This is a genomic window from Psychrobacter sp. WY6 (assembly GCF_018448495.1).
In the GTDB taxonomy this organism is placed as follows: Bacteria; Pseudomonadota; Gammaproteobacteria; order Pseudomonadales; family Moraxellaceae; genus Psychrobacter.
The window spans coordinates 3,344,939-3,402,609 of record NZ_CP049902.1; the positions used below are offsets into that span (position 1 = coordinate 3,344,939).

The following is a 57,671-nucleotide window of genomic DNA, read 5'->3' on the forward strand; positions in this document are numbered from 1 at the left end:
CGCCACGGGCTTCTAAGACCGCTGCAAGAGAGGCTGCGGTGATACCTTTTCCTAGTGAGGACACTACCCCACCGGTCACAAATATAAACTTGGTCATAGTACTCTGTCGGTAATTGGTAAAGAAGGATTTTACTAAAATACGTCAAAAAATATAGGGCAAAAGCATAAACTCTTTGAAACATTCAATTTTTAGTACTTAGCTATTATAACGCACTACCCACTCAAAAAGGATATAACAAAAAAAACTCACCCCGAAGGATGAGTTTTCATAATCAGATTCTAATGCTTAGATTAGAATTTGTATTCTAGACCACTACCAACTACGAATACTTCAGCATCGCCTCTAGTCACTATCATGCCATCATCTACATTAAGACTTTTAAGATCATCAGCATTGTTCATACCAGCGTAGGCATGCATGATGATGTTGTCTTTAAAGAAGTATTTGCCACCACGATTTGATCTGAATTAGCATCATTCCAACCATTAAGGTTGTCAGTTTTGTTGTATTGTGCGTATACAGATGCTGGACGAGCAAAGTTAGTTAGACCCATTGCAGCGCTAACCACTAAACCTTTTTCTTTCTTAGTATCACGAGCATAGTCATAGTCAGCTACTTGATATAGTGCACCAAGTGTTACAGGGGCTGCGATGAATTTGCCTAAGTCTACAGTTGCAGTACCACGGATGATATCACCATTGATGTTTTGGTCTTTGTCATAAGCCACACCAGCAGTGAAGCCAGTACCTTGGTCAAACATCATTGCAACGCCAAAACCAGCATCATTGTTGAAATTATCATCATCAGAGCTATACATAGCAGACAATTCTAATGGTAGGTTGTTGTATTTTGGTGCAGTCCAAATAACTGAGCTATTGATACGACCACTATCAGCCATATTCAACGCTTCAACAACGTCATCTTCCATTTCGTTAGTACCCATGTTATCCCAATAGCCTTCGTTAACAACAACGTTGTTAATTCTGTCTAGGCTAGATTGGTTTTTACCAACACGGAACTCACCGAACTGCTTGTTGTTAATACCAAGATAAGTATCACGGTTAGAGAAAGTAGCATTATCACCATCGATGCTTGTGCCATACTCTAATTGATAGATAACATCAGTATTGGCTGTCATGGCTTCAGAGCCTTTAAAGCCTAAACGTGAAGAATGAGAGTTGATTTCTACTGTGTTTTCATCGAAATCTTCACCAGCCGCAGTTGCATTGAAATCTGCATTGACATAGTCAAGAGCTAAGAATGCTTTACCATAGACAGTCGGTGCTGCATTGGCTGCAGATACAGATAGGGCAGCAACTGCTGTAGCTAAAAGTAGTTTTTTCATGGGGTATCTCCACTTTACAATTTTAGTAATAAGCTAGCTATGATTAGCTGGTGCTCATAATGGTATCGTCACAAATCCTCAAAGATAATGTGTAACTGGCTACCGAGATTAGTCAGAAACAAGTGTGGCGAAGTTCTATTACAGTAAGATGAAAAAAACAATGACTTACATAACTGGGATTAAAAAGTAACTGCCATGTAATCTTAGGTCTTTATCGCTCCGTTGCGTAACATCCGTTACCAAACTCATACTTCGAATACAAGCATAACAACTTTGACATAATTTGCAACATTTTTTTTAGATTTTTAAACCCAGTATTTGTTGAATGCCATATCTACTATAGAATGTAGGTCATTGTAAAAAAATCCCTATCCGCTCAAATAGATAAAGATACTATTGATTAATATAATTACCAAGAACTTGAAACTAGCGTAATGAATACCCTTTCATTAACAAAAATAAAGCCGTACTTGTTCATTAACAAGTACGGCTAATGAAAAATAATAAATGTGGTTTATGACATACTGACAGTCACAATTGAGATCGGAAAATTGCTACAAGAACAGTAAAAAAGGTATTTTCACTGCTCTTGTTTCCAGACTATAACCTTAGTCAATGGCTATCACAGACTTATTAAGTATAAAAGCCAATAACAAGCCTCATTCAGTTATGACAGTATCATAATAGAATGTCAAGTATGCCATATTCTAATATTAACCTGCGCAATATTAGCAGCCTGCTTTTAGATCAAGACGTGCCTGATGTAATAATGGCTCAGTATAGCCACTTGGCTGCTCGCGACCTTTAAATACCAAATCACAGGCCGCTTTAAAGGCATAAGAGTGGTCAAAGTTATCTGCCATCGTCTGATAGTCGCTATCGCCTGCATTTTGCTCATCAACCACTTTTGCCATACGCTTCATCGTATCCATCACTTGCTGCTCGCTCACGACATCGTGATGCAACCAGTTGGCAATGTGTTGACTTGAGATACGTAAGGTCGCACGGTCTTCCATTAAACCCACATCATTGATATCCGGTACTTTAGAACAACCAACGCCTTGGTTTACCCAACGCACAACATATCCTAAGATGCCCTGAGCATTATTGTCTAGCTCTTGCTGCTTCTCTTCATCAGTCCAGTTGGTATTTTTTGCTAATGGAATGGTCAAAATGTCGTCTAATCTGGCACGCTCACGTGATTTTAGGCTGTCTTGAACATCAGCAACACTCACTTGATGATAGTGCATGCTGTGCAAGGTTGCCCCTGTTGGTGATGGTACCCATGCAGTACTGGCTCCAGACTTAGGATGTGCAGCTTTGGTGTCCATCATCTCTTTCATCTCGTCAGGCTTCGCCCACATGCCTTTACCAATCTGAGCAACACCCTGTAAACCAGTCTCTAAACCGATATCAACGTTCCACTGCTCATAAGCTGGCTGCCATGCTTGTGACTTCATCTCACCCTTAGGTACAAATGGGCCTGCATTCATGCTGTATGCATCTCATCACCAGTACGATCTAAGAATCCTGTGTTGATGAAAATGACACGCTCTTTCGCTTGGCGGATGGCTTCTTTCAAATTGACCGTCATACGGCGCTCTTCATCCATGATACCGATTTTGATGGTATTGCGCTCTAAGCCTAATAAGTCTTCTACTGCATTGAATAAATCGTTGGCCATTTTGACTTCTTCAGGACCATGCATTTTTGGTTTAACGATATACATTGAACCTTTACGTGAATTTGATAGCGCATTTTTACCTTAAGGTCATTGAGCGTTAATAGTGGTGTAATCAAGCCATCCATCAAGCCTTCAAATATTGTTCTTGACCATCACCCAAGTCGACCAATATTGCAGGGTTTTGCATGAGGTGACCGACGTTACGAATCAGCAATAACGAACGACCTGGCAGGATCAGCTTGCCACCATCTGGTGTGGTGTATTCACGATCTGGATTTTGCTGACGTGTGCGGGTTTTGCCACCTTTTTCAAAGGTTTCTTGCAAGTCACCATTCATGAGACCAAGCCAATTGCGATACACTTCCACTTTTTCTTCTGCATCGACGGCACGATTGATCTTCACAATCTTGAATTGCCGTAATAGCTGACTCTAGCAGCACATCTTTGATATGTGCAGGGTCGTCTTTACCGACTGGATGGTTGGCATCTATTTGAATTTCTGCATGCAAACCGTTGTTTTTTAATAAAATACCCGTTGGGCTTTCTGCATCACCGACGAAACCAACGAATTTTTCGGCATCTTTTAGCTCAGTACTGCTATCACCTTGGACAATTTCAAGCTTACCATCGACCACTTTAAAGCCGGTCGCATCGTTATATGAACCTGACGCCAATGCAAAGTTTTCATCTAGGAATTGTTTGGCATAAGCAACGACAGCAGCACCGCGAGTTGGGTTGTAACCACCTTTTGCTTCTTGACCATTTTCGTCACTGATAACATCAGTACCGTATAAAGCATCATACAAGCTGCCCCAACGAGCGTTGGTTGCGTTCAATGCGTAGCGCGCATTACGTACTGGTACGACCAACTGCGGGCCTGCAATATGAGCAATCTCGTCATCGACATTTTCTGTGCTAACTTTAAAATCATCGCCTTCTGGCAACAGATAGCCAATCTCTTGTAAGAATGCTTTGTAAGCAGGATAATCAATGTTGCCGTCTTTGGCAGGATGTTGCAGGTGCCACTGGTCAATCTGCGCTTGAATCTTGTCACGAGTTGCAAGCAATGCTTTATTGCGCGGCGTAAACTCTTTAATGACCTTTTCAAAACCTGACCAATAACTGTCTGAATCAACACCGACTTTCGGTAGCACTTCGTTTTCAATAAAGTCATACAATTGCTGGTCGATGGCAAGAATGCCTTTTTGAATACGATTGGCGTTAGAAGACTGGCTCATGTTTTATCCTTATCTGTTCGTGAGGGGTGTGAATACGAAGTTGCTACCGCAATGATTACACATTGTCGGTCTTAGGCATCTATTCCAAATTTAGATGAAATACTAAGCAAACCTACTGATATATCATACAAGCTGGTGGTGATTAGCGAATTAACTATTTATGCTATGCTATTAACCTATATTTTTGCTGCATTAGCCATTAGCATGGTCAACGCATTTATAACGGATGATGGTATCAACCTTGCTTAATGTACTCAGTGTACGATTTGAGCTCGGTTGCCTTGCACCTACTGTAAACGGTTTCAACTGCATAACATTGGCAAGCATCACCACTGCGACAACACAATATGGCGACACATCAATAGTAAGACAAAATAGCGCTTAAGCAAAATATCATCCTACTATCAAATAAAGAAATAAACAAGAAAACATCATTCACTAGATAAATACTGGGGTTGTATTATAATGATAATCTATATGAGACAGGCGCTAAGAGGTTTTATTAGTGCTTATCCATCAATACTTGATATCGCATAGACAAACTGTCAGTAATCATTACCTCACGGATTTATGCTTAACTGTTATCTATTTAATATTAAAAAAAGACCTTTTAAACGTTCGATTATGGCAAACACTATGAATAAAGAAGATATAAGAACCAAGAACAGTAACGACAAAGTTATGAACGACAGCAATATAGAAGAACCTAGTATAGTAAAAGACGAGATAGATGAGGACGATGTTGATATCACAAAGCTACGCACCCCGATAAAGGTTGACCTATCTGCTGTTTATAATTTTTTGGGTGCGCGCACAACACAAGCTTGGGTTGATGCGGCGATTGCGAATGTACCGCTGATCATTCAAGATCATGCCAATTGCGAAAAAAAGGCCGCTGGCACTGCCATGAATCTCATATTCCGCTATGAGTTTTCTTATGATTTGCAGCGTAAATTGGCACAATTGATACGTGAAGAAATGCTTCATTATGAGCAGGTTTTAGGTATTATGAATGACCGTGGTCAGGCGTGGAAATATCTAAGTGCTGGACGTTATGCCAAAGGCATGCTAAAACACAAACGTACTTATGAGCCAGCAGCGATGGTGGATGTGTTGATAATTGGCGCATTTATCGAAGCACGCTCTTGTGAACGTTTTGCCGCCCTTGCTGAAGTCATCGACGACGAACGCTTGGCAAAGTATTATCGCTACTTACTTAAGTCGGAGAGTCGTCACTTTGAGGATTATTTAGCCTTGGCTCAATCACTGTCTGAGGATAATATTGATGAGCGTGTCGCATTTTTCAAAGAAGTAGAAGCAGAACTGATTTCTAGCCCAGATCATGAGCTACGCTTTCATAGCGGTACACCTGCTTAAATACGTAATATTAGGTATCATTTTAGATTAGATACCCTCTTATACAGTGAACGTTATACAGCAAAAAAGTGAAGTAACTAGCCAAGTTTAATGCTCTGGTCTGTTACCTCACTTATTAACATTTTTTTTAAACTTCGTTATAGCAAAATGAATGGTTATTTATCATCTTTCATTAATGAGCTGTCATACTGTTTACTATCCTTCGCAACATGATGAGGATCGTGATTATCGGTTGCCCTTTCTGCCGCTGCTGGATTGACTTTTTGTAGCGCATCATCAGGTACGATGCCATGGTTATCGTTCGCATCTCTTAACTGATGGTCTTCTTGGTTGACAGCCTTGTCATCTGGCGTATTCATCATTACTCCACTCCTTATTATCATAATAGTCATTCTATAAAGATAAAAAATCTGTATTTAATCAATTTTTTATAAAAAGCTATTAATCTTTTTCATCAGGATTTAACACCCGTGTTTGAGCATTATCGATATTTGCATAACGATTCATGTTGTTAATACCTTCGCTTTTGGATGTCTCGCTAACCATCGTATGCTCATTCACGCCATCATCAAAGGCGTTACCTTCTTGGTCTCGGCGATCAGGCTGACGTGCAGGGTTGTCATTATCATTGACATGCTCTGAGTTGACGACGCCTTCTTTAAAAGTATCCGTTCCTTTATTTTCAGTGATGTTCTTTTCAATACCACTATCACTATGCTCATTAGAAGTAGGACTACTAGGTAGGCTATTAGCAGAATCATGACTATTGATTGAGTCATCATTTTCACTGATGCGTGTCTTGGTAAGTGCTGGATCATTGGTTTGCATGGCTATATCCTTATTATTGTTATTCGTGTTTTAGCAATTGCTTAATGTGCTTAGATTTTTTATGGCGGTTTAGCAAATGGTGAGCCTAACTTAATACCCAACTCAACCTAGCTAGCTAGCAATTCATACTATTCATTGCCTTCTTGGCTCAAATCATAAGCATTCAAATCTGCGACGTTCTTGCCACCAGCGGGTAAATTCTCTTCTTTACGAGGGTCAACATATATCTCGTCGGTTTCTTGCGACTCTTGTTGTGGACCATCGATATTAGGTTCGTGCTTACGACCTTCATAACTGTCTTGTACATTGTCTGGGTGTAAGGCGGCTGGATCACTAACTGGTACCGCTTCTTCATGGTTTGGATGAGTATTATTTGGCATTGCAGTTCCCTCGCATCAATATGTCATTCATAGATAAAATAAGTTAATCCAAATATTTATATCACAGCTTATTTATCATTTATCCGTACGCAAATCATCTTCAATAAAAGAGGTTTGCTCGTCTTTACTTAATGCTTCAGGCGCATCGACCTCTTTATTGTCTTTGAGATTTCGCGCAATTTTCTGACTATCTGCTTGCTCAGCAGCTTTTTTGATATCTGATGTGTCATTATCGGTATTGCTCATAAGATTTTTCCTATTTTTATAATTCGTTGATTTAGGCAGTCCCTACTCTTTTTCGTAATACGATCAATGATAGTAATACGAGCAATTTTGCATGAATTACTAGAGTGCTAATTGTTTATTAAACCATCAAACCCGTTTAATAATAGCGTGAGGGCTGATCTTGATTATAAGGATGAGATAACGTACTGCACTAGTGTGCTGCCGTATCAATATGTGAATAAATGTGAGGTTACAAGACAGTTTGTAACTTAGACAAATCGTTTATCCAAAAAAAAACCAAGCATAGAAAGTACTCTATACTTGGTTTTTTGCTTGATATTTATTGATTGTAAAGACGTGTTTACCACTTTGAAGATGTCGTTGAAATATTAAGCTAGCTTGATGCGTCAACGCCATTAATCACTTTTAATAAATACTCTTGAGCGGTATGCGGCGTTTCACCTGCGGCTGATTGCAGCTGCTGCCAAACACCATCACCGCTAAGTATCCACGCTTGGGTATTGTCTTTCAGATAGTTAAGTAAACCGTCTTGATATACTTGTTGAAACAGTTTTTTGTCTTCGATTGGAAACGCCACTTCGACGCGATGAAATAAATTACGATCCATCCAGTCTGCACTACCACAATATAAGCGCTCGTCGCCATTATTATAGAAATAATAAACACGCGTATGCTCTAAAAAACGCCCGATAACAGAGCGTACGGTAATGTTTTCTGATAGACCTTTTACTTGCGGACGCAAACAACACATGGAGCGTAAGATGAGCTCGATTTTGACGCCTGCTTGCGAGGCATCGTATAACTTGCTAATCAATCGACGTTCGGTTAAAGCATTAACCTTAACGATAATATGAGCGCGCTTGCCGGCTTTTGCATGAGCAATTTCATCATCGATAAAGCTTATCAACTTATCATGCAAGGTAAAAGGCGCATGCAGCAGCTTTTTGAGATTGGCAGGCTTGCCCATTCCCGTCAGCTCTTGAAATATATTATGTACATCCTCTGAGATATCAGGATCTGCGCTAAATAAACCATAATCGGTATAAACTTTAGCATTGGCGGCATGATAGTTGCCCGTCCCTAAGTGCACATAGCGGCGGATTCGATCATCCTCACGGCGCACAATGAGCATCAGCTTGGCGTGGGTTTTATAGCCGACAATCCCGTACACGACGACCGCACCCGCTTCTTGCAAATAATTGGCGACGGCGATATTAGAGGCTTCATCGAAACGCGCACGCAGCTCGATGACGGCAGTGACTTCTTTGCCATTACGAGCAGCAGCAGCCAATGCTTTAACGATTTCTGAATTGGTGCCTGAGCGGTACAATGTCTGCTTAATCGCTAACACTTTTGGATCGCTCGCCGCTTGCCAAAGCAGATTGATAATCGGTGAAAATGCATGAAAAGGATGATGCACTAGCACATCGCTTTTACGCATGGCGGCAAACATACTGGTTGCTTTGTCCAGCTTATCCATCTCACGGCGGAACTCTTTTGGCACTACATGGGTAAAGGGCTGATAGCGCAGCGCTGGAATATTGAAATCAAACAATAAGCGCGTTAAGTTGACAGGACCATTGACGCGGTACAGCTGATTGTCATGCAGCTCAAACTCATTGAGCAAATAATCACTGATAGGCGTTGGACAATCGGTGGTGACTTCTAGCCGCACTTTATCACCGAAGCGGCGGTTTTCTAGCTCGCCCTCCAGAGCCTTAGCAATATCTTCAACATCATCAGCCAAATCTAAATCGGCATTGCGCGTCAGTCTAAACTGATGGCAGCCCGTCACACTCATACCAGGGAACAGCTCACCGATATGCTCATGAATAATAGCTGAGAGCATGACGTGATGTTCTTTGCCACCTGTCAGCTCATCAGGCAGGCGAATCACGCGTGGCAAACTGCGCGGTGCGGGCACAATCGCTAGATTGATATCACGACCAAAGGCATCTTTACCTTCTAAAGTGGCGATAAAGTTTAAGCTCTTATTGACCAAACGCGGAAACGGATGCGCCGGATCGATGCTAATCGGTGTCAACACTGGCGATACTTGCTCAGTGAAGTAGCGCTTCATCCATGCCGACTGCTCAGCATTTAGCTCATCGCGTTTTAGATAACGAATATCCTCAAGCGCCAGTGCTGGTAAGATATCTTCATTGAGAATACGATACTGCTCAGCGATGGCATCGTGCATTACGGTGGATATCTCATTCAGCACTTCACTGGGACGCATGCCATGAACACTGGTCGAGACATCACCCATATTTAGCTTTTGCATAATGCCTGCGACACGAATCTCAAAAAACTCATCGATATTCGATGAGAAAATAATCAAGAAAAACAAGCGCTCAAGTAGCGGATGACGAGGACTTGCCGCCTGCGCTAAGACACGTAAATGAAACTGTAATAAAGACAAGTCGCGATTGATATAACTGCTGGGTGAATAGCTGCCGTCTTCTGAACGCTGCCATGCAACCTCAGTTAAATGGTCATTGCGACTCTCTGTATGGCTTTTATTATCAACTGCTATCACCGTATTATTGCTATCAGTGTCCTGCTTATTATTCACATCCATCACGTCACTACTCCTTTGCGTTATCGATACGCCATCATCTTCAATACCAATTGTCTTTTATAATCGCTTTTCCACTAAGAAATTTATCAGGGTTCTTTCTTCATCCATTACTACTCGAAACTGCCATTCAAAACTATCGCTTAAAACCATCACTTGAAACTATCATTCAAAAACACAGCGCTATTTATTAAATGGTCATAGGTACAATCCATTAAGCCGATTGTGGTAACACCGCATTGCTCATGCGCTTTTTGATAATACGTTGTTTATTGCGTAAACGTCTATCACCCTGATTGTCTTCGTAGTATTTTGGATTGGTCAACATAGCGATAAGTAAGGCTGATTCATCACGGTTCAGCTTGGCCGCAGATTTATCAAAGTAATGCTGAGCTGCTGCTTCGATACCATAAATACCATTGCCAAACTCTGCCACATTAAGATAAGCGGTCAAGATACGCTGCTTATCCCATAATGTCTCAATCATGACAGTGATAATCGCTTCCTCAATTTTACGAACATACGAGCGATGCGAGGTCAAAAATAAGTTTTTTGCTAGCTGCTGGGTAATCGTCGAGCCACCAGCGGACATCTTACCCGTCTCTTCATTTTTCTTACGTGCCGCCTCAATGCCTTTGAAATCAAAACCATTGTGCTGACTAAATGTCGAATCCTCACTCACTATCGCGGCTTGTTTGGCAGATTTTGCGATGGCATCGTATTCAGCCCAAGTTTGGGTGACAGTACCGCCCGTCAAACGATGAGTCAGCATAAACATGCTGTTATTAATCGGCTGCGTTTTCCAAATTAATAGTAGCCCAGCGACTAATATATGGAATGCGACGACCAATAGCATGATTGCCATCAATAATCGTTTGAAAAATTTGCCAAAACTTGCCATGCGCGATATCCAAGTGACTGAAAAGGTAATAAGATAAGATGAGCTGAAGAGCCAGTAATTAAAAACAGCAGGTCATCTTACCTAATCTCACAATCGCTGTCATTACTTACCCCACTTCTTTATCATGCCATACAGCCTACGTAAAAAAGATCAGGTAGTATTTATACTGGCAATCGAAGTCCTAAAAACCGAAACTTTGTGACAAGTATTAAGACAAGAGAATAAATATGTACGATGATAATAATATAAAGCCTTACGGGAACGTATGGTTGCTGCAAACCCCGATCTTGGTCATGCTGAAAATAAAGATAAATGGTGGTTACTTGGAACGTCTGGCTGTCATTTGTGCGACATCGCGAAGCAAGTACTGACTCAATTTCAAGCCGTACAGCCGATTGCCTATCAACAGGTCGATATCGCTCATTTCGATGAACCATTGATGATGGAGTTTGCCACCACTATTCCGGTGATTTTGACACCATCAACACGATTAAATTATCCATTTTCAGTCATGGATTTACAGCAACTTTTCATACAATCATAGCAATCCTACAATAAAAAACGATGTAGCGAGAACATAATGAAAAATTTGAGCAAAATTACTGAAATTGAAGACCTGCGCCGCGTTGCCGAACGTAAAGTACCGCGTATGTTTTATGATTATGTGGATTCAGGCTCATGGACTGAGACGACTTATCGTAGCAATGAAACCGACTTTGACCGTATCAAGTTACGCCAGCGGGTATTGGTAGATATGGACAATCGCAGTCTAGCAACCCACATGATTGGCGAAGAAGTAAAAATGCCCGTCGCCATCGCGCCCACTGGCTTTACCGGTATGATGTGGGCGGATGGCGAGATTCATGCAGCGCAGGCAGCAGAAAAATTCGGCATACCGTTTTCGCTATCGACCATGAGTATCTGCTCTATCGAAGATATCGCCACTCATACCAGCAAGCCCTTTTGGTTTCAGCTATATGTGATGCGCGATCATGACTATGTGGCCAATTTAATTCAGCGGGCGAAAGATGCCAATTGTTCGGCATTGATCCTCACCGCGGATTTACAAGTGCTGGGACAGCGCCATAAGGACATCAAAAATGGCTTGTCTGCACCGCCTAGACCTACACTTGCCAATATCGTCAACTTGATGACCAAGCCTCAGTGGTGTATGAATATGCTGGGCACCAAACGTCATAGCTTTGGCAACATCGTCGGTCATGCAAAAGGCGTCGACGACTTATCTTCTCTCACCGCTTGGACGGAGAGAGCAGTTTGATCCGCGCTTGAGCTGGGATGACGTGGCGCGCATCAAAGATATGTGGGGCGGCAAATTAATTATTAAAGGCATCATGGAACCTGAAGATGCCATTATGGCTGCTCGTAGCGGTGCCGATGCACTGGTCGTCTCAAACCACGGTGGTCGTCAATTAGATGGCGCCCTCTCTTCCATATCTGCCCTATCCGATATCGTACAAACGGTGCAGGCTGAAAATAGCGATATCGAGGTGTGGTTAGACAGCGGCATTCGCTCGGGTCAGGATGTACTAAAAGCGCGCGCATTGGGTGCAAAAGGCACGATGATTGGTCGCGCTTTTCTTTACGGTTTGGGCGCTTATGGTGAAGATGGCGTGCGCCGTGCGCTGGAAATCATTCATAAAGAATGCGATCTATCGATGGCGTTCTGTGGTCATACTGATATCAATAAGGTTACCACTGATATATTGGTAAAAGGCACTTATGAGAACCTCAAAGTTGCTAATCGTTAAACATGTCGTTAAAACGATCCACTATTAAGGGCACTAATCGTTTAAGAGTACTAATCGTTTAAGAGTACTACTCATCAAATCATAATGTCATGCAGATGTATGACATTATTTGACCATACCCTTTATACTCTATTTATAACATTCTAATGATATCTCACCTTTATGACCATTCAACAATTATTAAAAACAGCCCCTGTCACCACGCTGTTACTAGCCAGCTTTATCGGGTTATTCATCATGCAGGTACTGACAGGCGTCGATGCCAATAATCCATCGACTGAGGCGCTCTTAAAATGGGGTGCCAATGCATTGCCATTTACCATGGGTGATGAGCCGTGGCGCTTGGTCAGCAGTGCCTTTTTACACATCGGCTTGATGCATTTATTGTTTAATGGATTTGCCATGTATTTCTTTGGGCAGATTGCCGAGCCGATGTTTGGCTCAGCCAAGTTTTTGGCATTGTTTTACTGGCGGCGATTGGGGGCAACTTACTGAATAACTATGTCACGTGGCACAGTATCGTAGAAGGAACTGGTCAACCGGGTCTATCGGCTGGGGCGTCAGGTGGCATCATGGGTATCGGCGCAGCACTATTAATAGCCGCACTGTTTAAAATATCGGTCAATGGCATGGTGCTCAATCTTAAAAGCTTGATATTTATCATGGGCATTAACCTTGTTTATGGTTTTGCCGTACCGGGTATCGACAATGCGGGGCATATCGGCGGCGCGGTGACTGGCTTAGTGATTGCACTGGCATTCGCAATCGCCTACCGTCAGCGTATGACAATAGCGTTACAGAATATACCTAATCCCGCTACTTATGAAGACCGTTATCGAACGACTTATATCAATTTTCCAGCAAGCAGCGATACTGACTCTTCTGCTAATAACGAGCACTTTAATAATGTTGATTTTGACAATAACAGCAGTTTCCACCCCGACTCTGCTGTAAACTCACACTTAAATACTCATGCTAATCGCAGCCTCCTTAGTGAACAAGAAACAGCGACCAAATCTATCCTTATTTGGCAATTACTACCATGGCTAATGATGCTACTGATTAGCATTGGCTTTATTTGGTGGTGGCAAGATATTCATAATCAAATACAAGTATTAAAAACCATTGAGTAAACCTTCATAGTTATTTATCATTGCTAAATAATTCATGATAACAGCTTACTGGTTAGGTTTTCCTTACTCGCTTCTTGCTACAGTCAGAGCACTTTTAAACCGCTACGGTGTTACCCGCCCTAGATGTACTCAGTTTACTATCTGCGGTCGGTCGCCTTGTAGCGATTCTAAAATTTCTTGACTATACACGATTGCCCCCAATTATTTCATCCATTCACGAGACTCTATTATGTTTAAACCTGTAGCGCTACCTCATATTTCTACGCGCGTCATGCTTAGCGCATTAACGGCTACCGCGTTATTTAGTGTCGCCAGTATGTCCAATGCTGCACTTTTTAAGGACAATTTACCTACTGACCAAGACGCTGTATTAAGCGTAGGCGTCAACGTCATAGCCGTCAACTCAGCCTACGATATGGAAGACAGCCTCGATGTACGTGTGTTACCGGGCGCGTTTTATGACAACAATAGATTCTATGTGCGCGGTGCTCAAGCGGGTGCTTATATCATTAATGATGGCAAAAATCAGCTGTCGGCTTATGCTCAGCTCGCTGGCAACGATTTCGATCCTGATGATGCTAGAGGCGCATTACAAGGTCTTGATGAGCGTGAAGCATCAGTCGCTGCTGGCCTGACTTATTTGCGCCGCACGCCCGTTGGTGGTTTCCGTGCTCAAATCGCGACTGATGTTTTAGATCGTAGTGGTGGCAATACTGCCCGCTTGACCTATCTTGCTAGAATTACGAAAGACAAGCTAACGGTCTATCCAAGCATTGGCTTTGAATACAACGATGCTGACTATAATGAATACTATTATGGCGTCAGTGAAAAAGAGTCAGCGGAAACAGGCGTCGCCGCTTATAAGTCCAATTCGAGCTTGAACCCTTACGTTAACATTAGTGCCAACTATGATTTCAATGAACGTTGGGCATTGTTTGCCAATCAAAGCTTAAGCTATTTGCCGAATGAGCAATATGATAGTCCTATGGTTGATTCGCGTACTGAGTCAACCTCAACGCTTGGTTTGCTTTATAAGTTTTAATTCAGCTTAGATTTTCGATAATAAAAAGACCTTGTCGTATTATGTGACAAGGTCTTTTAATTTCTCTAAATCTATAAGTCTGCTAGAAACTAGCCTTTAAGCTTTTTGATAGAAGCAACATTACAACCTTTATAAAGGATTTCACTCTTAGCGTTTTGTATATTAGCCGATGATTTATGATAGTTATTTAAACGCAGTGCGCCCGTCATAATACTAAAGTTGTCTTCATCACCAAACACGGTACCAACATTGTCAGAACGACCTAAGTTAATCGGTAAAAATCTTTTTTTGCCGTTCAGATTGGCTTCTGCAAAGGTCGGTAAATACTCTTTATTAAAGCCATAAGTCACGCTTACTTTCTTGTTGCTTTGGCAAGTATAGTTGACTTGTCTAATTTTAACAGCGGTGTCATAGCTTTCGCTTGGTTCCATTACTTGGTCCGAGTAAGCCATGGCAGAACCAGAACCTAATATTGCCATCAAAATACCAGCTGATGATAGAGCGGTCATTAACTTTTTCATAAATTACCTCAATGATATAATTAGAATGGTCATAGATAAGAGAATACAAACAGGGACGTTAGCGGCGAACTATTTTTAGTTAGTCTAATCGTTCGCTCTTATTGTGCATGTGTTGATTTACTATGATAATTTAAAAAATATTTTTCATCATCACTTACCTATGTGCCTATTCTAGCCAAAGTTTTAGTTTTTCTCGTTATAAATATTAGTTGGCTTGTTGTTTGAGGGTAAGACATTGTTTCTCTCGATGTATGTGCTTCAATTGATAGATAAAAAAAAGACCCTGCACATCCGTTTATAAAGGATGACAAGGTTTTTTATTTATAAATTCTAAGTGGAACAAATATGACGCTGCTACCAGAAAGACGAATGCGAATTGTACTTATCGTACATTAAGCGAGTCTGACACCGTAGCAGGTCATTATTTGGTCTACTACTTACTTAGGATTGACCATATCAGCAGGAATAACCCACTCATCAAACTGTGCTTCAGTTAATAGCTCTAACTCAACTGCAACTTGCTTCAAGGTTTTGTTTTCTTTATATGCCGTCTTAGCGATTTTCGCAGCATTCTCATAACCAACATGACGGTTAAGCGCAGTGACCAGCATCAATGAATTGTGCAAGAAGTCATCGATTTTATCTTTTACTGGCTCGATACCAACCGCACAGTTTTCGTTGAAGCTGTTGCACGCATCACCAAGTAGTTTGACAGATTGCAACAAGTTAAAGGCAATTACTGGCTTATAAACGTTAAGCTCAAAGTTACCTGACGCGCCTGCCATGCTGATAGTGACATCGTTACCCATCACTTGCGCGACAACCATAGTCATCGCTTCTGACTGAGTTGGGTTCACTTTGCCCGGCATGATAGAAGAGCCTGGCTCGTTCTCAGGAATCGTCAATTCGCCTAGACCACAACGAGGACCTGACGCTAACCAGCGTATGTCATTAGCGATTTTATTTAAGCTACCTGCTAGCGTTTTTAATGCGCCAGAAGCAAACACTTCAGCATCACGAGCCGCTAGTGCTTCAAATTTATTCGGTGAGGTGACAAATGGCAGACCAGTCAAGGTTGATAACTGTTCAGCTGCTTTTACCGCATAATCAGGATGGGCGTTTAGACCAGTACCAACCGCGGTGCCGCCTAGTGGCAATTCATATAGACCTTGTAGCGCGTTATCGATACGAGTCAATGAATGGTCAAGTTGGCTCACATAACCGCTAAATTCTTGACCCAAAGTCAAAGGCGTGGCGTCTTGTAAATGCGTACGACCAATTTTGACGATACTATCGAATTCTTTGGCTTTTGCAGCTAGTGTATCGCGTAGTGCTTTACCGCTGGAATCAATAGGCTATTAATCTGACGAGCAGCCGCCACACGAATCGCGGTTGGGAAGCTGTCGTTGGTAGACTGTGCATGGTTGACATGATCATTTGGGTGAATTGGCGTGTAGCTGCCGCGCGCGTTCCCTGCGATTTCGTTAGCACGGTTGGCTAATACTTCGTTCATGTTCATATTTGACTGGGTACCAGAACCCGTCTGCCATACAACCAATGGGAACTGATCGGTTAGACCACCGTTGATGACTTCGTCAGCGGCTTGCACGATTAAATCGCGCTTATCGCCTTCGATACGCTCAAGGCTGGCATTGGTAATCGCAGCGGCTTTTTTCACTAGCGCCATTGCTTCAATCATTGGACGTGGCAACGTCTCGCCACCGATTTTAAAGTTCTCACGGCTACGCTGAGTTTGCGCACCCCAATAAGCGTCAGCTGGGACTTCCACATTGCCCATGGTATCTTTTTCGGTACGAGTTGCCTGATTCTGTGTCGACATAACTACCCTCTTTGATGGTTTGTTGTATAGCTGCTTCGAAAAAAGTGCAACACACGCTGCACATAAAGGAAAATACGCTGTAAAGTGGCGTTATGATAGCATGACTAAGGCGTGTTGAATATTCACAAATCGCCATTGCTGCTCTCTAAAAACAACAGCCATCATCAATTTAATACATTATTGGATAGTATATCTATGCATCCTGAGTTAAAAAATGCTGAGTCGAATACATCTACCTTTAGCAATCCGCCCAGACGGCTATTTACCCGCCAGCGCCGCCAATTAAGTGATGGCACACGCAGACAATATGCTCAGTCTGCAAGCTTGCATTTAATCAAGTTGCAACAGCGCTTACCTCCGCGTGCGCGTATTGGCTTATATTACGATGGCTTTGGTGAGCTACCTACTCAGCCAATATTAGACTGGTGTCAACGCTTAGGCTATTTACCTTATCTGCCTGTGGTTGGTTCGCTCGGTCGTACTAGCAATGGCAACGAGGATAAACACCTGCGCTTTGTGCCTGTTTATCATTCAAAGCTACTTAACATACCGACACGGATTCATCATTTAGGGATGAAGCAAAACCATCATCGCCGTTTACTTTGGGCGCAAGAATTGGATGTGATTATCTGTCCATTAGTAGCGGTAGACCTCAACGGCAATCGTATGGGTATGGGTGGCGGCTTTTATGATACGACCCTTAACAAAAGCTATCGGTCAGGCGCTAAAAAGCCATTAAAAATTGGCTGGTGTTATGATTTTCAAGTGGTTGAACAATTACAGCGGCAACCGTGGGATGTGCCACTAGATGGCTTAATTACGCCAAGCGGCATAAGGTGGTTTTGATGAAAGATGATAAGCAAGCAATGGATACTAACTCTAGCGCTGATAATGTGGATGAGTATTTGCAAACGTTAGGTAACGAGGACGCTAGAGAGTTGCGTTACTACAGTCAAGAACAGTCCTTCGACTCCGATGAATTAGCAAAGGTGGTTAATGAGAACGCTTAAATGAATTACTGGCGCAAAGTGATGTTTTTGAGTAATTTGAATGGTGAGTTGAAAGATTTGTAAAAGTACAGATAACTAAGAAATCACCAACTGGTCAATTGAAGAGCTACTATATTAGTAACCTCTTGATATATTACATGATATGGACTATTGTTTATTTTTAAATTATGAAATACAATTACTGTAAATAATTATCATTACAACACTGGTTCAATCTACCATGAATAAAGCAAAAAAAGAGTTCATGTCACCCGCTTCATTACAAGTCTGCTTTTACTTTTGGGTAATTATGTTGTTTCTCCACCAGCTGCTTATATTTATGATTACAATGATTTTGATATTGCCGAGCTGAGAAGTTTTTCTTTTGCGTTAGTTGCATTTTTTACCTTTGCATTGACAACTATATTGAAATAAAACGAATAAGGCAGCCTAATAATATATTTTTTCACCGCTTTATTGCCATAATTTCTCCTATAGTCTTATTATTTGCTAGTTTTATTTGGTTTATCAATCATAGACTACAGTAATGGCAATCTAAAACTAGAGCGGATTTATGATCCTGTGATTGAGTTATTTTTTCTATACCTTCTATCTAAAGGGATAAGAGACTTTAAACAAGGCTCACACAATGAAGAGATAACATTGGTTTCTTAAGATTTTTCCTAATTAAATGATTTTTTGAAAACCAAAAACGCTTAGAAAAGCGTCTTTTTTTCATTATCTTATAACTTAGGTATTTTACAACCTTACAACACCATCGCCGCAATCCAACCAAATATCAATAATGGAATATTGTAATGCAAGAATGTCGGCACTACGCTGTCCTTGATATGGTCATGCTGACCGTCGATGTTTAGACCAGAAGTGGGTCCAAGAGTCGAATCTGACGCTGGAGAACCTGCATCGCCCAACGCGCCAGCCGTACCAATAATCGCCACGGTTGCTAAAGGCGAAAACCCTAAAGAGATACATAGCGGCACATAAATCGCGGCCAAGATAGGAATGGTCGAGAATGACGAACCAATACCCATCGTCACAATTAAACCAATTAATAGCATAATAAATGCGGCTATCGCTTTATTACCTGCGAATAATGACGCGGCACCATCAACTAATGGCTGAATCTGCTCAGTTGCTTTCATCACTTCTGCAAAGCCTTGCGCGGTAATCATAATAAAGCCAATCATCGCCATCAATTTGATACCGTCATTAAAGACTGTATCGGCTTCACTCCATTTAACGACGCCCGTTGCCATAAAGACGCCAAAGCCAAACATTGAACCAAGCAAAAGTGAGTCGGTATACATCTGCACCACAAATGCCGTCACAATTGCGGCGAGCGCAACCAGCGTTTTCATCTTGCTTTGTGTTTGCGCACTAGCTGCAGTTTTGCTTAAAGCGTCACCCTCTAACACTTCATCATGCGCAGCTTTATCAATTGCTAGCTGCTGATACTGGCGCGGTTTACGGTAGCTGATAAATACGGCGACGAGTAAGCCTACAAACATACCCAAAGCCGGAATTGCCATGGCTTTGGTGACTGAGATGTTACTGATATCAATGCCTGCTTCGCCGACGTTTTTCAGCATGATTTGATTGAGATAAATATCACCAAAGCCATACGGAATAAACATATAAGTAGTCACGAGACCAAAAGTCAGTAGAAAGCAATTAAACGTCTATCAATGTGCATGCGATTGAAGGCGAGTAATAATGGCGGTACTAGCAATGGAATAAAGGCAATATGAATAGGGATTAAGTTTTGGCTAAAGCAGCTCATGGTGATTAAACCTGCAAACAGCATGTATTTAATCATGCCACCTGCCCCTATACCTGCGCCGCCAGCATCAATGCGTTTGATCACCGCCCCTGCCAGTGACTGTGGCAAGCCAGAATGCGCGATTGCCACCGCAAACGCCCCAAGCAGCGCATAAGACAGCGCGATTTGCGCGCCATTACGGATACCTTCTTGAAAGGCATTCAAAGTATCAGTCATACCCAAACCAGCGATGAGTCCGCCTGCAGCGCCCCGATTAATAAGCTGAGTACCACGTGTACACGCGCCAAAGACAGCCCTAGCATGATGATGACTGCCAGCAGTACCGCATTGATGGTCATATATTGCCTCTTATTCTGTCTGCTATAGCCTGATGAAGACCTATTAATATCTCATGGATGATGGATATCATCCTCGCCTCTAAACCGCTTGACGCTAAAACCACCGTTTAACACGCGCGTCAGTTTACCTTATTTTGCACACAAATCCTACGCACAGAACCCAATAGGTGTTAGCTATGCACTTATTACCCATGCTCTGTATACATTAAATTTCAGCTAATATTTAAAATTATAAATAACAATATGACTCGCAGTCTTTAGATAGATATAACTATTTTGCGCAGATAAGCGTGTGACTTTGCCCACAAGCCTTGCAATTTTATCGGTGAGCACCATTTATCTAAACATGAACCACGAACTTGACTTTACAAGTCTGGTGAACGAGGAAGAATATATGAGTGAACATAAAATTGCCCAAGACAATATCGACATCGATGTCGACGTTTCATCTACTGTTGCTAATGATCAGGAGCGAGACAGCGCGCCTGACGATACGACAGGTGATGTAGCTGCAACAGCTGATCGCGTTGAAGATAGTGATAGCAAAGATAGTGATGATAAAGATAATGAAGACAAGGACAACACTATTGAAGACGATGACGCGAAAGACGATAGTATAAAAGGTGACGGTACAGAAAACTATTTACCACTACTGACTGGCATTGCGCGATGTTGTCGTTTATCCGCACATGCAGATTGCCTTGTTCGTCGGTCGTGAGCCATCGGTAAAAGCCGTTGAATTGGCACAGACTGAGTATGGCAATAAAGTCTTGGTCGTGGCACAAAAAGACTCGCTGACTGAAGACATTGATCAAGACAACTTGTATCAATACGGGACGGTTTGCCGCATCGTCAGTACCATGCCGCATGACAGTGATGAGAACTGCATCAAAGTATTGATCGAAGGTCAATATCGTGCGCGCGTTGATAATATAGAAAATCACGATACATTATTAATGGCAAGCTTTGAGCGTGCTGACCTTGATGTCAGTATGGATGAGAGCCAGCAGAAAAACACGATTCAAGCATTAACCACATTATTTGAAAGCTATGCGGATGCGCGTCTGCGTAATGCTCGCGAGCTGACTCGTGTGGCAAAACGTATCGATGACTTGCTTGAGTTGGTATATTTCATCTCGACCCGTGTGTCGATGGATTTAGATATTAAGCAATCATTCTTAGAAAATGATGATCTTAAAACCCATATCAATACCTTAACCGAATATTTGGTTAAGCAGAGTGCTGAACAAAATATCGAACAAGATATCCAAGAAGCTGTCCGTCAGCAAATGGAAGACAATCAGCGCGAATACTTCTTAAATGAGAAGAAAGCCATTAAAAATGAGCTGTCAGATATGAATGACGGCGCGTTCGATGGCGAAGATGATGTGGCTGAGCTAGAGCAGCGTCTAGAAGATGCCGACTTGCCAGAAGATGTGCGCAAAAAAGCGGATCAGGAGCTGAAAAAGCTCAAAATGATGCCACCTGCCTCATCAGAGTCTTCCGTGGTGCGCAACTATATTGAATGGATTTTGGACACACCGTGGAATGCCACAACCAAGGTTTCCATCAATTTAGAAAAAGCAAAAACGGTATTGGACGAAGATCATTACGGCTTGCAAGATGTGAAAGATCGCATCTTAGAATACCTCGCCGTACAGTCACGAGTGAAAAAACTTCGCGGTCCGATTCTTTGTTTAGTCGGTCCTCCAGGTGTTGGTAAAACCTCATTAGGCGAGTCGATTGCCCGTGCGACTGGTCGTAAGTTTGTACGTATGGCACTAGGCGGAGTGCGTGATGAAGCAGAGATTCGTGGTCACCGCCGTACCTATATCGGCGCGATGCCAGGTAAAATCGTTCAGTCACTGGCTAAAGTCGAAGTTAAAAACCCGCTATTCTTATTAGATGAAATCGATAAGATGGCGCAAGACTTCCGCGGTGATCCAGCATCAGCGTTGCTTGAAGTGTTAGATCCATCACAGAACGATACTTTAACGACCATTATTTAGATATGGACTTAGATTTATCGCAAGTGATGTATCTGTACTGCCAACAGCATGGATATCCCGCCTGCCCTGCTTGACCGGATGGAAGTCATTCGTCTGCCGGGCTATACCGAAGAAGAAAAGGTCAATATCGCGCAGAAGTATCTTGTGCCAAAAGCGATCAAGAATAACGGTCTCAAAGAAGGCGAGATTGAGATTGTTGAAGCGGCATTGCATAGCATCGTGCGAAGCTATACGCGTGAAGCTGGTGTGCGTAACCTTGAGCGTGAAGTGAATAAAATCTGCCGTAAAGTGGTTCGCGGTTCGGTTGAAACTCATGGTGCACGTGCTCCGAAGAAAGCAGAACGTCAGCTAATTGTGGTCGATGACAAAAACATCGATGACTATCTCGGCGTCCATCAGTATGACTATGGTCTGGCTGAAGAAGAGCCTGAGATTGGTCGTATCACTGGTCTTGCTTGGACACAAGTCGGTGGTGAGTTATTAACCATCGAAGCGGTGGCGATGAAAGGTAAAGGCGAGCTCAGCTTTACGGGTTCACTCGGCGATGTGATGAAATCGATTCGCGCTGCCATGAGCGTGGTACGTGCTCGCGGTGATAGCTTAGGTATCGATTATGAGACCTTTAAAACCACGGATGTCCACGTGCATATGCCAGAAGGTGCGACCCCGAAAGACGGTCCCTCTGCTGGTGGTGCTCTTACCACAGCGCTAGTCTCTGCATTGACGGGCATTGCTATTCGTCCAGATATCGCCATGACAGGTGAGATTACACTGCGCGGTAAAATCCTGCGTATCGGTGGTCTAAAAGAGAAGCTATTGGCCGCCCATCGCGGTGGTATCAAGCATGTGTTGATTCCAGCGACTAATGAGCGTGACTTGGCCGATATTCCTGATAACGTGAAAGCTGGTCTGACCATTCAGCCAGTGGCAACGATTGATGAGATATTAAAAGTTGCTTTGGTCAGTATGCCAGTTCCGCTTAAGCCTGCGAAAGTGACGGTTGATAAAACCTCAAGCAAGGCGCTGCATAACTAATCTGATTAGTTATTAATCCAGTCTTATAAATCAGAAAGCCGCTCATCATAACGATGGGCGGCTTCTTTTGGTAATAATAAACAACAATCTGGTTAAGACCTTATGCTATATTTTAGACAAATGTTTATTTGGTAATAGCTATAATGTTAAACCACCTGATTTTAAACCGCTTAACGCTATCTTTATTGCTCGCTATCTCTTTTCCAGCAGCGCTAATAGGTTGTCAGTCTAATCTTGCAAAAGATAATTCTACACCTGCTAACTCAATAGTGACTGGCTCTAGCACTTCTGCTCCAATATCATATCAGCCCATCATAAAAACTGAAAAGCTGGAAGAAAAAATTGTAGTGGTAGCTGATGAAACAGCTAATGAAGTTACGACGCTGCAATGGGCAAGTAATTATTATTGGCAGTTAACACAAGTTAAAGACAAAAAAAGTACGCTATTAATATAACACTGACGCGCCGATTACTTTAGAAATTGCGCCCAGTTCGTTAAGCTTGTTTCAAGGCTGCCAACATTTTGATATCAAATTCGTATGGATGTCCGCACCGCCTTTTGAGTATGGTAGCGAGCTCAGAGAAAGACCCTCAACCTGCAAAAATGCTCCTGAAAATAAAGTAAGTAATACAAATATCAAAAAGTTATTTCCTAACGATAATAATTAAAGTTAGATGTTGAGCTATTACCAGTCGCAAAAAGCAAACTCGTTAATACTCAAATGGCATCGAAAAGCTTGTTCATTAAAATCGAAAATGGCAATACGTTAACATTTGATGGTACGCCTAGGACATTTAAAGAACCGACTGGACTCCCTATTGATAAGGCATTATTAGAGCACTATGACTGGCGGCTGGTTAGCGCCGTTCGTAATACTTTTAATGACAAAGGGCAGGTAATATCTCGAGAGTCTATTGGTCATTTTTATCATCCAGAGTTTCCAGTGTCGCTAAAATTTAGAGGGTATGACGATAGTCAATACGCATTTTTTAGTTCTAGCTGCAATGGTATCGGTGGTCCTTATATTTTGATGAAAGATTATACATTGCTAGTTGGCTCGGGGCCACAAACGCTCATGGGCTGCGGTGTTACTGGTAATAGAATTGAGGGCGAGCTTGCTAAGCTTATAAGTAATAGCCAGAGCACTCTTAGTTTGAGTTTGCAACCTTCACAATCAATATCGCCAACAGCAGACGATCAGACTGATATGCCTCGCTATAATTTATTGCAAACGATGGAGACTGGCGAAACTCTAGTATGGCAAAACGAAGTAAAGAAAATACCGTAAACAATTTTCAAACCCATACGATACTTACATTTATTAACCGATTGTTGCGCATTTGATGAATAACTATATCTAACGCTTGGCTATACTGGTTGCGGTATTAGGCAATATTTGAATATCTTAACCAAAACTATAGAAACTCATCATAATGATTAAATATAAATGGAGATAATAATGAATAAGACGATTCTTGCAAGCGCGCTATTATGTGGTTCAGCGTTAGTAATGACGGGTTGCCAAACGGTCGAAGGTCAAATGCAAACTGGCAATCCACTTAGCCAACCTGCCTTAAAATCTACTATCAATGCAGTCGCTGGCAATAAAAATGAAGTGGGTCAAGTATTCTTACGTCCAGTTGATGGCGGCGTACAAGTCTACGGTAAGCTGATGAATTTGCAGCCGGGCAAAACAGTATCATTACATATTCATGAAACGGGTAGCTGTGCTGATATGGGTAAAGCGGCAGGTGGTCACTTTAATCCAGACAATAAGCCTCACTCTAACCCTGACGACATGAATGGTCATGCTGGCGACTTACCTAACCTGACTGCCAATGCAGATGGCGTGGCTACTATTAACTATGTGAATAAGAAAATCTCTGTCGCGGATGCAGGTAAATATAGCGTTAATCGTCTAGCCTTTATCGTGCATAGCGGTGCTGATGACTATACTAGCCAACCAGCTGGTAATGCAGGCGACCGCGTTGCTTGCGGTATCATCGAAAAGAACTAATAGCATCTGAACTTAGCTGTTATTGATAGCACAACTATGAATAGCACAAAAAAACCTCTTAGATTATCTAAGAGGTTTTTTTTTTAAAGCGATTGATGGTAAAAGTAAGACAGACTTACTCCTCTACCCATTTGCCATTACGCCAATACACACCCCAACGTGTGGCCTTGCCATTTTTCTCAGAGCCGATATATTGCTCTTTCTTCTTACGTGACCAGCGTAAAATGGTGGGATTACCATCTGGATCTTCATCTGGACCTTCAAACAGATACTGAAATTTATCTTCCATTTTATCTTTGATTTGGCGTAGCTCAGCCAACTTTGGTGCGCGTGTCTCGCGTACTTTCGGGAATTTAGACGCCGCCAAGAACATCCCAGCTGCCCCTTCACGCAAGATAAAGTAATCATCGTGCTTGGTTGATTTCAGCTCTGGCAGATGAATAGGATCCATGCGCGGCGGTGCGGCTTCGCCTGTTTTTAGCACTTTACGCGTATTATCACATTGCTGACAAGCGAAGTAAGGACCAAAACGTCCCGTCTTTAGCTCCATTTGTCCATCGCACTTATTACAGTCAATGGTTGGAGAATCAGAGCCAGGCACTTCAAACTTGCCTTCTTCTAAGACATAACCATCACAATCAGGATTGTTACCACACACATGCAGTTTCAAACCGCCATCGACGATATAGCCATTCATTGCCGTGCTACATTTCGGGCAACGCTTTTTCTCCATCAAATCTCGAACTTCTGCCGCTTCATCATCGCCTTCTGCCTCATCAAGATTGGCAAAAGCTTCGACGGGCATTAAATTCTTAGTGCCTTTACAGCGCTCTTTTGGCGGTAAATTATAGCCAGTACACCCTAAGAATACACCCGTTGAGCCAGTACGTAATTGCATTGGACGATCGCAAAGATCGCAATGCACGTCTGGTACGTCAGTTGGATCATTTGGACGCATACCGTCTTTTTCTTTGGCGCGATCAAGCGTTGTTTTAAAGTCGCCATAGAAATTATCAAGGACATCTTTCCAATCTGTATCACCTTCTGCTACATGGTCAAGCTTGTCCTCTAGCGCGGCGGTAAAGGTATAATCCATCAAATCTGGGAAGCTTTCGGTTAGTCTGTCGGTGACGATATCACCCATTTTTTCAGCAAACAGGCGCTTGTTCTCAAGCTTCACATAGCCGCGATCTTGAATGGTCGAGATGATAGACGCATACGTCGATGGACGACCGATACCTTTTTTCTCAAGCTCTTTCACCAAACTTGCCTCGGTATAGCGCGGTGGCGGCTTGGTGAAATGCTGACTCGGATCGAGCTTATCTAGTATTAGTTTATCGCCTTTTTTGACATCCGGAAGCAAAGTATCGTCAGTCTTCGCTGGTGGCATAACCTTGGTGTAACCATCAAATACTAACGTACGACCACGTGCTTTTAACTCGACATCATTGGCAGCGACGAATAGATTCACTGACAAGTATTTTGCTGGCAGCATCTGACAAGCGACAAACTGACGCCAAATCAGCTCGTACAAGCGGATGGCATCACGCTCAACCCCTTTAAGCTGCGTTGACTTCATATTGACGTTAGAAGGACGAATCGCCTCATGCGCCTCTTGTGCGCCTTGTTTGTTGCCGTAAAAATTTGGCTTTTCTGGTACGTATTTTGCGCCATAGCTGTCTTCGATATAGCCACGTACCGCAGCAAGTGCATCACCAGATAAGAAAGTCGAGTCGGTACGCATATAAGTAATATGACCCGCTTCATATAAGCGCTGTGCCAAAATCATGGTTTTCTTAACCGAAAAACCCAAGCGCGTGCTGGCGGCTTGCTGTAATGTCGAGGTGATAAATGGCGCACTCGGACGCGATTGCGTTGGCTTCTCTTCGCGCTCTTTGACGATAAAGTCACTTGAGTTAAGAATTTCTAAGACTTTATCTGTTTGCTCTTTATTAACGAGCTTAAGCGTTTTGCCGCCTTGCTTGGTCGCCTCTAAGCGAATCGCAATTTGCTCAGCGTCCTTTTTGCTACTGGCAACGTGAGTATCGGCATGAATTTGCCAATACTCTTCTGGTATAAAGGCGCGAATTTCATGTTCTCTTTCTACGACCAAACGCATAGCAACTGACTGGACGCGACCTGCAGAGAGACCGCGAGCAACCTTTTGCCACAGCAGCGGCGATACCATAAAGCCAACGACACGGTCTAAAAAGCGCCGCGCTTGTTGGGCATTGACACGATCGATATCAAGTTTGGAGGGCTGCTTAAAGGCATTTTGAATGGCGGATTTGGTAATCTCGTTAAAAACCACGCGCTCATACTTACTGTCAGCGCCGCCGATGACTTCTTTTAGGTGCCACGCAATCGCTTCCCCTTCTCTATCCATATCCGTCGCCAGATAGATTTTGTCAGCGTCTTTGGCTAAAGCTTTTAGCTCTTTGATAACCTTAGTCTTGTTAGGTAATACTTCATAAACTGCTGCCCAATCATGTTCTGGATCGACGCCCATGCGCCGCACCAAGGCTTGCTGGGTTTTTTCTTCTTTGCTTAGACTGTCATCTTTTTTGGTCGTTGTTGGTTTTTTTGCACTTTTGCTTGCGCCAACCGGTAGATCACGGACATGACCAATACTGGAGCGCACGATAAAGTCATCGCCAAGGTATTTATTGATTGTTTTTGCCTTGGCAGGTGATTCTACGATCACCAAAGACTTGCCCTTTGGACTGCCTTTGGGATTAACAGCAGCGGGTGCTGGACTTTTTTTGGTTGCGGTTTTTGCCATATGTGACGACACCATTATTATATGAGTAAATTAAGAGTAAGAATAAATACAGCATGGCAATTTATAATTGTGAGTTATAGTAGCGCGGTGAATCATTATAGTAATAGCTGCTTAAAAAAACGTTTATAAAACAAACAATAACCATAAGATAAAGAGTCAGTTATAAAGACGTTACACTGCTAAGCGTTACACTGTCAACTGTAAATGACTGAGAGTTTGCCAAAAGTGCTTGCATATTGCTTATAAATGGAGATTAAAAATTATTTTCTACCTTGTAGCCGTTTTATAGGCGCTTTTGCATCTCTGACGCCCATTGTTCAAGCTGTTTTTTGAGCACCAACAAATCTGCTTCAATCAATTTTTGCTGATAAGCAGGATTGGATGAAGGACGCACATAAGCGATATCTTCCCAATAAATCACGATACTATTGGCCTTAGTCAGCAAACCTTTAACAAATGGCTCAATACTGACTGGCAAGTCTAGGGGCGCTTTATCCAAGCTAAAATTGGTCTTCTTGATAATCGTATTATTAGGGCTGTTATTAGCACGAATCGCACTTGGAATCGTGAGCTTAACATCATCTTTGCTTGTATCGACGAAACTACTATCTGGTCGCCATTGCCCATCAATCACTTGATAGCGCGTGTGCGGCAGCTGCACATCATCTAACACTAAACAGTATTGACCTAACATTCCACGCCCATATTCGTTGTCTTTACCTTTGATCCAATCAGGGCAGCTCACCAGCTTTGGATTCAATTGCAAACGACGCGCAGTCATGCGCAGCTTATCCAAACGCTGATCGATACCGTTAGGTTTGAGCGCCATCATACTCCCTAATACAAATAGTACAATGATAACGCCAATGAATGTTCCCATGATGGTCCGGCCTTTTGGATAAATGAAAATGTACTAAAAATAAAACCGCTACTATCTATACAACAGGCTACAACAAAGACAGTGATTGCCCAACTAACTATAAAAAAGCAATCATTGATTGTTTGAGCAGTAACTTTTTAACCAGTAATTTTCTAACCAGTAGCATCCTGATAAGCGACTGTTTAATAAATGATTGTCTGAATACTGGCTACTATATAGATGCTTATAATGAGCACGAACCGTTAAAAATCAAGCATGATGAGTTGATAACCATCAACCACTCGCGTTTTCGAATCTCGATGGTTTGGCTATATGTGCTAATAGATCAAACACTTAACTCGAATAAAAAACAGCATAATAACGAGATACAAAAAGTTGTCAGCATCAAAAAGTGCTATGATAAACCATAATTTTAAACGCGCGCAGGTTTATTATGAATTATCTTCTTAAGCGAAACTCATCGACCGCTTCACTAGCGAGCAAATGTGTCCATAAACTCATGAGTAAAACTGGGCTTACCCTCTCGCTAGTAAGCGCTGCCTTATTTACCCTATCAGGCTGTGCAACGACGCAAAGTCTCACCCCGCAGCAATGTCAGGAAAGCAACTGGCAAGAAGTCGGCTACGCTGATGGCTTACAAGGGCGTTCAGGTGCTTATTTTGGTCATTACGCTGATAGCTGCGCAAAGGTAGGTGGTCCCCTGCCCAACCGCATACAATGGGAGCAAGGGCGACAGCAAGGTCTCAAAAGCTACTGCACCGAGCTCAATGCTTATAAACTTGGTCGCGAAGGCTACGACTGGCAGCCCGTTTGTCCGCTCGAAGGCATCGAAAAGCTAGAAGAAGCTTACGCGCAAGGACGTTACTACTATATCCGTCAACGTGATCTCGATTACTTACGTTCGCCTTATCCGTTTGGCTACGGGCCTGGGCGCTTCGGTTACGGCTATCATCCCTTTGGCTATGGCTGGTAAAAAGAAAACCCCAATGAGTACTTAATTTGAGGTTTAAGTACTCATTGAGGCTGGAGAAAAGTTTATTATTTTTGTTTTATTAATATTAGCTACCTTTTTGATGGTTGGCTATCTAGCAAACATCATATGATAATCACGTTTTTTATAGACTCGCCTTATTCATTGACAAAGGCTATCTTCGTAAGTCCTGCTTGACTGGCAGCGGCTAGCACTTGAGCGACCGTGTCATACTTACTGTCTTTGTCAGCACGCAATTGTACAGAGGGGTCTTTACCTCCAGCACTTTGCTGTTGTAACCGTGCCTCTAACTCCTCCATGCTAATCGCATCGCTGTCCCAAAATATCCCTGCGTCTTTATCGATGCTAATTTGAATAGCCTCTGGTGGCGCCTCATTTAACGCAGCACTGGTCTTCGGCAACTCTAGTGGCACTGTCGGATTCAGTACGGTCGCCGTCAATAGAAATATAATCATCAATACCAGCATGATGTCGATAAGCGGAATGAGGTTCATCTCACTCATACTTTGACTGTCATCATCACCCAATTGAAATGCCATAATCACTCTCAATACATTTGGTTATTCGCAATATAGCTCGCTTGACTATCGCCTAACGAACTGCCCCATCAATGGATAGTCGTTAAGGCTGCGACGCGGCTGAACTGTGATAATGAGTCACTCGCTGAGCATCTGCTGTGTTTGAGTGCATACCCTTTGCTAACGAATCTTGGGTAACAGTCGATTTGCTGTCCGTTAACGTCTGCTGGGTAACGACCATTTCGGCAGAACGTGCCAATAAGTCATGCGCTCTATCGTTGGCGTGATACATCACACGGCGATTGATACGCACTGCAAGGTTATAAAACACCACGGCTGGAATCGCCACGGCGATCCCCAAACCTGTCATGATAAGTGCCTCACCGACTGGCCCTGCTACTTGTCCCAAGCCTGCTTGCCCACTCATGCCAATGTTATGTAACGCATGAAAATACCCCATACCGTCCCAAACAAACCAATAAATGGCGCAATTGCGGCCGTCGTCCCAAGAATAGGTAAGCCGCGCTCACTAGCAAAACGGTAACGACCAATATGCTTGAGCAAGATCTGCTCAGTAACCAAACGGCGAGTAGTGGCATCTGCTGCTATCATCTCAGCCTGCTTTACTTGAATCTGTTGACTCAAATCATCTGCAACATTGGCGGCCAATTTGCGGCTTTGTAGCACACGAATGATGCCTGTCACCCAAGAAAGAATAGATAAAGCAAGCAACAAAAAGAACAAGGTTTTTGTCACCATGTCGCTGATTTGCCAGTATTGCATAAAGTCCATGTCAGACTCCTTAGTGTTTAATGCCATTACATGATAATGCTGTGCAGAGCGCCGCCAGCCTCATCATGACAGTTATGAATGAGTATTTTTTGAAAAAATTATTTGAATACTAGGGCGTGTCATCAATTAGCACATTAGTACGTTTAGTGGTCTTAAAATGGCTAAATTTTGCTAAACATCGTCAGCAATTTTGTCAATATGTTCATATTAACGGCAATTACTTCCTTGTTTATCTACAATTTTTCTCATTTTAAGCCTCACAATCTAATTGATGACACGCCCTAGTATTAGTCTACGACATGGCTTACTGGTAGAGTCACAACACCTACCACGGGCACGCCATTTTTAATAAAAGGTCTGAACCTAGCAGAGTGCATCTTCTTTACCGCCTCTTTGTCTACTATACTATTGCCTGATTTTCCAACTAAAAGCACATCACTAACCCGGCCCTGTTTATCCACCGTCACTTTCAATAGTACATTAAAAGTATCACCCGTCTTGGCCCTTCTTAGAACAGAATCAGGAACACTAAATCGTGGTGTCTTTATCATCTCCGCATCACCAGCAGTAAAGCTCACGGGTTCATTGCTTGCAGTGGCTGCTGCTTTTTGCGCGGCATCGCACTTTAGCCGCTTCTTTCCGCTGCTTTTCTGGCATTCGCTTCGGCTTGAGCCTCTCGGGCAGCCTTGGCATCGGCTATTTTCTTAGCGTCTTGCACTGCTCTATCATGGGCTTCTTGAGCGGCCTTTTGTGATTCTGCTGCTAGAATTTTACGTCGTTCTTCAGCTTCACGTTGACTATCAGCCATTGAGGTATCCACTTTCGATTCTACTATTGGCTTTTTCGATACCTCTTTTTTAATAATATCCGGCTTCTTTTTTTCTACTTTTACGACAGGTGCTATATCAGCCTTTTTGGCTTTTACCACTGGTTTTTCTGGTGTATTTTGCTTAGCCTTCACTACTGGAGCTACTTTAGGTTTTGACGGTGCTTGTTTTTTAGGTTCAGGTTTTGACTCTGTTTTAGGTACTGCTTTTTTGGGCGTTACTTCCTGAACTTCTTCTACTTCGGGGATGGCTGTTTTGACAGGTAACGTCACCATCTCTATCTCGATAGGTGGTGTGTCTTTTTTTGGTTCAACTTTTATCTCAGGCGTCTTGATCGCCACCAATGCAACTGCCGTCAGCACGTGCAAGCCCACAACTATAATAAGAGCTGCGAGTATCAATTTAAGTGGTGGCGCGTCTAAATCCGTTGAACTCATAACATCCTAATATTCATTAACTGCGGTAGAATGGCGTAGATAATAATGCAAACGATAATTATTATCAATAATAAATTTATAATAATTTTGCTTATCAGGTAAATGATCGGCCTATCATTTAGCGTTATTAATAAGCAAAACCTAATTAATCATTCGACCACCCTTTCTCAAATATCGCTATGCATGCTTATTGTGCCAAGGCAGTCAAACCCCATGTAATAAAGTGACGTATAAAAAACCATTATCATTTGTATTGATAATGAGTCTCAATTAATTTATCATAGCCCCTAATCGACTGCGAATCTTTAAGATTACAAAATCTCAAGATATTAAGGCATGTTGAACATCTCAATAGCTAAGCGTAAAAAAAACCCATAAAAAATCATAACGTCAAAAGTAATACCGTCGAGCATTGTATGGTGTGAAGCATCACATCGATGAAGTTCTTTTTACTTTTATATGACCGATTATTTGATACATCCTTTGTCCAACCAGCTGATATACCGAGTTATTTATGTCTATTACTTTATTGCCTAACCGCTCTACTCCTTTTTTCAACGCCGCCCTTTACTGACTGCCATGGTGACCGCTCTGGTTGCTACGATCAGTGTGACAGGTTGTAGCTCACCTGAATCTAACGACTCCGAGCCCGCAGACGCTAAGACTGAAAACCAAACAGCAGATCATGCCTCGAATGTCGCTAATAACGATGCGGTCTCTGTTGAAAAAATCACGGTCGACACAGTAAAAGGCAATGTCGACTTGGCAATGAATCCATCGCCGTTGGTGGTCTATGATATGACGTTGATGCAGGATTTGGCCGCGCTTGATGTTGCTGTCGATGGTATGCCAAGCGGTCTAAAATTAGACAATTTACAGTCTAAGACACAGCCTGAACCAAAAACCGTCGGCACTGTATTTGAGCCAGATCTTGAGGCGTTGAACGCGATGCAGCCGCAAGCTATCTTAGTCGGCTCACGCATGGCAGAAAAATATGATGCGCTGTCCAGTATTGCGCCAACGCTCGACATGACGATTGATACTGCAAATATCTATGAATCGAGCAAGCAGCGTTTGCATGATTTGGGTGCATTGTTCGGTAAAAGTGCTCAAGCAGCGGAACTGCAAGGCAATATCGACGGGCTCATTGATGAGACTAAAACATTAACCAAAGATAAAGGTAAAGGCTTAGTGGTCATGGTCAATGGCAATAAGCTATCTGCCTACGGCGACAAATCACGCTACGGTTTTATCCATACCGTGCTGGATATTCCAATGGCAGATGACCAAATCGCCGATGCGCGCCACGGTCAGCCAATCTCGTTTGAATACATACAAAAAACCAATCCAGACTGGTTATTCGTCGTCGATCGCAGTGCCGCCATTGGTGAAGATGGTGCTGGTGCCAAAGCCGTATTAGACAATCCATTGGTCGCGCAAACCAACGCATGGAGTAACAATCAAGTGGTTTACCTTAGCCCAGACTCATATCTTGCCTTTGGCGGTTATTATCAATGGATGCAGGATTTGACGACCATTAAAGAGGCTTTTGCTAACGCTAAATAAATGATGCGTTAAATAAGTAATATGCTAAAAAAGCAACATGTTAAATAAGCGTCATTCGTTTTTAGGCAACTGTCATCACTGTCAGTTGCCAACCCTCACTTTAAGCCAGTAGCTGATATGCCGTTATTTTCCTCTCGTGCGCAGACCAGCGTTAAAGCCCGCCCTACTTTACCAGCCGCATCAACGAGTTGGCAAAAAAGCGCAAGCCGTGGTCTAAGCTCTAAAAATCGCCGTGCTTCTATACCACCGTGGGTCATCAACACGGGCAGCCTCATTATTATGGGGCTTTTGGTGTTATTAAGCTTATCAATTGGTGTGGCTGATTTTTCGTGGTCAGGTATATTTCACAGCCTTATCAACCATAGCGCCAACTCCGACAGCTCACTGCTACTGGTCAGTCGCCTACCGCGTACCATCGCTATTATCTTGACCGGTGTTTCCATGGCAGTTGCTGGGATGATTATTCAAGTGGTGCTCAAAAACCGCTTCGTTGAGCCATCGATGGTCGGTGCAACTCAAAGCGCTGCACTGGGATTATTGATGGTTAGCCTGCTATTTCCAGCCAGTGCGCTCATTGTCAAAATGGGTGTCGCAACCATCGCCGCGGTATTTGGCATGATGCTGTTTATGCTACTGATCCACCGCATTCCGCCAACGGATTTTTTGATGATCCCGCTAATTGGTATCGTCTTTGGAGGTATCATTGAGGCAGTGACGACCTTTATCGCCTATCAAACAGAATCGTTACAGATGCTCAGCGTTTGGCAGTTTGGTGATTTCTCTGGCGTCTTAGCAGGTCGTTACGAGCTGCTATGGCTGACGGGCGGATTGTGCGTGCTGGCGTATATCATTGCTGACAAGCTGACCATCGTCGGTTTGGGTGACAATATCGCGCTCAATTTAGGCATCAGCAAACGACAAGTAACATGGGTTGGCGTTGGTATGGTGGCGATGATGAGTGCAGTTGTCGTTGTAACCGTTGGCATGATTCCTTTTATTGGTTTGGTCGTGCCTAATATCGTCAGCCGACTGATGGGGGATAAATTGCGCCGTAGCTTACCAGCGGTGGCATTATTGGGCGCTTCGGCAGTGCTATTGTGCGATATTATTGGACGCTCGATTCGCTATCCATTTGAAGTGCCTGTGGCAACGGTTTTTGGAGTCGTTGGTACGGTACTGTTTTTATGGCTATTATTACGTGCGCCTGCTGAGCAAAAAATAACTCGCCATAAAGTTTTTTATTCATAACGACTGATCAAACCTCTTTGCCTCTTCTCTCTCTTTTATCGTTGTTTTGTCTGATTAGATAAGCCTAGCACTATAGGATTTACGCATGTTTTCACCGTCTAAGCCTAGCGCCACAGCCAATAACACTCTAGATGACAGTGCTTCAGAAAATAACGGCAAAACTACTTTTGGACAAAGTTGTGTTGCGCGACTCTGGACATTTATAGTCAATCATCCAAAATCTATTGCCGCTATCATATTGCTGATCTCAACCATCCTATTTTTGACAGTCAACGTCAACGGCCATTGGGACTTTACGCTACCACTGCGAGGTAAAAAGTTACTGGCGTTAATGGTCGTCGGTTATGCGATTGGCGTATCGACTTTATTGTTTCAAACCTTGACGCACAACCCTATCTTGACGCCGTCATTGCTGGGCTTTGACTCGCTATATTTTTATTACAAAGCCTGTTGGTTTTCTTTTTGGGCGCAATAAGTTTTACCAGTATCAATCCTCTTGCCAAATTCACCCTTGAAATTGTTTTAATGTTTGGCGCGTCATTATTGTTATTTAAGCTGCTGTTTTCAAAAAGCAGTCAGGATCTGACGCGACTGATATTGGTCGGCGTTATCTTTGGGGTCTTGTTTCGTAGCTTATCAGCCCTGATTGCCAGATTGATCAATCCTGATGATTTCGTCGTCGTGCAATCTGCCAGTTACGCGCAATTTAATACGGTCAATCCGCAGCTGCTTGGTATCAGCATTGTTATCTGTGCCATTAGCGCACTGTTTATCTGGCGCTGGCGTTATCAATGTGACGTATTGATGCTTGGCAAATCACAAGCCATTAACCTCGGTATTAACTATCAACGCTTGGCATTTGGGCTATTAACGGTCATTGCGGTATTGGTCGCCACGGCAACCTCATTGGTCGGTCCAGTGACTTTCTTTGGGCTGTTGGTTTGTGCGCTAACCAATCGTATCGCTCGCCATATGTATCACAGCGAGCGTCTGATATTGGTCAGTTTGGTGGCGATGATTTGCTTGGTACTCGGTCAGACGATATTTGAGCAACTATTGGGCATGGCAGGTGTGCTATCGGTGGTGATTGAATTGGCTGGTGGTTTGGTATTCTTAATATTGATTTTGTGACTCAGCGTCGTTAATATCGTGCTTATTTAATAGTCATTGACCTAGTAGCCAATCATCTAAAAACCATTGATATAGTAATGAAAAATCAGATCCTTTGTAAAAGTAAGAACCACTATGATTAAACTCAATAACATCTCGTACCATATTGGCAAACAGCAAATTCTTCATAACATTACGTTGTCGTTACCAAGCGCACAGGTGATTGCCCTGATTGGTCCCAATGGCGCGGGTAAATCTACTTTATTTTCGGTCATGGCGCGCTTGCAACCGCTACAGTCGGGACAAGTCAGTTTCGCTGTAGATAATGAGGAACGTGATATTGTTAGCTGTCATGCGCGAACCTTGTCCAAAACTGTGGCGATGCTTGGACAAGACAACCAAGTACAAGGACGACTTCGCGTGCATGAGCTGCTGATGTTTGGTCGTTACCCTTATCACCAAGGGCAACCGACGGCGGACGATCAGCAAAAAGTGCAAGAAATTATCGAACGTTTTGAGCTTGCGCCGTTAGCCGAGCGTTTTTTATCGACACTATCGGGTGGTCAGCGTCAGCGGGTGTTAATTGCGATGATTGTTTGCCAAGATACGCCGTATTTATTGCTCGATGAGCCGCTGAATAATTTGGATATGTACCATGCTGGTCGCCTGATGCGTGAGCTGCGTGAGTTAAGCCATACTCAGCAAAAAACCGTGGTCATCGTGCTGCACGATATCAATCAAGCTGCGCAGTTTGCTGATACCGTGGTCACCATGAAAGAGGGTCAGGTGATGGCTGTTGGTCAACCTGCAGAGGTCATCACCCAAACAACCATGAAGGATCTGTATAACGTCGATGTTACCGTGCTCAGTCATCAAGGTCGCCCAGTGATTGTCGATGCGGTTTAAGTACAGAGCTTTGCAAACTAAAAGGAATTGTTGATGCATAAAATCCTATTGAATCATCGATGGATAAATTACAAAAACTTATCCCTATTAATTTTAATCATTAGCTTTTGTCTATGCATTTATTACGCTGTGAATAAAAAGATAGCAGATACCCTGTTTTGGTTAGGCATGACTTTGTATGTTCTAAGGTTGGTGGTTATTCCGATGGATTTTACTCAAAATATTGCTGCAGTAGATTATACAAAAAACTTTGACGAAAACAACAGATGGCATAGATGGGTAATGTTGGGTGAAAAATTTGCTTTTTTGATATTTACCGTTGGGATAGCCTACAGTATATTTTGCAATTAAAGCTTTAGTTAGCGACCTTAATAAATACTATCAAAGATAGCTGTACTCTGTAATATTGACGTGATCACCTTGACCTCTGAAGGTTGCATCATCATTATTATGGATATGGTTTAAGTACAGCATATCTTATAGTTGCTCTTTAATGGCTGGTTTCGCGTAATCGCTTCAAGGAGTTGTCTTTAACCGTCAATTTTTGCCTTTGCTTTAACCGACTTTGACGCCCTTTGACCCATAAATACACACCTGTGCCAGATAAGACCGCCACGGCTAACCCCGTCAATGCTAAAAATATTTGATACAACAAATGAACTACGCCATGGCTGATATGTCCCATGTGTAGCGTTGCCATCCATTGATCAGCTTGATTACCAAATGAGCTTTGATACCCAAAATTAATACGCTCGACATTGCCTGTTGCGGCGTCAACCGTGATAGATGACGCACCGCCTTTTTTACCGATATCTTTATTGGTTTTAAAGCGCATTTGCCATTGATTGTCCTCTTCTACCCAACGCACTCCCAATAGCTGCTGGACGTCGACGCCATTTTTTGTGCGGCTATCTCTGCCTGCCTGCTTAAATAAGCAATACTATTAGCCTTGTCTACCTTATTAGTACTGTTCATATTAGTGCCAATAGTAGTCGCCTCATCACTACTAGATTCAGTGTTTATCGCAGGCTTATTTTGTTTCTTTCCTTTGCCTTCATCTCTACCTTCAAGTCCTACCAGCGCTTGCATTACAGGCTGATATACCAATTTTAAATTAAAACCAACACTCGACCACGCAATGACAAACAGCATCAACCACAGCCATAAGCCAAACGCATGATGCAAATCATAATTAAGCTTAAAAGTATTGGTTTTTCGGCGGATTTTCCAAGCAGGTAGCCAGCGTTTAAAAAATGAAGCGCGGGGTTTGCCAGATGGTTTTCTCAATGCGGTTTGTTGAGATTTATTGGCACTAACTGCTCTTGGAAAGGTTAAATAAAAGCCGATGAAACAATTAATCGTCCAAATTAAAGACACGATACCCAGTATTAATTTGCCGATATCACCTAGCAATAAATCTCGGTGCAACCAAAATACCTTGTACATCGTATTGCGCCATGCCCACACCTCTTTATCACGTGTACCGATGATTTCACTAGTAAAGGGATTGACATATACCTCTTGAAATGGCGCTTTGGGCTGATTTTTGGCGCTTTCACCTCGGACTCTATCTACCGAAAAAACCGCTGATTTGTTCAGCGCTACTGACGTTGGCATACTAGAAAATTGATACTGTGGATAAGCGCTGATAACAGCATCATGCAGTGTGGCGATCGGTAGTGGCGGCTTGTGTTGCGACTCAATATTTGCCAGCTTGTGATTGAACACATCATCTAACTCATCATGAAACGCCAATAGCGTGCCCGTGATACCAGCAATGATCAAAAAAGCTGCCATCGCAAGCCCAGTATAACGATGAATCCATAAACAGCTCTGACGTAACGTAGGGGGAAATGAAGTCATTAGTATTGGTTTTTATTCATCGTTTCTTTATTCATTGGTTGTTTTGATTGGTATTTAAAAAAAGTTGTAATTGCTATCACATGCTTCATCATTTACTGACCAAAAAAGCCAGCTCTCATACAAAGACAGCTAGCTTTTAGATATTACCAATAACAGTTAGATTAGAATTGATAGGTCAAAGAGGTTTTGATATTACGACCCATCTCAAAATCTGTAGCCGTAGCATTAGCTGGATTTAAGCGCGAACCGTGGCTAGCATAAGTTTCATCAAACAGGTTATAAACCCCAACTGTGGCTTTCAAGCCATCTACTTGAGCTGGAGAGTAGCTCATAAAGATATCATGGACATCATAGCTCGGTTTCTTAAGCTCCGTAACGTCACCTCGAAGATAAAGGTTTGCGTAACAGGGGCTACATAGGTACTGCGCCAGCCAAGCTCAGTGGTATCAGTTGGCTGATACGCTAGATTGACCATGTATTTATCACCTGCATCTGATCCTGACCCTGTTTGTGAATAAAAACTATAACCCGTATCTTCACCTTTACTACGCGCATGAGCATAGCTTAAACCCATGCTAAAGTTATTCATTTTATAATCAGCGGCCAGCTCAACACCTTTTATTTATAATCTTCGTCCTTATTGACCGCACCTTGGCAATCATTCCCAAGGTTTGGTCCACAGCTTAGACCTGAGCGTATAAATTCAATATAGTTTTCGATATTGGTTCAAAGTATTTACCGCTTAGTTGTAGCGAATCATTAGCCGTAGTGAGATCACGCAAGGTGGTTACGACACCCACTTCAGCGTTATCACCCTCTTCTGCTTTTAGGTCGTTGTTAACCACTGTGCCAGCACCATCTCGATTGAAGATAGCTTGGCCTAAATCTGGGCCATTGAACAGCTGAGTATAGCTAGCAAAAACCTGCGTACTCGGCGCAATCTCATAGCTTGCGGCAAGTGCACCGACAACATTATCGTAAGTTTTGCCACCAGCAATAAAATCAGGTGCTTCATAGCGGTCATAACGCACGCCTGGCGTTAGGCTAAATTTACCCATTTGCCATTGGTCTTCTAAATAAACTGAGGTATTTTTAGCACTATCTTCCCTGATGCGGGCAGTTTTGTTGCACGTCTTTAGCGGTGTAAAAATCTGACTGTTTTTATAGTGCTCTAATCCTGCGATCAGTTTATGGGTCCTGACGTTGCATCAATTACACTGGTGTTTTCGATCTTACCACAGTACATTTCACTTTTGCATCCCAATCATAGCCTGGCGATGTTTTCGGGTCATTATCACGTGAAATTTGGGTCTCGGTTTGATAAATGGTGGTATCAACGTCAACCAGCGAGCTTGCTGGGTTAAAGTTATAATCAAGCGTATAGGTATCACGCTTTACTTTTTGCGGGATTGGATCATCGCCGAGGCTTGGAAAATCCGGACGGAATGGGAAAGTCCCTTCTTTATCAGTACGGCTAAAGCTTGCGCCTACATGATGGTCATTACCAACATAGGCGCCGGCTTTTAATAAGAAGCTCTCGCTCTCACTGTCTTCAAACAACTCACGGCCTTCACCGTCTTCACCCGAGCTGGTATCACGCTTGCCATAATAAGCCAATAAATCGACATTATCAGATGGTGCGCCAAAAACTGTGGCTGACGTCAGTAGCTCATCATTATTACTGGCATAACCTGCTTTTAGCTTGGCACCAATCTTTTGACCAGGTTTAAGTAAGTCAGCGGCATCGACCGTTTTAAAAGCAACCGCGCCGCCAAGTGCATCATTACCGAGCGTGACAGAATTGTTGCCCACTGCCACATCCGCTTGTTTGAGCAAATCAGGATCAATGGTGATATCGCCCATATGATAGAACAGCTTGCCTTCTTGGCGCGCGCCATCAATGGTGACTTTTAGGTTGCTGTCTTCAAGACCGCGAATACGAATGCGCTGGTTGACCGATGACGTACCGCCTATGGTCACGCCTGGCACCACATTTAAGAAATCGCTTAAATGGCTTGCTTGCTGTGCAGGCGTATAGTCTTCTATGTAAACAGAATCGGTTTGCACTTTATCACGTACTGAGCTATTGGCTGTCACCGTAATGGTCTGCAACGTGGTGCTTGGCATGTCTTCTGCAGGTGCTGCACTGACTGCTTGTGACCATAATACCGCTGCCACGCCCATGGACAATACCGTCATTTGACTAGATAGTTTTGATAACTTTACTTCACGCATAACACACTCACCTTATTGACTATCACAAATTAGAATTTTTAAAAGCTATTTACTGTTGAGCACAGCTTGTGGCAGTTGCACCGCTTATTGTTGAAAACCATTTTTTAGACGATTGCAGTCTTGACAAAGCCAAAGTCTTTCATACGAATAACAATGTTAATGATAATTGTTAGCATTTTAATATTGAGAGGCATAATAACGAAGTACTAACAATTTGGCAATAATTAATGCGAGAAATCTAATATTAAAAAATAGCGCTAAATCTGGCTGACTTATTCCGTTTTGTTGCTTACTGTTTTTAGACGAGTAGAAATAGCCAGCAAACCAAATCTGCTGCGCTATGTTCGTCTAATAGACTGTTATTATTTAAGAAATAAAGCCATCAACATGAAAAAAAACGTTGCAATAGCCAACCCTTTCACTATACCCTTAGATAGTTGACCAATTAGTCAGGTTTAAACCTACGACTATTAGTCATATTGATAAATAATAGCTAGCTGCTGATATTTATTAGCACAAGGATAAGTGCGACTCTTTGTAAGACAACTAAGCAATATGAAGATAAACGGTGTGTCGATATCCATCTCTAAACTCATCACAATGCTTAGCTCTCTCCACAGAGCTTGGACTAAAAGTCACTTTAGGAGGAAGCCAAGATGAGCGAACACATTCAAGGAAACCCCGATTTACTATACGGATTGCATGACCGCCCTACCCCTACAAAAGCCTTTTTGGGCGCAGTACAACACGTACTTGCCAGCTTTGTCGGTATCATCACCCCCTCATTAATCATAGGCGGCGTCTTGGGTTTGGGGGAACATATCCCTTATCTCATCAGCATGTCATTGATGGTATCAGGGGTCGCTACCTTTATTCAGACCCATAAAGTTGGACCAGTAGGTTCCGGTCTTATGGCATTACAAGGAACCAGTTTTGGCTTCTTGGCCGCGGTATTGGCGGCAGGTTTTGTGGTAAAAAACAAAGGCGGGAGTCCGGAGGAGATTCTCTCTGTTATCTTTGGCGTCTCCTTTCTTGGTGCCTTCGTTGAGATTTTCTTAAGTCAATTCATCACCAGACTCAAATCTCTGATGAGCCCTATCGTGACGGGTTGTGTGATTGTGACTATCGGTCTGTCATTAACCAAGGTTGGTCTGACGGATTTGGCAGGCGGCGTGGGCGCTGAAGATTTCGGGAGTATACAGAATCTGCTGCTCGGTGGCGGGGTCTTGGTTAGTGTGGTATTGATTAGTATTGTTAATAATAAAGTCATTCGCTCCAGTGCTATTTTTATAGGGCTGAGTCTGGTCTGATCGCAGCCATTCTTATGGGACGTATTGATTTCTCTTTGGTCTCTGATGCCCCTATCTTTACGCTACCTGTGCCATTCAAGTTTGGTTTTGGGTTTGATTGGCAGGCTTTTATTCCTATCGCCTTTATGTATGTCATTACCAGTATTGAAACCTCTGGTGATTTGACGGCGACTTCGATGATATCGGGCGAACCCATCAAGGACCTTTATACGAGAAACGCATTAAAGGTGGCGTATTAGGTGATGGTGTCAACTCATTAATTGCGGCGGTGTTTAATACCTTCCCAGTGACGACTTTTAGCCAAAAAACGGCGTGATTCAGATGACTGGTATTGCCAGTCGCTATGTGGGCTTTTTGTTGGGGCTATCTTGTTCACTATGGGGCTATTTCCTATTTTGGGTGCTATCTTTACCCAGTTGCCAAAACCAGTCGTTGGCGGCGTGACGTTATTGATGTTTGCAACGGTAGCGACCGCTGGTATTCGCATCTATCAACGGTCAACTTTACCCATCGCAATATCTTAATCATGCCACTTCGCTAGGTCTGTCCATGGGCGTGGCTTTGTTCCTGATGTATTCGCACAGGCGCCGCAGCTTTTCCGTAAATCTTTGGTTCGCAGTTTACTATGTCAGGTATTGTGGCCATTACTCTCGATATGATTTGCCCAAAAACTACGGTGTCGAATTTGATACGGAGTAGAACAACATCTGGATGACGGTCTAAAGCCTCTTAGACAAAAGGCTCTTAAACGTACGTTAGAATAGTCAAATTCTTTACCAATCAGCATTGCTGTTCTGGTTTGCACATTGACTCTTTTAGCGCGCCTTAATACGAAAACATTTAAAGTGCTTTCGTATTAATGGCATGTTATAGACGTAAAATAATAATAAAAGCATTACTCAAGACCACAGCCACGCAAAATAAACGGCACTAAAAAGTCTGCCGCCCGCGCTTCATCCTGCTGATCGTACTCACTCTTTTTCCATCAAACCGACAATTCTGTCTCAAATTCTGCATATCGCTGCGTCGTTGCCCAAATCAAAATCAATAGCTGTAAAGGTCAGCGATGCCAATCTTACCTTGCTCATGCCAAGTTTTCATCACTTGTGCTTTGTCTAGCGCCCACGCCTTCATGGTCGCCGACATAAATTCATGCAGGTGCGGGGCACCGCCAATGACTTCCAGCGCAAATAATTTATGGCGATTGGGGATGAGCAAACGCTTGATGCAATTTGGTACGGACAAACTTTTCGATGACCGTTTTAGGGTCACTATCGACTGTCATGGTGACTAAGCCATCGTTCCACTCTTGAATAATAGAATGCAGCACTGCTTGGTACAGATTTTTTTTATTCTTAAAGTAGTAATGCACGTTGGCTTTTGGCAGCTCAGCTCTATCGGCAATACCTTGCATCGTCGCACCGCGGAAACCTTGCAGCACGAACTCCTCTTCTGCCGCCGCCAAAATGACGGTTTGATTGTGGGCGCGGATATCTTGCTGATTGCGCTGTACAGGCGCGTCAGACGCGGCTTGTGGTTCTATATCGTTATGTTGAGCCATGATAAATGTTACCTGTCATTATTGTGATGAATAAAGAGCCATATCCCAGCCAATAACTGGATTTATATGCTAATTTTTATGAAATATCACCAGTCTAAATAAAATATTTACACAAAGTAGTTGACCAAATGGTCAGGTTTAAGCAGAATAGCTCATAGTAAACCAATTATTATTCGATAAATACTACTTTAGCATGAGATGTTATCGAGAAATGTTACTCCACCGCTTTTGTCAGAAAAGAAAAGGATGTCATCGTGAAATTATCTTTACAGCAGTTTAATGAGCTCTCAACAACTGAGGCAATTTCACATCTATTGACCTGCTGTACCAGCACCCATTGGGCGCAGGCTTTAGAAAAAAAACGTCCTTTCGCTGATATATCTACATTACTTGCTCATAGTGATGATGCTTGGGCACAAGCGCAGACAGCAGAAGCCCAGTTACTAGAGGCTTTTGATGGTCATCCACAAATCGGCAACGTCGACTCGTTAAAAGAAAAATACCGCAATACTCAAGACAGTGCTGCCCATGAGCAGTCGGGTGCCAATGATGCCAATGACGAGGTGATTGAAGCTTTGGCACAAGGCAATCAAGACTACCTTGATAAATTTGGCTTTATCTTTATCGTATTTGCCACTGGTAAGAGCGCGCAGCAAATGCTCGATTTATTGTTAGCACGTCTGCCCAATGATCGCACTACTGAGCTGGTCAATGCGGCGGCTGAGCAAAATAAAATCACCCGCTTACGTTTACAGAAACTGCTGAGTGACGCTTAACGCATTCAGCAGCATCTGACTCATTTATAAAAGGATTATTATGTCAGGTACTCTCTCATCACACATTTTAGATACCCATTTGGGCAAACCAGCTGCTGGTATTGCCGTGACGCTAGATCGCGTAAGCGCAACTGGCGAGGCATCTCTATTAGCCAATGGCGTCACCAACGCGGATGGACGCGTGACACCAGACAGCTGGTCGTTTGACCCAACGATTGATATTGCTGAATATCACTTAGATGTTGGTCGTTATACCTTAACCTTTGATACCCAGTCTTATTTCGATGCACAAAATCTCACGGCTTTTTATCCACAAGTAGTCATTGATTTTATGATAAGTGATAACGGTCACTATCATGTACCGCTACTGCTTAGCGCACATGGCTACAGCACATATCGCGGCTCTTAGTTATGTAGTTATATAGCATCACCATATAAAAGAACCTCATAAAAGAACGTCGCCATAGCAAAACGCGTCGAAAGATTGAAAAAAGCTGAACAAAAGAAAATTGTAAAAAGGACATTTGCAACATGGGCGCTTATTATCTCGATTGGTTTAACTTATTTTTTCGCTGGTTCCACGTCATCGCTGGCGTGGCATGGATTGGTGCGTCTTTTTACTTTGTTTGGCTAGATCTTAGTTTACGTAAACCACCACAGTGGAAGGCTGACAAAGGCATTTCAGGCGACTTATGGGCGGTACATGGTGGCGGCTTTTATGAAATTGCCAAATACAAGCTTGAACCCGAAGAGATGCCAAAGACCCTGCACTGGTTTAAATGGGAAGCTTATACCACTTGGCTGACGGGTATGGCGATGCTCTCTAGTCTACTATGCCAATGCGACTGCCTACTTGATTGATCCCAGCAAAGTCGACTTTGGTAGTAGTATCGGTGCCATCTCGACCAGTTTGTTATTTTTATTCGGCAGTTATTTCATTTATGAAGTGATTGTCCGCAGCCATTTGGGCAAAAACTCCTTCATTTTTAGCACCATTATTTTTATCCTATTAATCATCGCCTGCTGGGGTTCTTATCAGCTATTTAGTGACCGTGCTTCGTTCATTCATATCGGTGCTATCTTAGGTACTGTGATGGCAGGTAATGTGTTCTTTGGTATCATGCCCGCTCAACGAGCGCTGGTAGAATGCGTGAGGCGTGGTGAAAAACCAGGCAAAGAAGTAGCGGACTTGGCACTACAAGCAAAAAACCGCTCGCTGATGAACAACTATTTTACCTTACCGCTGATCTTCACCATGATTAGCAACCATTATCCGATGATGTATTCTCATGCTCACGGCTGGTTGGTATTGGTATTTGTGGGTATCATCACGGCTATTGTACGTCACTATTTTAACCAAAAGCATTTAGACAATCATAAGCCGCGTTATTTGGTCATCCCTGCTGTAACTGTATTATTAATTATTTGGATGCGCCCAGAACCAATTGAGCCATTACCTGTTGTCAATGCTGCAGTCGCTGCTGAAACGGCGACACCAAATAGTATGCCACCAACAACTACTGATAGTGCAGTCGACGGTTCTACTATAAGCACTGATGCCGCCTCAAATGAAAATATCACTGCCGACGTCGTGCCAGTAACTGCCTCTGCTGATGATGCCATTATGGATGTCGTGCACACGCGCTGTAGCACGTGCCATGCCGCTCAGCCTACTCAGCAAGGATTTGCCGCGCCGCCAGCTGGTATCATCTTGCAAACACCGACCGACATGAAAACTCATAAAGCAAAAATCGTCACTGCTGTACAAACAGGCTATATGCCACTGGGTAATCTCACAAAATTGACGGATGAAGAACGTCAGCAAATGGTGGCTTACGCATCGGGATTATAGATAAAGGTCGCAGATAAATATTATATAGATCCAAAGTTACGCCTTATTTTGCTTTAGTTGACTTAAGTTGCTTTAAAATATTTAGGATATATTGACAATGAGTAAAAAAATAATCAGCGATTTCAATCAAGACGCCTACCCTCGCGACTTAAAAGGCTATGCTGATAAGCCGCCAAAAGCCAACTGGCCAGGCGGCGCTAAAATCGCTGTACAGTTCGTCCTCAATATCGAAGAAGGCGCAGAAAATAGCGTGATTCATGGTGACGGTCAATCAGAGCGGTTTTTATCGGATGTCTTGGGGACACCAGAATTTAACAATCGTCATCAGTCGATTGAGTCGGCATTTGAGTATGGTAGCCGTGTGGGTGTTTGGCGCGTATTGGACACTTTTAAAGAATACGGTTTGCCTATTACGACCTTCACTTGCGCTGCTGCTGCTGAAAAAACGCCGCATATTATCGAGCGAGTATTAGAAGATGGACACGAAATCGCCAGTCACGGTCTACGCTGGATTACTTATCAAAATATGTACCGCGAAACCGAGCGCGAGCATGTGCGCCGTGCCACTGAAATATTCGAGAGCATGATCGGCGGTCAGCCGCTCGGTTGGTACACGGGACGAGATAGCCCGAATACTCGTGAGTTGGTCGCCGAGCAAGGTGGCTATATTTATGACTCAGACTCTTACGCGGATGAGCTCCCTTACTGGCTCAATGTCAAAGTAGAAGACGGTAACAAAATCGCTCGTAAGCCGCATTTGGTCATTCCCTATACCTTAGAGACCAATGACATGCGGTTTGCCTCAAGCCCAGGCTTTACCAACGCCGAGCCTTTTTATCAATACTTAAAAGACAGCTTCGATACCTTATACGAAGAAGGCGCGCACACACCCAAGATGCTGACCATCGGTTTGCACTGCCGCATCATTGGTCGCGCCGGTCGCATCATCGCCCTCAAAAAGTTTTTGCAATATATCACCAGCAAGCCCGATGTGTGGGTATGCCGCCGTGATGACATTGCCAAACACTGGTATAAAAACCATCCAGCCACTGCCGATAACACTGCAAACTGGATGTAACCATACGTTTAGACACAAATTTATTGCGGCACAACACCACTAAGGAACATCAACAATGTCAACAAAGAGTACTTATTACGCACCCACTGGCGGCTTGCCTCCACAAACACAACTGCTATCTGATCGCGCTATCTTCACCGAAGCTTATGCCATTATTCCCAAACGTGTACTGACCGACATTGTTATTAGCTATCTGCCGTTTTGGACAGGTATGCGCATGTGGGTGCTTGCACGCCCACTTTCAGGTTTCTCTGAGACTTTTTCACAGTATATCGTCGAAGTTGAGCCTAATGGCGGCTCAGAAAAGCCTGAGCTAGATGCAAACGCTGAAGGGGTTATATTCATCGTTGAAGGTGAAATGGACATGACTATCGAAGGCGTGTCGCATCATCTTGAAGCGGGCGGTTATGCATTCTTACCACCCGGCTGCAAATGGACGATAAAAAACAATAGCGACAAGCACGTTAAATTCCATTGGATTCGTAAAGCTTATCAACACTGTGAAGGTATTGAAGTGCCTGAAGCCTTTGTAACCAGCGATCATGATGTTGCAGCGATTGAGATGCCGGGTACTGATGGCGTATGGGCAACCACCAGATTTACCGAGCAGTCTGATATGCGTCACGACATGCATGTGAATATCGTGACTTTCCAACCAGGTGGCGTGATTCCATTTGATGAAACGCATGTGATGGAACATGGTTTGTATGTCCTAGAAGGTAAAGCGGTCTATCACTTAAATGGTGAATGGGTAGAAGTTGAGGCGGGTGACTTTATGTGGTTACGCGCATTCTGTCCACAATCTTGTTACGCCGGCGGACCCGGTCCATTTAGATACTTACTATACAAAGACGTGAATCGTCATATGCCGTTTATTCGCCCAGCACGATAAGCCCTGCGCAATAACAAGAATAATCAGAACAACAAAGCATTCAGAACGATGAGCAATATAGCGGCATAATCGTTCATTCGAATATGTCATTTATTCCCAGATGTTGATTTAATTCGCGTACGGGCTTATGGCAAAGTGGCTCATAGCAATTATAAACAGTGATCACCAAAAGTAAGGCAAAGTCATGAGTACTCTTATGAAGACTACGATCGTTGCAAGACCTTTAACCAAAGCTGAGTTTGCGCCCTACGGCACCGTAATCGAACCCTATGACAAGGCAGCACAGACGCCTGAAAATAGCTACCATATCAATAAAGGCTATGCCTGCCGCCATCACGCCATCGCTGAAGCCAAACTTGACGGCGGCGATGTCGGCATGAGTATCTTCCGCGCCAAAAAGCGTGAATTTCCTATTGCCTTATCGGTCATGGAATATCATCCGTTTGGCACGCAAGCGTTTTTTTCGATGAATGGTCAGGATTATATCGTCATCGTTGCGCCTGCTGGTGCGCCGCCACAGTCTGCGGATGATTTGACCGTGTTTTATGTCCAATCTCATCAAGGTGTGCAATACGATGCCAATGTCTGGCATCACCCGCTACTTGCCCTCGGTTGTGACTCTGATTTTTTGGTGATAGATCGCATCAATGGCGAAGGCAAAAACTGTTATGAGCTGGATATAGAGGATTGGCAGGTGCAAATTGAACTTGCCAGTGAGCACTCTTCCGTTTAATTAGGGTCTGTAAACGAGCTGTTAGCCATTTATAAAGATAAAGCCAGTTAATAAAAATTAGCTGGCTTTATCTTTATAAATGTAGGATCCATCCTATATAAATAATCATCTTCCAAAACACAGTGCCTATTTAACAGCAGTAGCAAAACATCTACATAGGCTACTTGCCTTTTATGTACTATCGTACTAGAATACTGAAACGAAGTAAGCTTTCCTTTTCTTTTCCATTAAGATGAATGTTATGAGCACAGACCCTTATCACAGCTTATTAAGCCATTTAGCCAGTTGTCATGACAGCACGGCTATCGACCTGCTATTCAGTGCGCTATTGACGGAAAAAGAGCAGCAGGAAATCGCCAATCGTATCCGCATTTTTGACTTGCTTGAGCGCGGTGTCACCCAGCGCGAGATATCCGAACAGCTAGGTGTCGGTATCGCTACCGTCTCGCGCGGCGCCAAAGCCATGCAAGTTCATGATGTGAGTGCCTTACTAATTACTCATAGACATGACTCATAGAAAACATTCATAAAAGACACAGCTAAAAAGGCCGCCTAATTAATTAGAAACTAGAATTTTAATTTGTCTTACTTTTTATTTGATCAATCATTGAACCAATTTGGATATTGTTATGACCTCTCCTAATTCAAAACCTAACCAACCTGCTGCTATTGATATCCCTAGTAAACCACAGCGCATTAAACTCACGCAGGATATTGATTTCTTTGCGTTGTTTAAACGTATTGAGCGCGCTTTTGAGACCTGTTATCTGCTCGAATCATTGGGCGAAGATGGACATATGGCGCGTCATCATGCGATTGGTTTTGATCCAGTGATGACCATTGCTGCCATCGATCGTACAACCCTCGCGATTACTGATAATAAAACCGCTGAAACTAGCCGTTATCAAACGGATAATCCTTACGAGCTACTGCGCAAAATTACGCCGCAGCACGTCATTGCTCGCGACCAAAGCGGTGGTCTTGTCGGTTATTTGGGTTACGACAGTGTCAATTTCTTTGAACCCAGTCTCAATGCTAAAGCGAGCGATGACTTTGAACCGTTTAAATTTGGCGTATATTTGGATGGTTTGACGCTCGATAAGATGACCGGTGAGATTTTCTACTTTTACTATCCAACTGCGCAGCAAGAAAACCGCATCGAGCAAATCAAAGCGCTACTTGATGAGCAAATTCCAAGCTATGAGCCGCCTACAGTTGAGTTTTTGGGTGACGGCATGAGTCCAGAAGAGCACGCTAAAGCCGTCATGCAAGTCAAAGAAGACATCATCTCAGGGCGTATCTTTCAGTGTGAGGTAGGTTTTAAATCCAAATACCGTATTGCCGGCGATAAAATGCCCATTTATGAAAAATTACGGTCGGTCAATCCGTCGCCGCACATGTATTTTATGAAATTTGCCCAGCAATGCATCATTGGTGCCTCACCAGAGCTGCTATTTCGCTTGCGTCAAGGTGAGATGGAAACCTATCCACTGGCAGGTACTGCCAAGCGCGGTGTCGATGTCATCGAAGACCGACAGCTTGCCCGTGCATTGCTAAACGATGCCAAAGAGATTGCCGAGCACAATATGTTGGTCGATTTGCATCGCAATGACATTGGCCGTGTGGCACAATTTGGCACTGTCAAAGTACGTAGTCTCATGGATATCAAACGCTTCTCTCACGTGCAACATATCTCGTCTGAAATCGTCGGAATCTTACACCCTAATGAAGATATGTTTAGCGCCCTTGCCAGCAACTTCCCCGCTGGGACGTTGTCAGGCGCACCGAAAGTTGAAGCGATTAAAGTTATTAATGAGCTCGAACCCGATGGTCGAGGTGCTTATGGCGGTGCGCTTGGATCGTTTAACTTTAATGGTGACTGTATCTTTGCCATTCCTATTCGCAGCCTATTCATCAACGGCGAGTCTGCCTATGCGCAAACCTGTGGCGGCAATGTCTATGACTCCAATCCTGCTGATGAATATCTAGAAATTCAGCGTAAATTGTCTGCCATGAAAGTAGTCTTAGACAGTTTTATGAACCCGTAAATTGCTTATATTTTGCCAAAGAGTGGATAACCCATGAATGTTTTAATTATAGATAACTACGACTCCTTTACCTTTAATCTTTACCAATATATCGGTGAGATTTTGCAGACGATGGACGGCGATAAAGCCGCGAACGTCATTGTTAAACGCAATAATGAGATAACGTTAGCAGATGTACAGGCCATGAATCTTGACCGCATTATCATCTCACCGGGCCCTGGCGCACCCGATGATCCTTCCTACTTCGGTATTTGTGCCGAAGTGATTGAAGTCATGGGTAAGACGACGCCGCTATTGGGTGTGTGCCTCGGCATGCAAGGGATTGCGCATGTGTTCGGCGGCGATGTGGTACGGGCAAGCGTGCCGATGCATGGTAAGGTCTCATCGATTCGCCATGATGGCGCGGGTGTCTATCAAGGCTTGCCACAAGAGATTGAAATCATGCGTTACCACTCATTGATGGTAAAAGCAGACACCTTACCAGATTGCTTGTCTGTCACAGCTGTCGTCGCCAATAATGCTCATGCTGAGTTCAGCCTAACCGAATCTGCGCTAGCAGGTGAGGAGATTATGGGACTACAGCATAAAGACTATCCCATTCAAGGTGTGCAGTTTCACCCAGAGTCATTTGCGACCGAAGGTGCCAAACGCTTGCTGACGAATTTTTTACTACAGTTGTAAGTCATGATGCTTAAGTTTGGGGATATAGCACCAAAGGGTGATCAGCTAAAGACATAAGCTAAAGACATAAGCTAAAGACATAAGCTAAAGACATAAGCTAAAGACATAAGCTAAAGACATAAGCTAAAGACATAAGCTAAAGACATAAGCTAAAGACAAGCGTACCTCTAACTCAAATAAATTGAATTTTATGTCTGACTAACTTGCGTTCGAACTTAATTAACGCTTTAATGATAGACTGAAAACAACAAACAAAAGACCCCTTACTCGGGTTGTCTTTTTCTTATTTCAGTATTGTATGATGCCATTAGCCAAAAGGCTTGGACTGTTTCAGGTTTTGATTTTGGGCATAGGTTTTGATATCACATAAAAATAGAGAGCGATATGGCAAATACCGATGGCGTAATGTCAGCACGGCAGTCATGGATAGGCACCATTCAAATCATCACAGCCGCTGTCTGCTGGGGTACCTTGGGGATATTCTCGACCTACCTCAATCAAATCGGCTTTAGTGGCTGGCAAATTACGATCTTACGTATCGTGACCGCGGCTTTTCTTATTCTTGTCATGCTACCAAAACTATGGCCGCATCTTATCAAGCTTCGTCGAAAGCAGTGGCTTGGACTGGCATTGCAGTCTTTGATTGGCGTACTTGGTATGTCGGTATGCTACTTTTTTGCTGTAATCTATGTCAGTGCTGGCCCTGCGGTTGCCTTGCTTTATACTGCGCCTGTGTTTAGCTTATTGTTTTCGGCATTCTTGCTTGATGAATCTATCACTCGCCAGTCGGCATTACTGGCGCTCATGGCGGTATTTGGTGTTGGATTGACGATGCTTGGTGAGCAAGCGCAAGTCAACTGGGGCATCCTATTAGGACTGCTAGCAGGCGTCTGTTATTCCTTATACGGGGTACTGGGCAAGCGCGCGATGCACGATGCTCACCCTGCGCCTTTGGTGTTTTTTACCTCTATTATCATCAGCGCTGGTGTACTGCTATTATTACCTGAAACCTATCAAACCTATGGGCGGTTATTGAGCTTACCTTTACATACTTGGGGCTATGCCTTGGGGTTGTCTTTGATTGGAACCGTCGTGCCCTTTGCCCTTTATATGAAAGCATTAGAGAAATTACCTGCCACTCGTGCATCAGTATTTACGATTTTTGAGCCATTGACTGCCATTGCCCTTGCCATACTATTGCTGCATCAATCCTTATCTTGGATTCAATATGTGGGCGTGGTATTAATCTTACTGGCAGCTTTATTTAATGCCATATTAAACGGCACTGCCACTCGCGTACCACGTTGGCTAAAAAGACGGCAAAGAATTTAGTCTGTACTTTTTAAGAAGTTTGAATAGCCTTGGCACCATTGCTATTAGACGAAAAAAGCCCCAACTATATCGATATAGTCAGGGCTTTATTGTGCTTGACACTTTGCTTTAGAGGTAAGTATTTATGCCATAGACAGTTGCTAAATAACTTGGACTGTCTTGATGATATTACTGTTCAATACGCTGCAAAAAGGCCTGCGTACGTGGATGAGTAGACACTTCGAACATCTGCTTAGCGCTACCTTCTTCGACCACATGACCATCCTCAATTAACACCACATGATCTGCCACATCACGAGCAAATTTAATCTCATGAGTCACAACGACCATCGTCCAGCCTTCAGATGCCAGTTGCTTCATCGTGCCCAGTACATCTTGTACCAATTCAGGATCGAGCGCAGACGTTGGCTCATCAAATAATAATAATGACGGCTCGATAGCCAGTGCACGAGCAATGCCGATACGCTGCTGCTGACCACCAGATAGCTGGAACGGATACAGATCTGCCTTATCCGATAAGCCCACTTTATCAAGTAATGCCAGTGCCTGTTCGCGGGCTTGCGCCTTAGTTTGCCCTTGCACTACCGTCGGCCCAAGCATTAGGTTTTCAATCGCGGTCTTATGTGGAAACAAGTTATAAGATTGAAATACCATGCCTGATTTACGCTGCAGCGCCAGCAATGTTTTTTTCTTAGGCTTGGTAGCGAAGTCAACCGTTAAGCTACCATCATCAAAAGCAATGATGCCTTGGTCAGGAATTTCCAGCGCATTCAAACAACGTAAAAAAGTGGTTTTACCAGACCCTGACGGCCCTAATATCACCACTACCTTGCCTTTTTCGATGGTCAAGTCGATGCCTTTAAGCACTTGATTGCCACCAAAGGCTTTGTGAATATTAGTGACTTGAATCATAAAGCTTCCTGTTGTACTGATATCTGTTTGCTAATAACACACGCTTATCGACGCGGTATTACCATCCTATACTGCCCCAATTATCAAGGGTTTATTTCGCACATAACGATCGAGTCTGGTTTCAAGCTTACCTTGAATAAAGGTCAAGAACAGACAAATACCCCAATAAATAATCGCCGCTTCAGTATAGACCAACATAAATTCGTAGTTACGTGCCGTGATGATTTGCGCCTGCTTAAATAGCTCGGTCACCAATACCAATGACGCCAAAGACGTGTCTTTTACTAGGCTAATAAAGGTATTGGATAACGGGGGTACTGACACCCGAAGTGCTTGCGGCAAAATGACATGACGAAAGGTTTGTAGATACGTCAAGCCTACCGTCGAGCCTGCTTCCCACTGTCCTTTTGGAATGGACAAAATAGAGGCACGCACCGTCTCCGATGCATAAGCGCCAATATTGAGTGAAAAGGCAATAATCGCTGAGGGAAAAGGATCAAGCTTTACCCCGATACTTGGCAAGCCATAGAAAATAATAAATAGCTGAACCAGCATTGGTGTCCCGCGAATGGCAGACACATAAATACGCGCAAATCTGTATATGATTTCATGGAACCAGCCAGCACGCGGTACGATACGAATCAGCGCTACTGTCAGCGCAATAGCCATACCAATCGCAAATGAGATCAACGCCAGCGGTATCGAATAATAAATCCCGCCTTTAAGCATTGGCCAAAATGAATTGATGACAATTTGCGCCCGCGCAGGATCCATAAATGGTAGTAGTGCCAGTAACTCAGCTAGCATTGACGTGATAGACGCTAGCATTATTTTTGTTGACTTATATCAGCACCAAAGAACTCTTCGCTAAGCTTGGTCAGCGTCCCATCGGCTGCTAATGCGGCCATTGCTTCATTCAATTTTGCCACCACAGCGTCATCCCCTTTGATGAGTACTAAACCTGAACCAGTCTGCTCACTCGCAGGCGCTGTCAGTTTGATCTCAAGTGCTGCATCTGGGAATTTTTTGAGATAATCCAACACTGCCAGATTGTCATTCATTGTGAAGTCAGCACGGTCTTGCTTAACCAGTTGAATCGCTTGCGCCATACCATCGACAGGGACGATTTCTGCGCCGTAGCGTTCTGCAAGCTCACCATAGTTGCTGCTCAGTGATTGCGCAGTACGCAGACCTTTTAAACCTTCCCACGAGCTATAACGATTGTCATCAGTCGGTGCTAGTACAACTGCGCCCGACCAGCTATACGGCATGGCTTTGTCATACTTAGCCAAACGCTCAGGCGTGGTCAAGCTTACTTGATTGGCCACCATATCGAAGCGTTTTGAGTCAAGACCTGCCAGCATAGCATCCCACTGGGTCTCTTTAAATTCAACGTCTACGCCCAGTTTATCCGCAACCGCACGTGTCACTTCGACATCATAGCCAGTTAGCTTGCCACTCTCATCATGATAAGTGAATGGCGGATAAGTACCCTCTGTACCGACGTTGATGGTGCCACCATTATTGATACGTTGCAGCAAATCAGAGCCACCCGTCGCGGCACTGTCTGTCGCATTGGTTTCTGCTTCATTGGTAGTAGACTGACCACAAGCGGCAAGTAGCATAGTACTGGCGGCAAGTGCTAAAAGAGTACGACGTTTCATAAGACGTCCTTATAAGAGTGAATGAATAATGCAAAAAAGTATCGTGCCAATAAAACCATAGCAACAAATAAGGATAAGACCAGCACAGGCAAAGACTATAATAAAGTATTTGCGCCGCATTATTTAGCTTTGGCTGCTCGATTTGAGGATGCTCAGCATATTTTTCAATATTTTCTATATTATCTTTGAATTTTTGGACATTTTTTAGGCAGATCTTAACGTTATTATTGCCAATTAAATAGCCATTTATTCATATACTAGCGCACTTCAGAAAGAATAAACGTACAAAAACAGTGAGCATGCGTAAGACTATTATAATTCACCAGAGAATTGATAGCGATCGCCTGCATGCCACATCTTCACAAAGGTCAATACTCGACCTGCTGAATACGTCTGACGACGCAATACCAATGTCGGCGACTGCGGCGCAATTTGCAGTAGCGCAGCTATCTCATCTGGTGCCGCCAGTGCACGAATGGTATAGCTACCACGCTCTAGTGGACTTTTGGCAATGAGATAATCACTGGTATTGACCACACTAAAATCCTGCTCAATAAATTCTGGCACCTTTTGCGCATCCACCCAGCGCTCTTCGAACTGTATGGGCTGACCATCCGCAAAGTGAATGATTTTTACCTCGTATAAAACAGCAACGTCGCTGCTACTATCTGCGCCAGTACTGTCATCCATTACGGTTGTATCAGCGTTTGTACTAGCGCTTGTATTAGAAGACACAGCTACTTTATTAATATCAAATTTACGCCGTAATTCATCGTCTAACATCGCAGCCGTAAGTATGCGTTTACTCACCACTTGCGCCTGATAATCACGGTTGGCAGATTTTAAATCCTGCGCGATATTGCGCACTTCTACAAAGGTATGATTGAACTGCTGCTGGGCGACAAACGTCCCCGACCCTTGCCGGCGCTCTAGCACTCGCTCTTCGCTCAGCTCTTTTAGGGCGCGATTGACCGTCATACGCGATACGCCAAACTCTTTTGCCAACGCCATTTCTGTAGAAATTGCATTGCCCGCTTGCCATTTACCCGAGTGAATATTGTCTAATATGGCGTTTTTAATCCGCTGATATGCCGGGATTGTCTTTGTCATGTCCGTGTTTAACCGTTAATTTCACCAATAATAGTAGTGCCATAATATCACGAGATAACGTCATGAACCTTGTCAAAACACTGTGACATTTATCTATCTACCAAAATCCTCATAAAAATAATTGAGTCATTTATAAAAAATTGCTTGCATGAAAAAAGTATCTTTGATAATTTGTATATACAACTTTACGACAGTGCTAAAAAATCTGTGTAATCTAATCGATGTTTCGCTGAATTTATAGACTGACTGTAAAACACTTACTTTGATTACTTTATCGTCTTAACAGATATCACAAGGATATGATAATGACTACTAACCATGGAACCAATAAAGAGACTAAGCTGACTCGTCGTGATGAGAGCCGCGAAATCGCCGCACCCACTGGCAGTACTCTACATTGTAAAAGCTGGCTAACCGAAGCACCGTATCGCATGCTGCAAAACAATTTGCATCCTGATGTGGCCGAAAACCCAAAAAGCCTCGTGGTCTACGGT

General features: G+C 43.2%; 55 protein-coding genes and 9 pseudogenes (2 of these 64 running past the window's edge). 34 read left to right on the forward strand and 30 right to left on the reverse strand.

Going from position 1 to position 57,671, the window contains the following annotated elements; translation table 11 throughout:
* The 3 genes and pseudogenes from pyrG to G7Y90_RS16795 all read right to left on the reverse strand — a co-directional run.
* Window positions 1-97, reverse strand: partial view of a CTP synthase gene (pyrG, locus tag G7Y90_RS16785; protein ID WP_045444494.1) — the 5' portion only. Its footprint begins 1,538 nt before the window's first position; the window shows 97 of its 1,635 coding nt (coding positions 1-97); its start codon is at window positions 95-97; its stop codon lies off the left edge, out of view.
* A gap of 194 nt (window positions 98-291) precedes the next feature.
* A pseudogene (locus G7Y90_RS16790) lies at window positions 292-1,346 on the reverse strand (porin).
* Between the two features lie 728 nt (window positions 1,347-2,074).
* Window positions 2,075-4,268 (reverse strand): annotated as a pseudogene (locus tag G7Y90_RS16795) (malate synthase G).
* Between the two features lie 681 nt (window positions 4,269-4,949).
* On the opposite strand from G7Y90_RS16795, the gene G7Y90_RS16800 reads away from it, so the two are divergent.
* Window positions 4,950-5,645: a MiaE family protein gene (locus tag G7Y90_RS16800; RefSeq protein WP_420825201.1), complete on the forward strand. Its 696-nt coding sequence runs from the start codon at window positions 4,950-4,952 to the stop codon at window positions 5,643-5,645.
* A 155-nt stretch (window positions 5,646-5,800) separates the two neighbouring features.
* Here the strand turns inward: G7Y90_RS16800 and G7Y90_RS16805 are convergent, their stop codons facing one another.
* From G7Y90_RS16805 to mtgA, 6 genes are all read right to left on the reverse strand, one after another.
* Window positions 5,801-6,007 (reverse strand): hypothetical protein, encoded by a 207-nt coding sequence (locus G7Y90_RS16805; RefSeq protein WP_211181220.1) that lies wholly within the window; start codon window positions 6,005-6,007, stop codon window positions 5,801-5,803.
* Window positions 6,008-6,086: 79 nt separating this feature from the next.
* Entirely contained in the window at window positions 6,087-6,473 is a 387-nt protein-coding gene (locus G7Y90_RS16810; RefSeq protein WP_250162986.1) for a hypothetical protein, read from the reverse strand.
* Between the two features lie 128 nt (window positions 6,474-6,601).
* Window positions 6,602-6,853 carry a hypothetical protein gene (locus G7Y90_RS16815; RefSeq protein ID WP_250162987.1) on the reverse strand — a complete coding sequence of 84 codons (252 nt, stop codon included), beginning with the start codon at window positions 6,851-6,853 and terminating at the stop codon, window positions 6,602-6,604.
* Between the two features lie 75 nt (window positions 6,854-6,928).
* A complete protein-coding gene (locus tag G7Y90_RS16820; RefSeq protein ID WP_250162988.1) occupies window positions 6,929-7,099 on the reverse strand; it encodes a hypothetical protein in 171 nt (56 codons plus the stop codon).
* A 373-nt stretch (window positions 7,100-7,472) separates the two neighbouring features.
* On the reverse strand, window positions 7,473-9,680 hold the full coding sequence (gene ppk1 / locus G7Y90_RS16825) for a polyphosphate kinase 1 (RefSeq protein WP_250164024.1): 2,208 nt from the start codon (window positions 9,678-9,680) through the stop codon (window positions 7,473-7,475).
* A 211-nt stretch (window positions 9,681-9,891) separates the two neighbouring features.
* Window positions 9,892-10,578 carry a monofunctional biosynthetic peptidoglycan transglycosylase gene (gene mtgA / locus G7Y90_RS16830; RefSeq protein ID WP_250162989.1) on the reverse strand — a complete coding sequence of 229 codons (687 nt, stop codon included), beginning with the start codon at window positions 10,576-10,578 and terminating at the stop codon, window positions 9,892-9,894.
* Between the two features lie 265 nt (window positions 10,579-10,843).
* Between mtgA and G7Y90_RS16835 the strand changes: the two genes are divergently transcribed.
* The 4 genes and pseudogenes from G7Y90_RS16835 (at window position 10,844) to G7Y90_RS16850 (ending at window position 14,522) form a co-directional block, all read left to right on the forward strand.
* Entirely contained in the window at window positions 10,844-11,122 is a 279-nt protein-coding gene (locus G7Y90_RS16835; protein ID WP_250162990.1) for a glutaredoxin family protein, read from the forward strand.
* Window positions 11,123-11,158: 36 nt separating this feature from the next.
* Window positions 11,159-12,347 (forward strand): annotated as a pseudogene (locus G7Y90_RS18705) (alpha-hydroxy acid oxidase).
* A gap of 375 nt (window positions 12,348-12,722) precedes the next feature.
* Window positions 12,723-13,480, forward strand: a pseudogene (locus G7Y90_RS16845) (rhomboid family intramembrane serine protease).
* A 229-nt stretch (window positions 13,481-13,709) separates the two neighbouring features.
* The gene (locus tag G7Y90_RS16850) at window positions 13,710-14,522 is read left to right on the forward strand and encodes a MipA/OmpV family protein (protein ID WP_060491661.1); all 813 of its coding nucleotides are present in this window, start codon (window positions 13,710-13,712) and stop codon (window positions 14,520-14,522) included.
* 89 nt (window positions 14,523-14,611) lie between these two features.
* Here the strand turns inward: G7Y90_RS16850 and G7Y90_RS16855 are convergent, their stop codons facing one another.
* Complete coding sequence (locus tag G7Y90_RS16855; RefSeq protein WP_193008759.1) at window positions 14,612-15,043, reverse strand: ACP-like domain-containing protein; 432 nt, start codon at window positions 15,041-15,043, stop codon at window positions 14,612-14,614.
* Between the two features lie 437 nt (window positions 15,044-15,480).
* Window positions 15,481-16,883 (reverse strand): annotated as a pseudogene (gene fumC, locus G7Y90_RS16860) (class II fumarate hydratase).
* Window positions 16,884-16,997: 114 nt separating this feature from the next.
* Between fumC and G7Y90_RS16865 the strand changes: the two are divergent.
* Both G7Y90_RS16865 and G7Y90_RS16870 read left to right on the forward strand, forming a co-directional pair.
* On the forward strand, window positions 16,998-17,729 hold the full coding sequence (locus tag G7Y90_RS16865) for a 5-formyltetrahydrofolate cyclo-ligase (protein ID WP_250162991.1): 732 nt from the start codon (window positions 16,998-17,000) through the stop codon (window positions 17,727-17,729).
* Window positions 17,729-17,893, forward strand: coding sequence for a hypothetical protein (locus G7Y90_RS16870; RefSeq protein ID WP_250162992.1), 165 nt, complete (start codon window positions 17,729-17,731; stop codon window positions 17,891-17,893). Before G7Y90_RS16865 ends, G7Y90_RS16870 begins: the two co-directional genes overlap by 1 nt.
* A gap of 746 nt (window positions 17,894-18,639) precedes the next feature.
* Here G7Y90_RS16870 and G7Y90_RS16875 read toward each other — a convergent pair.
* Window positions 18,640-20,011: pseudogene (locus G7Y90_RS16875) on the reverse strand (Na+/H+ antiporter family protein).
* Window positions 20,012-20,405: 394 nt separating this feature from the next.
* Between G7Y90_RS16875 and G7Y90_RS19420 the strand changes: the two are divergent.
* The 5 genes and pseudogenes from G7Y90_RS19420 to G7Y90_RS16895 all read left to right on the forward strand — a co-directional run bounded on the left by G7Y90_RS19420 (window position 20,406) and on the right by G7Y90_RS16895 (window position 25,073).
* Window positions 20,406-20,729 (forward strand): hypothetical protein, encoded by a 324-nt coding sequence (locus tag G7Y90_RS19420; RefSeq protein ID WP_502937382.1) that lies wholly within the window; start codon window positions 20,406-20,408, stop codon window positions 20,727-20,729.
* Window positions 20,668-23,055: pseudogene (lon, locus tag G7Y90_RS16880) on the forward strand (endopeptidase La). The gene G7Y90_RS19420 and the pseudogene lon overlap by 62 nt, the downstream one beginning before the upstream one ends.
* A 143-nt stretch (window positions 23,056-23,198) precedes the next feature.
* On the forward strand, window positions 23,199-23,510 hold the full coding sequence (locus G7Y90_RS16885) for a hypothetical protein (RefSeq protein ID WP_250162993.1): 312 nt from the start codon (window positions 23,199-23,201) through the stop codon (window positions 23,508-23,510).
* 282 nt (window positions 23,511-23,792) lie between these two features.
* Complete coding sequence (locus G7Y90_RS16890; protein ID WP_250162994.1) at window positions 23,793-24,344, forward strand: META domain-containing protein; 552 nt, start codon at window positions 23,793-23,795, stop codon at window positions 24,342-24,344.
* 171 nt (window positions 24,345-24,515) lie between these two features.
* Window positions 24,516-25,073, forward strand: coding sequence for a superoxide dismutase family protein (locus G7Y90_RS16895; RefSeq protein ID WP_250162995.1), 558 nt, complete (start codon window positions 24,516-24,518; stop codon window positions 25,071-25,073).
* Between the two features lie 115 nt (window positions 25,074-25,188).
* Here G7Y90_RS16895 and topA read toward each other — a convergent pair whose 3' ends face one another.
* On the reverse strand, window positions 25,189-27,855 hold the full coding sequence (topA, locus tag G7Y90_RS16900; RefSeq protein ID WP_250162996.1) for a type I DNA topoisomerase: 2,667 nt from the start codon (window positions 27,853-27,855) through the stop codon (window positions 25,189-25,191).
* Window positions 27,856-28,138: 283 nt separating this feature from the next.
* Entirely contained in the window at window positions 28,139-28,735 is a 597-nt protein-coding gene (locus G7Y90_RS16905) for a hypothetical protein (protein WP_238035162.1), read from the reverse strand.
* A gap of 499 nt (window positions 28,736-29,234) precedes the next feature.
* Between G7Y90_RS16905 and G7Y90_RS16910 the strand changes: the two genes are divergently transcribed.
* Window positions 29,235-29,708, forward strand: a complete 474-nt coding sequence (locus G7Y90_RS16910; protein ID WP_250162997.1) for a DUF2799 domain-containing protein — start codon at window positions 29,235-29,237, stop codon at window positions 29,706-29,708.
* Between the two features lie 155 nt (window positions 29,709-29,863).
* On the opposite strand, the gene G7Y90_RS16915 is transcribed toward G7Y90_RS16910, so the two are convergent.
* From G7Y90_RS16915 to G7Y90_RS16930, 4 genes and pseudogenes are all read right to left on the reverse strand, one after another.
* Complete coding sequence (locus G7Y90_RS16915) at window positions 29,864-30,265, reverse strand: ExbD/TolR family protein (protein ID WP_045444454.1); 402 nt, start codon at window positions 30,263-30,265, stop codon at window positions 29,864-29,866.
* Between the two features lie 82 nt (window positions 30,266-30,347).
* Window positions 30,348-31,036, reverse strand: a pseudogene (locus G7Y90_RS19425) (MotA/TolQ/ExbB proton channel family protein).
* Between the two features lie 287 nt (window positions 31,037-31,323).
* Window positions 31,324-31,614, reverse strand: coding sequence for an energy transducer TonB (locus G7Y90_RS16925; RefSeq protein WP_250162998.1), 291 nt, complete (start codon window positions 31,612-31,614; stop codon window positions 31,324-31,326).
* Between the two features lie 47 nt (window positions 31,615-31,661).
* On the reverse strand, window positions 31,662-32,300 hold the full coding sequence (locus G7Y90_RS16930) for a hypothetical protein (RefSeq protein WP_250162999.1): 639 nt from the start codon (window positions 32,298-32,300) through the stop codon (window positions 31,662-31,664).
* Window positions 32,301-32,879: 579 nt separating this feature from the next.
* On the opposite strand from G7Y90_RS16930, the gene G7Y90_RS16935 reads away from it, so the two are divergent.
* The 5 genes from G7Y90_RS16935 (at window position 32,880) to G7Y90_RS16950 (ending at window position 37,130) form a co-directional block, all read left to right on the forward strand.
* Window positions 32,880-33,866 carry a siderophore ABC transporter substrate-binding protein gene (locus tag G7Y90_RS16935; RefSeq protein WP_250163000.1) on the forward strand — a complete coding sequence of 329 codons (987 nt, stop codon included), beginning with the start codon at window positions 32,880-32,882 and terminating at the stop codon, window positions 33,864-33,866.
* A 117-nt stretch (window positions 33,867-33,983) separates the two neighbouring features.
* A complete protein-coding gene (locus G7Y90_RS16940) occupies window positions 33,984-35,114 on the forward strand; it encodes an ABC transporter permease (protein ID WP_250163001.1) in 1,131 nt (376 codons plus the stop codon).
* An 85-nt stretch (window positions 35,115-35,199) separates the two neighbouring features.
* Entirely contained in the window at window positions 35,200-35,589 is a 390-nt protein-coding gene (locus G7Y90_RS18245) for an iron chelate uptake ABC transporter family permease subunit (RefSeq protein ID WP_284143781.1), read from the forward strand.
* Window positions 35,577-36,245, forward strand: coding sequence for an iron chelate uptake ABC transporter family permease subunit (locus G7Y90_RS16945; protein WP_284143782.1), 669 nt, complete (start codon window positions 35,577-35,579; stop codon window positions 36,243-36,245). Before G7Y90_RS18245 ends, G7Y90_RS16945 begins: the two co-directional genes overlap by 13 nt.
* A 114-nt stretch (window positions 36,246-36,359) precedes the next feature.
* A complete protein-coding gene (locus tag G7Y90_RS16950) occupies window positions 36,360-37,130 on the forward strand; it encodes an iron ABC transporter ATP-binding protein (RefSeq protein WP_250163002.1) in 771 nt (256 codons plus the stop codon).
* Window positions 37,131-37,620: 490 nt separating this feature from the next.
* Here G7Y90_RS16950 and G7Y90_RS16955 read toward each other — a convergent pair whose 3' ends face one another.
* The 6 genes from G7Y90_RS16955 to G7Y90_RS16980 all read right to left on the reverse strand — a co-directional run bounded on the left by G7Y90_RS16955 (window position 37,621) and on the right by G7Y90_RS16980 (window position 41,228).
* Window positions 37,621-37,998 carry a PepSY domain-containing protein gene (locus tag G7Y90_RS16955; protein WP_250163003.1) on the reverse strand — a complete coding sequence of 126 codons (378 nt, stop codon included), beginning with the start codon at window positions 37,996-37,998 and terminating at the stop codon, window positions 37,621-37,623.
* Window positions 37,986-38,993 carry a PepSY-associated TM helix domain-containing protein gene (locus G7Y90_RS16960; protein WP_250163004.1) on the reverse strand — a complete coding sequence of 336 codons (1,008 nt, stop codon included), beginning with the start codon at window positions 38,991-38,993 and terminating at the stop codon, window positions 37,986-37,988. The genes G7Y90_RS16955 and G7Y90_RS16960 overlap by 13 nt, the downstream gene beginning before the upstream one ends.
* 161 nt (window positions 38,994-39,154) lie before the next feature.
* Window positions 39,155-39,325, reverse strand: a complete 171-nt coding sequence (locus G7Y90_RS16965) for a TonB-dependent receptor (protein WP_250163005.1) — start codon at window positions 39,323-39,325, stop codon at window positions 39,155-39,157.
* Window positions 39,322-39,582 (reverse strand): hypothetical protein, encoded by a 261-nt coding sequence (locus tag G7Y90_RS16970; RefSeq protein ID WP_250163006.1) that lies wholly within the window; start codon window positions 39,580-39,582, stop codon window positions 39,322-39,324. The genes G7Y90_RS16965 and G7Y90_RS16970 overlap by 4 nt, the downstream gene beginning before the upstream one ends.
* 94 nt (window positions 39,583-39,676) lie before the next feature.
* Window positions 39,677-40,180, reverse strand: a complete 504-nt coding sequence (locus tag G7Y90_RS16975) for a TonB-dependent receptor domain-containing protein (RefSeq protein WP_349773451.1) — start codon at window positions 40,178-40,180, stop codon at window positions 39,677-39,679.
* A 25-nt stretch (window positions 40,181-40,205) separates the two neighbouring features.
* Window positions 40,206-41,228, reverse strand: a complete 1,023-nt coding sequence (locus G7Y90_RS16980; RefSeq protein ID WP_250163007.1) for a TonB-dependent receptor plug domain-containing protein — start codon at window positions 41,226-41,228, stop codon at window positions 40,206-40,208.
* A gap of 656 nt (window positions 41,229-41,884) precedes the next feature.
* Here G7Y90_RS16980 and G7Y90_RS18250 point away from each other — a divergent pair.
* The 4 genes from G7Y90_RS18250 (at window position 41,885) to G7Y90_RS18265 (ending at window position 43,062) form a co-directional block, all read left to right on the forward strand.
* The gene (locus tag G7Y90_RS18250) at window positions 41,885-42,538 is read left to right on the forward strand and encodes a solute carrier family 23 protein (protein ID WP_284143783.1); all 654 of its coding nucleotides are present in this window, start codon (window positions 41,885-41,887) and stop codon (window positions 42,536-42,538) included.
* Window positions 42,539-42,552: 14 nt separating this feature from the next.
* Window positions 42,553-42,777, forward strand: a complete 225-nt coding sequence (locus tag G7Y90_RS18255) for a solute carrier family 23 protein (protein WP_284143784.1) — start codon at window positions 42,553-42,555, stop codon at window positions 42,775-42,777.
* Window positions 42,759-42,854, forward strand: coding sequence for a solute carrier family 23 protein (locus G7Y90_RS18260; protein WP_284143881.1), 96 nt, complete (start codon window positions 42,759-42,761; stop codon window positions 42,852-42,854). Before G7Y90_RS18255 ends, G7Y90_RS18260 begins: the two co-directional genes overlap by 19 nt.
* Window positions 42,855-42,915: 61 nt before the next feature.
* Window positions 42,916-43,062, forward strand: coding sequence for a solute carrier family 23 protein (locus G7Y90_RS18265; protein ID WP_284143785.1), 147 nt, complete (start codon window positions 42,916-42,918; stop codon window positions 43,060-43,062).
* 520 nt (window positions 43,063-43,582) lie between these two features.
* Here the strand turns inward: G7Y90_RS18265 and G7Y90_RS18270 are convergent.
* Together G7Y90_RS18270 and G7Y90_RS16995 are read right to left on the reverse strand one after the other, a co-directional pair.
* Window positions 43,583-43,756 carry a TetR family transcriptional regulator C-terminal domain-containing protein gene (locus tag G7Y90_RS18270; RefSeq protein ID WP_284143786.1) on the reverse strand — a complete coding sequence of 58 codons (174 nt, stop codon included), beginning with the start codon at window positions 43,754-43,756 and terminating at the stop codon, window positions 43,583-43,585.
* Complete coding sequence (locus G7Y90_RS16995) at window positions 43,734-44,099, reverse strand: TetR/AcrR family transcriptional regulator (RefSeq protein WP_250163008.1); 366 nt, start codon at window positions 44,097-44,099, stop codon at window positions 43,734-43,736. Before G7Y90_RS16995 ends, G7Y90_RS18270 begins: the two co-directional genes overlap by 23 nt.
* 254 nt (window positions 44,100-44,353) lie before the next feature.
* Here G7Y90_RS16995 and uraD point away from each other — a divergent pair, with 254 nt between their 5' ends.
* From uraD to G7Y90_RS17045, 10 genes and pseudogenes are all read left to right on the forward strand, one after another.
* The gene (gene uraD / locus G7Y90_RS17000) at window positions 44,354-44,875 is read left to right on the forward strand and encodes a 2-oxo-4-hydroxy-4-carboxy-5-ureidoimidazoline decarboxylase (RefSeq protein ID WP_250163009.1); all 522 of its coding nucleotides are present in this window, start codon (window positions 44,354-44,356) and stop codon (window positions 44,873-44,875) included.
* A gap of 40 nt (window positions 44,876-44,915) precedes the next feature.
* Complete coding sequence (uraH, locus tag G7Y90_RS17005; RefSeq protein WP_250163010.1) at window positions 44,916-45,284, forward strand: hydroxyisourate hydrolase; 369 nt, start codon at window positions 44,916-44,918, stop codon at window positions 45,282-45,284.
* A 122-nt stretch (window positions 45,285-45,406) separates the two neighbouring features.
* A pseudogene (locus G7Y90_RS17010) lies at window positions 45,407-46,727 on the forward strand (urate hydroxylase PuuD).
* A 97-nt stretch (window positions 46,728-46,824) separates the two neighbouring features.
* A complete protein-coding gene (gene puuE, locus G7Y90_RS17015) occupies window positions 46,825-47,805 on the forward strand; it encodes an allantoinase PuuE (protein ID WP_193008650.1) in 981 nt (326 codons plus the stop codon).
* Window positions 47,806-47,860: 55 nt separating this feature from the next.
* Entirely contained in the window at window positions 47,861-48,697 is an 837-nt protein-coding gene (locus tag G7Y90_RS17020) for a bifunctional allantoicase/(S)-ureidoglycine aminohydrolase (protein WP_250163011.1), read from the forward strand.
* Between the two features lie 184 nt (window positions 48,698-48,881).
* Window positions 48,882-49,430, forward strand: a complete 549-nt coding sequence (locus tag G7Y90_RS17025) for an ureidoglycolate lyase (protein ID WP_228244397.1) — start codon at window positions 48,882-48,884, stop codon at window positions 49,428-49,430.
* A gap of 241 nt (window positions 49,431-49,671) precedes the next feature.
* Entirely contained in the window at window positions 49,672-49,947 is a 276-nt protein-coding gene (locus G7Y90_RS17030; RefSeq protein ID WP_201599882.1) for a Trp family transcriptional regulator, read from the forward strand.
* Between the two features lie 112 nt (window positions 49,948-50,059).
* Window positions 50,060-51,478, forward strand: a complete 1,419-nt coding sequence (locus G7Y90_RS17035) for an anthranilate synthase component I family protein (RefSeq protein ID WP_250163012.1) — start codon at window positions 50,060-50,062, stop codon at window positions 51,476-51,478.
* A gap of 33 nt (window positions 51,479-51,511) precedes the next feature.
* Window positions 51,512-52,159 (forward strand): anthranilate synthase component II, encoded by a 648-nt coding sequence (locus G7Y90_RS17040; protein WP_250163013.1) that lies wholly within the window; start codon window positions 51,512-51,514, stop codon window positions 52,157-52,159.
* A gap of 384 nt (window positions 52,160-52,543) precedes the next feature.
* Window positions 52,544-53,491 (forward strand): DMT family transporter, encoded by a 948-nt coding sequence (locus G7Y90_RS17045; RefSeq protein WP_250163014.1) that lies wholly within the window; start codon window positions 52,544-52,546, stop codon window positions 53,489-53,491.
* A 168-nt stretch (window positions 53,492-53,659) separates the two neighbouring features.
* On the opposite strand, the gene G7Y90_RS17050 is transcribed toward G7Y90_RS17045, so the two are convergent.
* The 3 genes from G7Y90_RS17050 to G7Y90_RS17060 all read right to left on the reverse strand — a co-directional run bounded on the left by G7Y90_RS17050 (window position 53,660) and on the right by G7Y90_RS17060 (window position 56,067).
* Complete coding sequence (locus G7Y90_RS17050; protein WP_060491687.1) at window positions 53,660-54,403, reverse strand: amino acid ABC transporter ATP-binding protein; 744 nt, start codon at window positions 54,401-54,403, stop codon at window positions 53,660-53,662.
* Between the two features lie 66 nt (window positions 54,404-54,469).
* Window positions 54,470-55,231 carry an amino acid ABC transporter permease gene (locus tag G7Y90_RS17055; protein WP_284143787.1) on the reverse strand — a complete coding sequence of 254 codons (762 nt, stop codon included), beginning with the start codon at window positions 55,229-55,231 and terminating at the stop codon, window positions 54,470-54,472.
* Window positions 55,231-56,067, reverse strand: a complete 837-nt coding sequence (locus G7Y90_RS17060; protein ID WP_045444411.1) for an amino acid ABC transporter substrate-binding protein — start codon at window positions 56,065-56,067, stop codon at window positions 55,231-55,233. Before G7Y90_RS17060 ends, G7Y90_RS17055 begins: the two co-directional genes overlap by 1 nt.
* 21 nt (window positions 56,068-56,088) lie before the next feature.
* On the opposite strand from G7Y90_RS17060, the gene G7Y90_RS17065 reads away from it, so the two are divergent.
* Complete coding sequence (locus G7Y90_RS17065) at window positions 56,089-56,256, forward strand: hypothetical protein (protein ID WP_250163015.1); 168 nt, start codon at window positions 56,089-56,091, stop codon at window positions 56,254-56,256.
* A 123-nt stretch (window positions 56,257-56,379) separates the two neighbouring features.
* Here the strand turns inward: G7Y90_RS17065 and G7Y90_RS17070 are convergent, their stop codons facing one another.
* A complete protein-coding gene (locus tag G7Y90_RS17070) occupies window positions 56,380-57,177 on the reverse strand; it encodes a UTRA domain-containing protein (protein WP_250163016.1) in 798 nt (265 codons plus the stop codon).
* Between the two features lie 305 nt (window positions 57,178-57,482).
* On the opposite strand from G7Y90_RS17070, the gene G7Y90_RS17075 reads away from it, so the two are divergent.
* A protein-coding gene (locus G7Y90_RS17075; RefSeq protein ID WP_250163017.1) for a urocanate hydratase family protein crosses the window boundary here: on the forward strand, window positions 57,483-57,671 show its 5' portion. 237 nt of this gene lie beyond the right edge of the window; 189 of the gene's 426 nt are visible here — the first part of the coding sequence; its start codon is at window positions 57,483-57,485; its stop codon lies off the right edge, out of view.

Coding starts and splice junctions, on each gene's coding strand:
- G7Y90_RS16905 (WP_238035162.1), bottom strand. CDS start 28,735: ATGGGAACATTCATTGGCGTTATCATTGTACTATTTGTATTAGGGAGT.
- G7Y90_RS16885 (WP_250162993.1), top strand. CDS start 23,199: ATGTTAAACCACCTGATTTTAAACCGCTTAACGCTATCTTTATTGCTC.
- G7Y90_RS16800 (WP_420825201.1), top strand. CDS start 4,950: ATGAACGACAGCAATATAGAAGAACCTAGTATAGTAAAAGACGAGATA.
- G7Y90_RS16935 (WP_250163000.1), top strand. CDS start 32,880: ATGGTGACCGCTCTGGTTGCTACGATCAGTGTGACAGGTTGTAGCTCA.
- topA (WP_250162996.1), bottom strand. CDS start 27,855: ATGGCAAAAACCGCAACCAAAAAAAGTCCAGCACCCGCTGCTGTTAAT.
- G7Y90_RS16940 (WP_250163001.1), top strand. CDS start 33,984: ATGCCGTTATTTTCCTCTCGTGCGCAGACCAGCGTTAAAGCCCGCCCT.
- G7Y90_RS16995 (WP_250163008.1), bottom strand. CDS start 44,099: ATGGCTCAACATAACGATATAGAACCACAAGCCGCGTCTGACGCGCCT.
- G7Y90_RS17025 (WP_228244397.1), top strand. CDS start 48,882: ATGAGTACTCTTATGAAGACTACGATCGTTGCAAGACCTTTAACCAAA.
- G7Y90_RS16850 (WP_060491661.1), top strand. CDS start 13,710: ATGTTTAAACCTGTAGCGCTACCTCATATTTCTACGCGCGTCATGCTT.
- G7Y90_RS16930 (WP_250162999.1), bottom strand. CDS start 32,300: ATGAGTTCAACGGATTTAGACGCGCCACCACTTAAATTGATACTCGCA.
- G7Y90_RS16980 (WP_250163007.1), bottom strand. CDS start 41,228: ATGCGTGAAGTAAAGTTATCAAAACTATCTAGTCAAATGACGGTATTG.
- puuE (WP_193008650.1), top strand. CDS start 46,825: ATGAGTAAAAAAATAATCAGCGATTTCAATCAAGACGCCTACCCTCGC.
- mtgA (WP_250162989.1), bottom strand. CDS start 10,578: ATGGCAAGTTTTGGCAAATTTTTCAAACGATTATTGATGGCAATCATG.
- G7Y90_RS16805 (WP_211181220.1), bottom strand. CDS start 6,007: ATGATGAATACGCCAGATGACAAGGCTGTCAACCAAGAAGACCATCAG.
- G7Y90_RS17040 (WP_250163013.1), top strand. CDS start 51,512: ATGAATGTTTTAATTATAGATAACTACGACTCCTTTACCTTTAATCTT.
- G7Y90_RS16950 (WP_250163002.1), top strand. CDS start 36,360: ATGATTAAACTCAATAACATCTCGTACCATATTGGCAAACAGCAAATT.
- G7Y90_RS18245 (WP_284143781.1), top strand. CDS start 35,200: ATGTTTTCACCGTCTAAGCCTAGCGCCACAGCCAATAACACTCTAGAT.
- G7Y90_RS16895 (WP_250162995.1), top strand. CDS start 24,516: ATGAATAAGACGATTCTTGCAAGCGCGCTATTATGTGGTTCAGCGTTA.
- G7Y90_RS16855 (WP_193008759.1), bottom strand. CDS start 15,043: ATGAAAAAGTTAATGACCGCTCTATCATCAGCTGGTATTTTGATGGCA.
- G7Y90_RS17030 (WP_201599882.1), top strand. CDS start 49,672: ATGAGCACAGACCCTTATCACAGCTTATTAAGCCATTTAGCCAGTTGT.
- G7Y90_RS18255 (WP_284143784.1), top strand. CDS start 42,553: ATGGGACGTATTGATTTCTCTTTGGTCTCTGATGCCCCTATCTTTACG.
- G7Y90_RS16965 (WP_250163005.1), bottom strand. CDS start 39,325: ATGAGCTACTCTCCAGCTCAAGTAGATGGCTTGAAAGCCACAGTTGGG.
- G7Y90_RS16815 (WP_250162987.1), bottom strand. CDS start 6,853: ATGCCAAATAATACTCATCCAAACCATGAAGAAGCGGTACCAGTTAGT.
- G7Y90_RS17060 (WP_045444411.1), bottom strand. CDS start 56,067: ATGAAACGTCGTACTCTTTTAGCACTTGCCGCCAGTACTATGCTACTT.
- G7Y90_RS16970 (WP_250163006.1), bottom strand. CDS start 39,582: ATGAATAACTTTAGCATGGGTTTAAGCTATGCTCATGCGCGTAGTAAA.
- G7Y90_RS16820 (WP_250162988.1), bottom strand. CDS start 7,099: ATGAGCAATACCGATAATGACACATCAGATATCAAAAAAGCTGCTGAG.
- G7Y90_RS17055 (WP_284143787.1), bottom strand. CDS start 55,231: ATGCTAGCGTCTATCACGTCAATGCTAGCTGAGTTACTGGCACTACTA.
- uraH (WP_250163010.1), top strand. CDS start 44,916: ATGTCAGGTACTCTCTCATCACACATTTTAGATACCCATTTGGGCAAA.
- G7Y90_RS17035 (WP_250163012.1), top strand. CDS start 50,060: ATGACCTCTCCTAATTCAAAACCTAACCAACCTGCTGCTATTGATATC.
- G7Y90_RS16915 (WP_045444454.1), bottom strand. CDS start 30,265: ATGGCATTTCAATTGGGTGATGATGACAGTCAAAGTATGAGTGAGATG.
- G7Y90_RS17065 (WP_250163015.1), top strand. CDS start 56,089: ATGAATAATGCAAAAAAGTATCGTGCCAATAAAACCATAGCAACAAAT.
- G7Y90_RS17070 (WP_250163016.1), bottom strand. CDS start 57,177: ATGACAAAGACAATCCCGGCATATCAGCGGATTAAAAACGCCATATTA.
- G7Y90_RS16960 (WP_250163004.1), bottom strand. CDS start 38,993: ATGACTTCATTTCCCCCTACGTTACGTCAGAGCTGTTTATGGATTCAT.
- G7Y90_RS16835 (WP_250162990.1), top strand. CDS start 10,844: ATGGTTGCTGCAAACCCCGATCTTGGTCATGCTGAAAATAAAGATAAA.
- G7Y90_RS18265 (WP_284143785.1), top strand. CDS start 42,916: ATGGGGCTATTTCCTATTTTGGGTGCTATCTTTACCCAGTTGCCAAAA.
- G7Y90_RS19420 (WP_502937382.1), top strand. CDS start 20,406: ATGAGTGAACATAAAATTGCCCAAGACAATATCGACATCGATGTCGAC.
- G7Y90_RS17045 (WP_250163014.1), top strand. CDS start 52,544: ATGGCAAATACCGATGGCGTAATGTCAGCACGGCAGTCATGGATAGGC.
- G7Y90_RS16910 (WP_250162997.1), top strand. CDS start 29,235: ATGAGTAAAACTGGGCTTACCCTCTCGCTAGTAAGCGCTGCCTTATTT.
- G7Y90_RS16810 (WP_250162986.1), bottom strand. CDS start 6,473: ATGCAAACCAATGATCCAGCACTTACCAAGACACGCATCAGTGAAAAT.
- G7Y90_RS17020 (WP_250163011.1), top strand. CDS start 47,861: ATGTCAACAAAGAGTACTTATTACGCACCCACTGGCGGCTTGCCTCCA.
- G7Y90_RS17050 (WP_060491687.1), bottom strand. CDS start 54,403: ATGATTCAAGTCACTAATATTCACAAAGCCTTTGGTGGCAATCAAGTG.
- G7Y90_RS16870 (WP_250162992.1), top strand. CDS start 17,729: ATGAAAGATGATAAGCAAGCAATGGATACTAACTCTAGCGCTGATAAT.
- ppk1 (WP_250164024.1), bottom strand. CDS start 9,680: ATGGATGTGAATAATAAGCAGGACACTGATAGCAATAATACGGTGATA.
- G7Y90_RS18250 (WP_284143783.1), top strand. CDS start 41,885: ATGAGCGAACACATTCAAGGAAACCCCGATTTACTATACGGATTGCAT.